The sequence below is a fragment of the Paraburkholderia sp. GAS206C genome (assembly GCF_050435645.1).
Lineage (GTDB): Bacteria > Pseudomonadota > Gammaproteobacteria > Burkholderiales > Burkholderiaceae > Paraburkholderia > Paraburkholderia phenazinium_B.
Window position 1 is genome coordinate 746,038 of sequence record NZ_JBNDKR010000001.1, and the last position, 55,703, is coordinate 801,740.

At 61.1% G+C, this 55,703-nt stretch carries 58 protein-coding genes (2 of these 58 only partly in view); 24 read left to right on the top strand and 34 right to left on the bottom strand.

Going from position 1 to position 55,703, the window contains the following annotated elements; genetic code table 11:
- Positions 1–1,179 carry the 3' portion of a peptidoglycan D,D-transpeptidase FtsI family protein gene (locus P3T20_RS03430; protein ID WP_429286054.1) on the top strand. The gene continues 618 nt to the left of window position 1, outside the view, so only the last 1,179 of its 1,797 coding nucleotides appear in the window; the start codon falls outside the window, past its left edge; its stop codon occupies positions 1,177–1,179.
- A 36-nt stretch (positions 1,180–1,215) separates the two neighbouring features.
- Here P3T20_RS03430 and P3T20_RS03435 read toward each other — a convergent pair whose 3' ends face one another.
- On the bottom strand, positions 1,216–2,052 hold the full coding sequence (locus P3T20_RS03435) for an AraC family transcriptional regulator (protein WP_429286055.1): 837 nt from the start codon (positions 2,050–2,052) through the stop codon (positions 1,216–1,218).
- A gap of 242 nt (positions 2,053–2,294) precedes the next feature.
- On the opposite strand from P3T20_RS03435, the gene P3T20_RS03440 reads away from it, so the two are divergent.
- The 5 genes from P3T20_RS03440 (at position 2,295) to P3T20_RS03460 (ending at position 8,919) form a co-directional block, all read left to right on the top strand.
- Positions 2,295–3,539, top strand: a complete 1,245-nt coding sequence (locus P3T20_RS03440) for an ABC transporter substrate-binding protein (protein WP_429286056.1) — start codon at positions 2,295–2,297, stop codon at positions 3,537–3,539.
- 12 nt (positions 3,540–3,551) lie between these two features.
- The gene (locus P3T20_RS03445) at positions 3,552–4,493 is read left to right on the top strand and encodes a carbohydrate ABC transporter permease (protein WP_429286057.1); all 942 of its coding nucleotides are present in this window, start codon (positions 3,552–3,554) and stop codon (positions 4,491–4,493) included.
- Positions 4,486–5,433: a carbohydrate ABC transporter permease gene (locus tag P3T20_RS03450; RefSeq protein WP_429286058.1), complete on the top strand. Its 948-nt coding sequence runs from the start codon at positions 4,486–4,488 to the stop codon at positions 5,431–5,433. The genes P3T20_RS03445 and P3T20_RS03450 overlap by 8 nt, the downstream gene beginning before the upstream one ends.
- A 15-nt stretch (positions 5,434–5,448) precedes the next feature.
- The gene (locus tag P3T20_RS03455; RefSeq protein WP_429286059.1) at positions 5,449–7,431 is read left to right on the top strand and encodes a glycoside hydrolase family 127 protein; all 1,983 of its coding nucleotides are present in this window, start codon (positions 5,449–5,451) and stop codon (positions 7,429–7,431) included.
- 225 nt (positions 7,432–7,656) lie between these two features.
- Positions 7,657–8,919: a multidrug effflux MFS transporter gene (locus tag P3T20_RS03460; protein ID WP_429286060.1), complete on the top strand. Its 1,263-nt coding sequence runs from the start codon at positions 7,657–7,659 to the stop codon at positions 8,917–8,919.
- Between the two features lie 22 nt (positions 8,920–8,941).
- On the opposite strand, the gene P3T20_RS03465 is transcribed toward P3T20_RS03460, so the two are convergent.
- Both P3T20_RS03465 and P3T20_RS03470 read right to left on the bottom strand, forming a co-directional pair.
- Positions 8,942–10,096: an extracellular catalytic domain type 1 short-chain-length polyhydroxyalkanoate depolymerase gene (locus P3T20_RS03465; RefSeq protein ID WP_429286194.1), complete on the bottom strand. Its 1,155-nt coding sequence runs from the start codon at positions 10,094–10,096 to the stop codon at positions 8,942–8,944.
- Between the two features lie 38 nt (positions 10,097–10,134).
- Complete coding sequence (locus tag P3T20_RS03470) at positions 10,135–10,572, bottom strand: CopG family transcriptional regulator (protein ID WP_429286061.1); 438 nt, start codon at positions 10,570–10,572, stop codon at positions 10,135–10,137.
- Between the two features lie 425 nt (positions 10,573–10,997).
- Between P3T20_RS03470 and P3T20_RS03475 the strand changes: the two genes are divergently transcribed.
- On the top strand, positions 10,998–11,870 hold the full coding sequence (locus tag P3T20_RS03475) for a manganese catalase family protein (protein WP_074266256.1): 873 nt from the start codon (positions 10,998–11,000) through the stop codon (positions 11,868–11,870).
- A gap of 103 nt (positions 11,871–11,973) precedes the next feature.
- Here P3T20_RS03475 and P3T20_RS03480 read toward each other — a convergent pair whose 3' ends face one another.
- Positions 11,974–13,311, bottom strand: coding sequence for a hypothetical protein (locus tag P3T20_RS03480; protein WP_254368923.1), 1,338 nt, complete (start codon positions 13,309–13,311; stop codon positions 11,974–11,976).
- Between the two features lie 70 nt (positions 13,312–13,381).
- On the opposite strand from P3T20_RS03480, the gene P3T20_RS03485 reads away from it, so the two are divergent.
- The 4 genes from P3T20_RS03485 (at position 13,382) to P3T20_RS03500 (ending at position 16,280) form a co-directional block, all read left to right on the top strand.
- A complete protein-coding gene (locus P3T20_RS03485; protein ID WP_167379408.1) occupies positions 13,382–13,636 on the top strand; it encodes a hypothetical protein in 255 nt (84 codons plus the stop codon).
- 205 nt (positions 13,637–13,841) lie between these two features.
- Entirely contained in the window at positions 13,842–14,195 is a 354-nt protein-coding gene (locus tag P3T20_RS03490; protein WP_217272861.1) for a hypothetical protein, read from the top strand.
- Positions 14,196–14,299: 104 nt separating this feature from the next.
- Positions 14,300–14,839 carry a Spy/CpxP family protein refolding chaperone gene (locus tag P3T20_RS03495; RefSeq protein WP_074266258.1) on the top strand — a complete coding sequence of 180 codons (540 nt, stop codon included), beginning with the start codon at positions 14,300–14,302 and terminating at the stop codon, positions 14,837–14,839.
- A 223-nt stretch (positions 14,840–15,062) separates the two neighbouring features.
- Positions 15,063–16,280, top strand: a complete 1,218-nt coding sequence (locus P3T20_RS03500; RefSeq protein ID WP_074266259.1) for a GGDEF domain-containing protein — start codon at positions 15,063–15,065, stop codon at positions 16,278–16,280.
- A 234-nt stretch (positions 16,281–16,514) separates the two neighbouring features.
- Here P3T20_RS03500 and P3T20_RS03505 read toward each other — a convergent pair whose 3' ends face one another.
- Complete coding sequence (locus tag P3T20_RS03505; protein ID WP_074266260.1) at positions 16,515–17,816, bottom strand: aspartate aminotransferase family protein; 1,302 nt, start codon at positions 17,814–17,816, stop codon at positions 16,515–16,517.
- A gap of 78 nt (positions 17,817–17,894) precedes the next feature.
- On the opposite strand from P3T20_RS03505, the gene P3T20_RS03510 reads away from it, so the two are divergent.
- Positions 17,895–18,779 carry a LysR family transcriptional regulator gene (locus tag P3T20_RS03510; protein WP_429286062.1) on the top strand — a complete coding sequence of 295 codons (885 nt, stop codon included), beginning with the start codon at positions 17,895–17,897 and terminating at the stop codon, positions 18,777–18,779.
- A gap of 16 nt (positions 18,780–18,795) precedes the next feature.
- On the opposite strand, the gene P3T20_RS03515 is transcribed toward P3T20_RS03510, so the two are convergent.
- Entirely contained in the window at positions 18,796–19,518 is a 723-nt protein-coding gene (locus P3T20_RS03515) for an alpha/beta hydrolase (RefSeq protein WP_429286195.1), read from the bottom strand.
- 241 nt (positions 19,519–19,759) lie between these two features.
- Complete coding sequence (locus tag P3T20_RS03520; protein ID WP_429286063.1) at positions 19,760–20,104, bottom strand: DUF4148 domain-containing protein; 345 nt, start codon at positions 20,102–20,104, stop codon at positions 19,760–19,762.
- 589 nt (positions 20,105–20,693) lie between these two features.
- Here P3T20_RS03520 and P3T20_RS03525 point away from each other — a divergent pair.
- Positions 20,694–20,951 carry a DUF2866 domain-containing protein gene (locus tag P3T20_RS03525; RefSeq protein ID WP_074269206.1) on the top strand — a complete coding sequence of 86 codons (258 nt, stop codon included), beginning with the start codon at positions 20,694–20,696 and terminating at the stop codon, positions 20,949–20,951.
- Here P3T20_RS03525 and P3T20_RS03530 read toward each other — a convergent pair.
- Positions 20,948–21,322 (bottom strand): GFA family protein, encoded by a 375-nt coding sequence (locus tag P3T20_RS03530; RefSeq protein ID WP_429286064.1) that lies wholly within the window; start codon positions 21,320–21,322, stop codon positions 20,948–20,950. The two genes, P3T20_RS03525 and P3T20_RS03530, sit on opposite strands and share 4 nt — an antisense overlap.
- A 119-nt stretch (positions 21,323–21,441) precedes the next feature.
- A complete protein-coding gene (locus P3T20_RS03535; protein ID WP_429286065.1) occupies positions 21,442–22,065 on the bottom strand; it encodes a 2-hydroxychromene-2-carboxylate isomerase in 624 nt (207 codons plus the stop codon).
- Positions 22,066–22,617: 552 nt separating this feature from the next.
- Here P3T20_RS03535 and P3T20_RS03540 point away from each other — a divergent pair.
- A complete protein-coding gene (locus tag P3T20_RS03540; protein WP_429286066.1) occupies positions 22,618–23,472 on the top strand; it encodes an oxidoreductase in 855 nt (284 codons plus the stop codon).
- A 48-nt stretch (positions 23,473–23,520) separates the two neighbouring features.
- Here P3T20_RS03540 and P3T20_RS03545 read toward each other — a convergent pair whose 3' ends face one another.
- The 8 genes from P3T20_RS03545 to P3T20_RS03580 all read right to left on the bottom strand — a co-directional run bounded on the left by P3T20_RS03545 (position 23,521) and on the right by P3T20_RS03580 (position 29,187).
- Positions 23,521–25,002, bottom strand: coding sequence for an HD domain-containing phosphohydrolase (locus tag P3T20_RS03545; RefSeq protein WP_429286067.1), 1,482 nt, complete (start codon positions 25,000–25,002; stop codon positions 23,521–23,523).
- A gap of 330 nt (positions 25,003–25,332) precedes the next feature.
- On the bottom strand, positions 25,333–25,923 hold the full coding sequence (locus tag P3T20_RS03550) for a BPSL1445 family SYLF domain-containing lipoprotein (RefSeq protein ID WP_122158080.1): 591 nt from the start codon (positions 25,921–25,923) through the stop codon (positions 25,333–25,335).
- A 108-nt stretch (positions 25,924–26,031) separates the two neighbouring features.
- Positions 26,032–26,211 carry a CsbD family protein gene (locus P3T20_RS03555; RefSeq protein WP_074266268.1) on the bottom strand — a complete coding sequence of 60 codons (180 nt, stop codon included), beginning with the start codon at positions 26,209–26,211 and terminating at the stop codon, positions 26,032–26,034.
- A gap of 268 nt (positions 26,212–26,479) precedes the next feature.
- Complete coding sequence (locus P3T20_RS03560; RefSeq protein ID WP_429286068.1) at positions 26,480–26,668, bottom strand: hypothetical protein; 189 nt, start codon at positions 26,666–26,668, stop codon at positions 26,480–26,482.
- 142 nt (positions 26,669–26,810) lie between these two features.
- Entirely contained in the window at positions 26,811–27,194 is a 384-nt protein-coding gene (locus P3T20_RS03565) for a DUF4148 domain-containing protein (protein WP_429286196.1), read from the bottom strand.
- Positions 27,195–27,252: 58 nt separating this feature from the next.
- Positions 27,253–27,594, bottom strand: a complete 342-nt coding sequence (locus P3T20_RS03570) for a DUF4148 domain-containing protein (protein ID WP_429286069.1) — start codon at positions 27,592–27,594, stop codon at positions 27,253–27,255.
- Between the two features lie 145 nt (positions 27,595–27,739).
- The gene (locus P3T20_RS03575; RefSeq protein WP_429286070.1) at positions 27,740–28,006 is read right to left on the bottom strand and encodes a DUF4148 domain-containing protein; all 267 of its coding nucleotides are present in this window, start codon (positions 28,004–28,006) and stop codon (positions 27,740–27,742) included.
- Positions 28,007–28,257: 251 nt separating this feature from the next.
- Complete coding sequence (locus P3T20_RS03580) at positions 28,258–29,187, bottom strand: hypothetical protein (RefSeq protein ID WP_429286071.1); 930 nt, start codon at positions 29,185–29,187, stop codon at positions 28,258–28,260.
- Between the two features lie 351 nt (positions 29,188–29,538).
- Between P3T20_RS03580 and P3T20_RS03585 the strand changes: the two genes are divergently transcribed.
- Entirely contained in the window at positions 29,539–30,228 is a 690-nt protein-coding gene (locus P3T20_RS03585; protein ID WP_429286072.1) for an O-methyltransferase, read from the top strand.
- Here P3T20_RS03585 and P3T20_RS03590 read toward each other — a convergent pair.
- Entirely contained in the window at positions 30,225–30,461 is a 237-nt protein-coding gene (locus tag P3T20_RS03590; RefSeq protein WP_429286073.1) for a hypothetical protein, read from the bottom strand. The two genes, P3T20_RS03585 and P3T20_RS03590, sit on opposite strands and share 4 nt — an antisense overlap.
- Positions 30,462–30,978: 517 nt before the next feature.
- Here P3T20_RS03590 and P3T20_RS03595 point away from each other — a divergent pair.
- Positions 30,979–32,073 carry a porin gene (locus P3T20_RS03595; RefSeq protein ID WP_429286074.1) on the top strand — a complete coding sequence of 365 codons (1,095 nt, stop codon included), beginning with the start codon at positions 30,979–30,981 and terminating at the stop codon, positions 32,071–32,073.
- Positions 32,074–32,471: 398 nt separating this feature from the next.
- Positions 32,472–33,065 (top strand): LysE family translocator, encoded by a 594-nt coding sequence (locus P3T20_RS03600; RefSeq protein ID WP_429286075.1) that lies wholly within the window; start codon positions 32,472–32,474, stop codon positions 33,063–33,065.
- 25 nt (positions 33,066–33,090) lie between these two features.
- Here the strand turns inward: P3T20_RS03600 and P3T20_RS03605 are convergent, their stop codons facing one another.
- Both P3T20_RS03605 and P3T20_RS03610 read right to left on the bottom strand, forming a co-directional pair.
- A complete protein-coding gene (locus P3T20_RS03605; RefSeq protein WP_429286197.1) occupies positions 33,091–33,930 on the bottom strand; it encodes an AraC family transcriptional regulator in 840 nt (279 codons plus the stop codon).
- A 78-nt stretch (positions 33,931–34,008) separates the two neighbouring features.
- Entirely contained in the window at positions 34,009–34,815 is an 807-nt protein-coding gene (locus tag P3T20_RS03610) for an alpha/beta fold hydrolase (RefSeq protein WP_429286076.1), read from the bottom strand.
- 485 nt (positions 34,816–35,300) lie between these two features.
- Between P3T20_RS03610 and P3T20_RS03615 the strand changes: the two genes are divergently transcribed.
- Both P3T20_RS03615 and P3T20_RS03620 read left to right on the top strand, forming a co-directional pair.
- Positions 35,301–35,540: a hypothetical protein gene (locus P3T20_RS03615; RefSeq protein WP_074266279.1), complete on the top strand. Its 240-nt coding sequence runs from the start codon at positions 35,301–35,303 to the stop codon at positions 35,538–35,540.
- Positions 35,541–35,581: 41 nt separating this feature from the next.
- Positions 35,582–35,836, top strand: coding sequence for an H-NS family nucleoid-associated regulatory protein (locus P3T20_RS03620; RefSeq protein WP_122158068.1), 255 nt, complete (start codon positions 35,582–35,584; stop codon positions 35,834–35,836).
- Between the two features lie 24 nt (positions 35,837–35,860).
- On the opposite strand, the gene P3T20_RS03625 is transcribed toward P3T20_RS03620, so the two are convergent.
- The 4 genes from P3T20_RS03625 to P3T20_RS03640 form a co-directional block, all read right to left on the bottom strand.
- Positions 35,861–36,409, bottom strand: a complete 549-nt coding sequence (locus tag P3T20_RS03625; RefSeq protein ID WP_074266281.1) for a glutathione peroxidase — start codon at positions 36,407–36,409, stop codon at positions 35,861–35,863.
- A gap of 85 nt (positions 36,410–36,494) precedes the next feature.
- A complete protein-coding gene (locus P3T20_RS03630; RefSeq protein WP_429286077.1) occupies positions 36,495–37,952 on the bottom strand; it encodes an efflux transporter outer membrane subunit in 1,458 nt (485 codons plus the stop codon).
- 7 nt (positions 37,953–37,959) lie between these two features.
- The gene (locus tag P3T20_RS03635; protein WP_429286198.1) at positions 37,960–39,549 is read right to left on the bottom strand and encodes an MDR family MFS transporter; all 1,590 of its coding nucleotides are present in this window, start codon (positions 39,547–39,549) and stop codon (positions 37,960–37,962) included.
- A gap of 19 nt (positions 39,550–39,568) precedes the next feature.
- Positions 39,569–40,690: an HlyD family secretion protein gene (locus tag P3T20_RS03640; RefSeq protein WP_429286078.1), complete on the bottom strand. Its 1,122-nt coding sequence runs from the start codon at positions 40,688–40,690 to the stop codon at positions 39,569–39,571.
- 105 nt (positions 40,691–40,795) lie between these two features.
- On the opposite strand from P3T20_RS03640, the gene P3T20_RS03645 reads away from it, so the two are divergent.
- The gene (locus tag P3T20_RS03645) at positions 40,796–41,566 is read left to right on the top strand and encodes a CerR family C-terminal domain-containing protein (RefSeq protein ID WP_074266285.1); all 771 of its coding nucleotides are present in this window, start codon (positions 40,796–40,798) and stop codon (positions 41,564–41,566) included.
- Here the strand turns inward: P3T20_RS03645 and P3T20_RS03650 are convergent.
- From P3T20_RS03650 to P3T20_RS03685, 8 genes are all read right to left on the bottom strand, one after another.
- Positions 41,507–42,649: an NAD(P)/FAD-dependent oxidoreductase gene (locus P3T20_RS03650; RefSeq protein WP_429286079.1), complete on the bottom strand. Its 1,143-nt coding sequence runs from the start codon at positions 42,647–42,649 to the stop codon at positions 41,507–41,509. The two genes, P3T20_RS03645 and P3T20_RS03650, sit on opposite strands and share 60 nt — an antisense overlap.
- Positions 42,642–44,036, bottom strand: coding sequence for an NAD(P)/FAD-dependent oxidoreductase (locus P3T20_RS03655; RefSeq protein WP_429286080.1), 1,395 nt, complete (start codon positions 44,034–44,036; stop codon positions 42,642–42,644). The genes P3T20_RS03650 and P3T20_RS03655 overlap by 8 nt, the downstream gene beginning before the upstream one ends.
- Complete coding sequence (locus P3T20_RS03660) at positions 44,026–44,400, bottom strand: (2Fe-2S)-binding protein (protein ID WP_429286081.1); 375 nt, start codon at positions 44,398–44,400, stop codon at positions 44,026–44,028. The genes P3T20_RS03655 and P3T20_RS03660 overlap by 11 nt, the downstream gene beginning before the upstream one ends.
- A gap of 14 nt (positions 44,401–44,414) precedes the next feature.
- Positions 44,415–45,554: an NAD(P)/FAD-dependent oxidoreductase gene (locus tag P3T20_RS03665; RefSeq protein ID WP_429286082.1), complete on the bottom strand. Its 1,140-nt coding sequence runs from the start codon at positions 45,552–45,554 to the stop codon at positions 44,415–44,417.
- Positions 45,551–46,348, bottom strand: a complete 798-nt coding sequence (locus P3T20_RS03670; protein WP_429286083.1) for an ABC transporter permease — start codon at positions 46,346–46,348, stop codon at positions 45,551–45,553. The genes P3T20_RS03665 and P3T20_RS03670 overlap by 4 nt, the downstream gene beginning before the upstream one ends.
- 13 nt (positions 46,349–46,361) lie before the next feature.
- Positions 46,362–47,234, bottom strand: coding sequence for an ABC transporter permease (locus tag P3T20_RS03675; RefSeq protein ID WP_074266291.1), 873 nt, complete (start codon positions 47,232–47,234; stop codon positions 46,362–46,364).
- The gene (locus P3T20_RS03680) at positions 47,221–48,291 is read right to left on the bottom strand and encodes an ABC transporter ATP-binding protein (protein WP_429286084.1); all 1,071 of its coding nucleotides are present in this window, start codon (positions 48,289–48,291) and stop codon (positions 47,221–47,223) included. Before P3T20_RS03680 ends, P3T20_RS03675 begins: the two co-directional genes overlap by 14 nt.
- Positions 48,292–48,368: 77 nt before the next feature.
- Positions 48,369–49,436: an ABC transporter substrate-binding protein gene (locus P3T20_RS03685; protein ID WP_429286085.1), complete on the bottom strand. Its 1,068-nt coding sequence runs from the start codon at positions 49,434–49,436 to the stop codon at positions 48,369–48,371.
- Between the two features lie 137 nt (positions 49,437–49,573).
- Between P3T20_RS03685 and P3T20_RS03690 the strand changes: the two genes are divergently transcribed.
- From P3T20_RS03690 to P3T20_RS03705, 4 genes are all read left to right on the top strand, one after another.
- A complete protein-coding gene (locus tag P3T20_RS03690; RefSeq protein ID WP_429286086.1) occupies positions 49,574–50,497 on the top strand; it encodes a LysR substrate-binding domain-containing protein in 924 nt (307 codons plus the stop codon).
- Between the two features lie 93 nt (positions 50,498–50,590).
- The gene (locus P3T20_RS03695) at positions 50,591–51,316 is read left to right on the top strand and encodes a GntR family transcriptional regulator (RefSeq protein WP_429286087.1); all 726 of its coding nucleotides are present in this window, start codon (positions 50,591–50,593) and stop codon (positions 51,314–51,316) included.
- A gap of 75 nt (positions 51,317–51,391) precedes the next feature.
- The gene (locus tag P3T20_RS03700; protein ID WP_429286088.1) at positions 51,392–52,645 is read left to right on the top strand and encodes an MFS transporter; all 1,254 of its coding nucleotides are present in this window, start codon (positions 51,392–51,394) and stop codon (positions 52,643–52,645) included.
- 22 nt (positions 52,646–52,667) lie between these two features.
- Positions 52,668–53,534, top strand: a complete 867-nt coding sequence (locus tag P3T20_RS03705) for an amidohydrolase family protein (RefSeq protein ID WP_429286089.1) — start codon at positions 52,668–52,670, stop codon at positions 53,532–53,534.
- Here P3T20_RS03705 and P3T20_RS03710 read toward each other — a convergent pair.
- Positions 53,531–54,481, bottom strand: a complete 951-nt coding sequence (locus P3T20_RS03710; protein ID WP_429286090.1) for a dihydrodipicolinate synthase family protein — start codon at positions 54,479–54,481, stop codon at positions 53,531–53,533. The genes P3T20_RS03705 and P3T20_RS03710 overlap by 4 nt on opposite strands.
- A gap of 58 nt (positions 54,482–54,539) precedes the next feature.
- Positions 54,540–55,703, bottom strand: the 3' portion of a protein-coding gene (locus P3T20_RS03715) for an MFS transporter (RefSeq protein ID WP_429286091.1). The gene runs 159 nt beyond the window's last position; the window shows 1,164 of its 1,323 coding nt (coding positions 160–1,323); its start codon lies beyond the right edge, outside the window — the gene reads right to left on this strand; the stop codon is at positions 54,540–54,542.

Sequence of the window (55,703 nt, forward strand, 5' to 3'; positions counted from 1 at the left end):
GTGATCCGCGACCGGCTCGGCCGGGTGGTGTCGGACACGCGTCCACTCGTACCGGCGCACAACGGCGCGACGATCCGCCTGACCATCGACCGCCGCATCCAGCAACTCGCCTATGCGCAACTGAAGGCGGCGATTGCGAAGCACAGTGCGGAAGCTGGCAGCGTCGTGGTGCTCGACGCGCGCAACGGCGAGATCCTCGCACTCGCGAACTATCCGAGCTTCGATCCGAACGACCGCACGCGGCTGAGCGGCCGCCAACTGCGCAATCGGGCCGTCGTCGATACGTTCGAGCCGGGGTCGACGATCAAGCCGCTGGTCGTCGCGCTATCCATGGACAAGGGTATGGTCGGGCCGCAAAGCCTGATCGATACAACGCCGGGGTGGTACCGGATTGGACCAGCCGTGATTCACGACACCTCGAATCACGGCGTGATGACCGTGGCCGAAGCGGTGCAGAAGTCGAGCAACATCGCACTCGCCAAACTCGCGCTCAATCTGCCGGCCGAGACGATCTGGAACAAGTACCAGGACTATGGCCTCGGGCGCCGGCCGGAACTAACCTTCCCCGGCGCTGCCGCGGGCAAGGTGCGCCCGCACAGACGCTGGCGGCCCATCGAGCAGGCCACGATGGCTTATGGCTACGGGCTGTCGGCGTCGCTGCTGCAACTCGCGCAGATGTACACCGCCTATGCGGGCGACGGCACGCTGCATCCGGTGCGTTTGCTGCTGGAGGATACGGTCGAACGGCAACCCGGTGGGCAAATGAATGAACAACAGGATGGTGACGGCCTCGCTCCTGCTGCAGACAGCGGCGACTCGCCGCTCACCGCCGGCTTTAGCCACGCAGTGACGACGCCCGCCACTGCACATGCCATCCGCGAGATGCTCGAAATGGCGATCGGACCGGGTGGCACCGGACGCGCCGCGGCAGTCGACGGCTACCGGGTCGGTGGCAAGACCGGGACGGCGCGCAAGCAGATCGGCGCGTCGTATGCGAAGAATCGCTATCGCGCATTGTTCGTCGGCATGGCGCCGATGAGCGACCCGCGCCTGATCGTCGCCGTCATGATCGACGATCCGGCTGGCAAGGCATTCTACGGCGGCACGGTTGCCGGTCCTGTGTTCGGCGCGGTGACCGGTGGGGCGTTGCAGTTGCTAGGTGTGCCGCCGGATGCGTGAGGCGGAGGCGGTAACAGCGCCGCCGCATGCGCGTCCTCAGGCCGTATTCACATGCACCCGCACATGCAGGCGCCGGAACGCGTTCGGCGTCATCCCTCTGCTTCTCTTGAACAGCCGCCTGAAATATCCGCTGTCCTCGAACCCACACGCATAAGCGACCTGCGCGATCGTCAAGCGGTCTTCCGCAAGCAGGATGGCCGCGTGCAGCATGCGCTGTTCGTGCACCGCGTCCGTCAACGTGCGCCCATAGGTGGCGCGATACACACGCCCCAGGTAGTCCGCATTGCAGTCAAGATGCGCGGCAATCGCCGAGGCGTTGATCGCTTCATGAAAATGCGTGCGAATCCATTGATCGGCGCTTGCCGCGAGTTGCTGGGGCGCGCCGTCGGCCGCCGTCGCCGCGACCCGCGAGCGCTTGAGTTCCCATAGCATCAGCAGGATCGTCAGACTGTCCGGCAACGGTTGCACGCCGTAGATCTGCTGATCGTTCAACAGGCGCTGGAACATGCCAGATAAATGATCGGGCCGCTCGACCCTGGCGTGTTGAGGAATCTCCAGCAACACTTCCAACGCCGACCCGCTGCGCGGCGCATCTGGCAACGTGAAATGCACCCAATAGAACCTGAGATCCGGTGCAAACGGAGACGTCCCCCCATGCAGCCGCCCAGGCCAAAGCAGCAGTGTCTCCCCTGCGTTCACCTCGAATAGCTGTCCGCCTTCGTGAAGATTCAGGCAGCCCTGCCGCACGTAGATCAGCTCGTACGACTGGATCGTCCGCGATGGATGCACGCCCACTCCGCGCGACACAAACAGCCCGCCATTGCTTGCTTCGAGACCCAGTGGAAATGCCAGATGGAGCGCGGGATCGGTCATTACGCAAAAAGTCGGAATTAGCGCGTTTTACTGCGGTTTCTTCATCTTGCGAGGGCAGGTCGGGCGTGTCAAGCTTTCCAGACTTGGCGTTCGTGGGAAGTCGGAAAGATTCGGTACGACCCGCCAAGGTCGAAAAAATCACATTTCTCAGAAGCAACCGATGCGTGTACCCGGCTGGCGCAGCGAGCCCGACGGTCCGGAAAGCGTCGCGGGACGTGCATCGGCAATAGGAGGAGACACCTATGATTCGTTGCAACCGATGGCTTCGTCTATGGGCATGCGCGACAGTGCTCGCCGCCACTCATGCACAGGCCGACGATGGCCTTTCTTTCTGGGTGCGCGCGTCGGACTCGGGTTTTGTGACCCCGGTCGTTACCGCATGGAACGCGAGCCATCCCACCAAGGTCAACCTGACCATCATTCCGAATGACGACTTCGTGACAAAGTTCGGCACGGCGTCGGCTGGCGGCGCTGCGCCCGACGTGATTGCAATCGATCTGATCTACACGCCCGAGTTCGCGCACGACGGGCAGTTGACCGACATCACGGATGAAGCCAAAAAGCTGCCCTTCTATCAGAGCCTGAGTCCATCGCATATGCGGCTCGGAACTTATCAGGGCAAGCAATACGCGCTGCCCTTTAGCGCTGAAAGTTCGATGCTGCTGTACAACAAGACATTGTTCAAACGCGCCGGATTGAATCCCGACCAGCCGCCCAAAACCTGGGCCGAACTCGAAGCCGATGCGAAAAAGATCACCGCGCTCGGCGGCGGGGTTAAAGGTTTCTATTTCTCGGGCGCCTGCGGCAGCTGCAACATCTTTACGTTGACACCTTATGTGTGGGCCTCGGGCGGTGACGTGCTGTCGGCCGACGGCAAGACCGCGACGCTGAAGAATCCAGCGCTCGAAGGCACGCTCGCCATGTACCGTCGTATGTGGGAAGCGGGTGAGATGCCCGCAAGCGCCAAGACCGACAGCGGCGTCAACTTCATCAACGCGTTCGAGACCGGAAAAATCGGCATGGTCGGGTCCGGCGCGTTTTCAATCGGCGTCCTGAAGAAAAGTCATCCAGAGATAGATTTCGGACTCGCGTATCTGCCGGGTCAGAACAGTGGCTGGGCGAGCTTCGCCGGCGGCGATGTGATCGCGATCCCAGCCGGTTCACAGCACAAGAAAGACGCGATGGAGTTCATCAAGTGGTGTCTTGGCGAACAGGTCCAGGTCGATCAGTTTGCGAAAAACGGCAGCATCCCCGTGCGGGTCGACCTCGCGAGCAACGCGTATAGCAAGCTCGACGGCCGTTATTTGACCGCCGCGACGGCTATGAGTCAAGGCAAAACGCCCTATAGCATCAAGTTCAACCAGTTGATCAACGATCCAAACGGACCCTGGGCCGCCATGATCCAGGAAGCTGTCTTCGGCAAAGGCGTGGATGTTGCCGTTTCAAATGCGCAAGACCGCTTCACCCAGATCCTGAACACACCATAGGATTTAACGACCATGGATGTCCTTGGCGATCCGGCAACAGGCGGTGCGGGCCTCGCACCGCAGATGGGTCGAAAGAAGCCGCGTAAAGGGTTAGGCCGGCAGGGCGCAGGATACTGGTTTGTGCTGCCCTGCCTCGCTTTCACGGCGGTATTTTTTCTGCTGCCGCTGGCAATGACGATCGGCATGTCGTTCTATCAGTGGCCGCTGATGGGCGTGCCGTCGTTCAACGGGTTGAGAAATTACCTCGACCTGATGCACGACGAATCGTTCTGGGGCGCGCTCTGGTTTACGACCAAATACACCTTGTTCGTCACGCCGGCCATCTTTGTCGTCGCTTTCGCGCTTGCGTTGCTCGTGAAGCGCGCGATCCGGTTCGTGGGCATCTTCAGGACTGCCTTCTTCCTGCCGGTCGTGATCGGGCTGACCACAGCGAGTCTGCTCTGGGTCTGGCTGTTCAACGACCAGGTGGGCATCTTCAGCGCGATCCTGATGCAACTGGGTATCGTCAGCGAGCCGGTTCAGTGGCTAGGCGATACCAACTCCGCGCTGGCGTCGTTGATCGTGATGGTGGTGTGGAAGGCGTGTGGATTCACGATGGTGATCATGCTCGTCGGCATGCAGGCGATTCCATACGATCTGTATGAAGCAGCCCGCATCGACGGCGCGGGATGGTGGGCGCAGCAGCGCTTTATCACCGTGCCCATGATGCGGCGCACCTTCGCGCTCGCACTGATCATGGCGGTGATCGGCTCCTACCTGGCATTCGAGCAGTTCTATGTGATGACCAAGGGTGGGCCGATGAACACCACCATCACGGTGGTCCACTGGATCTATCGTGCGTCGTTCACCTACTTCAAGCTCGGCTACGGCGCGGCGATGTCCGTGGTGCTGCTGATCGTGCTGCTCATGCTAAGCGTGATCCAGATGATTCTTCTGCGAGACGACGATGAGTAACCGATTGCGTTCCGCCGACACCGGTTTCGCCCACGCGACGCCAAAGCCGAGTCCCGCCGCGTCCAATGTGGATGCGCTCCATTATTCAAGTCGCGTGACAAAGCTGAAGGCGAGGCTGTCGATCGCGCTTTACTACCTCATCTGCAGCGTGCTCACGCTGGCGTTTCTGTTTCCGATCGGCTGGTCTGCATTCACCTCGTTCTATTCGCCGGCCGACGCCAGCGCTTCGCCACCTAGGTGGATTCCATCCCATCTATCGTTCGAGAACTATCAGAACCTCGCGAGCTATGGCGCAGGCATCTGGCGTTATCTCGGCAACAGTACGTCGGTTGCGATGCTGACGGTCGTGATGACGCTCGTGTTGTCCACCCTCGGCGGCTACGGATTCTCGCGATTCCGTTTCCCGGGGCGCAACCTGATCTTTGTCGTGATCCTCGCGACGCTGATGATTCCGTTCCAGTCGATCCTCAATCCGCTATTCGTCCTGCTGCGCTGGATGCATCTGCAGGGCACGCTGTTCGGCCTCGCGCTCGTCTACACGACGTTCCAGTTGCCGTTTGCAGTGTTCATGATGCGCAACTCGTTCGACGCCGTGCCCCGCGAGATCGAGGATGCCTCGCTGATCGACGGCTGCAGTTCGTTGCAGTCGCTGCGCATGATCATGGTGCCGCTGGTGTTGCCAGGGATCGTCACAGCGGGTCTGTTCGCGTTCTTCGGTTCGTGGAATGAACTGCTAGCCGCGCTGATCCTGATCGGCGACGCAAAAAACTACACGTTGCCGGTCATGCTCCTGAATGCGCAAAGCGGTCAGCTTGGCGCCGTCGACTGGGGGCTGATGCAAGCCGGCATCACGATTTCCATCCTGCCTTGCGCGATCCTCTTCCTGCTCCTGCAGCGCTTTTATATCAACGGTCTGATCGCTGGTGCGGTCAAGGCATAACGCTCCATGCACACCATGAACGATACGAGAACCTTGCGCCCACCTGTCGTTGTCGATGCAGCATCTACCCGCTATGCGCACATCAAACCCGTGGCGGTCGACGCAGTCGACCTGAAAGGCGATTTCTGGGGGCCACGGTTTGCGACCAATCTCGAGCGGACCCTGCCAAGCCAGTGGGATCTCCTCGAAAGCACTGGGCGGCTCAACAACTTCCGGCGGGTGTTCGGTGAGTACGACGGCCCGCACGTGGGGCTGTTCTTCAACGACAGCGACCTGTACAAATGGCTCGAAGCAGCGTCGTGGGTCGTCGCGCGTGGGCCCGATGCGCTGCTCGAGAAACGTATCGATGAGGGCATCACCCTGATCGAGCGTGCGCAGGGCGAAGACGGTTATATCGACAGCTATTTCTGTCTGGAACGTAAAGGCGAACGCTGGACCAACCTGCGTGATCTTCATGAGATGTACTGTGCGGGCCATCTGATCCAGGCTGCGGTGGCCCACCATCGTGCGACTGGTCAGCGCCGCCTGCTCAATGTTGCCGTCCGTGTCGCCGACCTGTTGTGCGAGCGCTTCGGTCCGAAATCGGAAGGCAAGATCGAGGACATCGACGGACACGAAGAGATCGAAATGGCACTCATCGAACTGGCGCGGGAGACGGGACACGAGCGGTATCTCAAGCTTGCTCGCTTCTTTATCGAGGCACGCGGTCATGGCCTTCTCGCAGGTGGTCGTTTCGGTGACGCGTACTTCCAGGACGACGTGCCGTTCGAGAAAATGGAAGCGCTTGCCGGGCATGCTGTCCGCGCCTTGTACATGGCATGCGGTGTGACGGATCTCTATCTGGAGACCGGCGAAGCAGCCCTGCTGCCGCGGCTTGAAACGCTCTGGAGCCGGCTGACAGCACAGCGCATGTACATCACCGGTGGCGTCGGCTCACGGCATGATGGAGAGGCGATTGGCGCGAACTACGAGCTGCCGAATGCACAGGCCTATACGGAGACTTGCGCGGCGATAGGCAGCATGATGTGGTGCCATCGTCTGCTGGCCGCAACGGGCAATGCACGTTACGCAGACCTGTTCGAATGGACGCTATACAACGGCATGCTGCCGGGCTGGTCGCTCGACGGCCAGGCGTACTACTACGTGAACCCTCTGGAGGACGACGGCGGCCATCGCCGGCAACCCTGGTACTACTGTGCATGTTGCCCGCCGAACGTCGCACGCACCGTCGCTTCGCTTCCCGGATATGTCTACGGCACCGATGCCGATTCGATTTACGTGCAGCTGTATATGGAGAGCGATGCGCGTATCGACTTCAGTGGACACACGGTGAAACTGCGCCAGCAGACGCGTTATCCGTGGGACGGTGTGGTTGAGATCGGCATCGACGCGCAAGCGGAGTTCGCGCTGAAGCTGCGGGTTCCGGGGTGGGTAGACGGCGCGGGTGGATTGATCGCGGCGCGAGGGCAATCGGCAGCAACCGCTCACCCGAATCTGCCGGTCTCGGTAGCGGTCAATGGCAACGCGGTCGACGCCACGCCGGACGCGAACGGCTACATTGCGATTCGACGCCTGTGGGAACAAGGCGATTCGGTTCGGCTTGAGCTGCCCATGACGGCCCGTATATGGCAAAGCCATCCTAAGGTGGCCGAGAATCGTGGCCGGATCGCGCTGAGCCGCGGGCCGGTGCTGTACTGCGTTGAGCATGCCGACATGCCCGGTCTCGATCTCGACGAGCTATATGTCGATCCTCAACGCATCGAAACGGAATGGCGTGAGCAACAGCTTGGCGGCGTTGTCGTGCTCAAGGGCACTGCGCGACGGCAGGAAATAGAGTCAGACTGGTCGAGCTCGCTCTACAGGCCGTTGAATCCGGCAACGCGCGCAACCGAAGGAGCGCGGCCTGGAGAAACAACGTTCGTGGCCATCCCCTACTTCACCTGGCACAACCGCGAGAGCGGACCCATGAAGGTGTGGCTGAATTATCGGGGCGAATAAGGGCTTCAGATACCCGATGTACCCGTGGTGATGACTGACGGCATGCGACGGGGTTCGACCATCTGCGAACATTGATTTTCGCGGCCAACCCTCTCGCTCGCAAGGGGAATCGCGTCGGTTTGCGCGATAACGGGCACAATACGTGGCGATGGCGCCATCCATACGCTGCGCTCGACACTCGCATCGACTCATATCGCGCCCCGAATCCGTCTCTTCGATGCTGTCATGAACCACACTTTCTCAGGCCGCGCCGGCATGCCCGCGCGCGAACCTAACTCGCCGCGCTTTCTGTTGCTCCTGATCTGCCTGTTCGCCTCAGCCGGACAGCTCGCGATCGACATTTACGTGCCCGCGTTACCCGCAATGGCACGTTTCTTCGCGACTTCGCCTCAAGCGATCCAGTCGAGCGTGTCCGGCTACATGGCCGCTTATGCGATCGGTCAGCTCGTCTTCGGGCCCGTAGCCGATGCATACGGACGCAAGCCCGTACTTGCATTCGGCCTCGTAATTTTTACAATCGGCTGCCTGTTGTCGCTCGCTGCGCCGAATCTGGAGACCTTCCTCCTCGCCCGCTGTCTGCAGGGCTTTGGTATCGCCGCGACCAACCTGCTCGCGAAAGCGATCATCACCGATTCGTTCTCCGGGCAGACACTGGTACATGCATTCACCTACATGGCGATCGCGTGGGGGCTCGCGCCGATCGTGGCGCCCGTGATCGGCGCGCATCTGCAAACGTGGTTTGGCTGGCGCGCCTGTCTTGTCTTCCTGCTCGTCTATTCGCTGGTGATGTGGGCATTGGTGTGGCGCTATCGCGAGACGTTGCGGCGGCCGGTACATCTGGAACCGCGAACGCTATTGACGAACGCGGGCAAGGTGCTCTCGAGTCCGGTGTTCCAGAGCTGCTTTCTCGCGCAGGGGCTGTGCTACAGCATCCTGCTCGTGTTCAACATCGTCGGGCCGTTCATGGTGCAGAACACCTTGCACAAACCGCCGACCTTTTTCGCTTACCTCGCGCTCGGCATCGGCTTGATGTACTTCCTGGGCGGTCTGTCGAACCGCCTGCACAGCCCGCGTCTGCCGACCGCCGAGCAGCGGTTGCAGATCGGCGCGCGCATGATGGCCGCTGCCGCGATCGCCATGCTGCTGCTTGCGCTGACGGTCGGCCTGCGCATCTGGACACTCGCTACGCCCGTGCTCGTAATGGGATTCTGCGCCGGCGCGATGTATCCCACGTTTATGGCCAAGGGCAATTCGCTGTTCCCGCATATTGCCGGCCTGACGAGCGCGATCCTTGGGTGTGCGCTGCTGCTGGTGTCGTCGGCGATGATGGGGCTCGCCGGCTTCGTGTCGGTGCAGGTCCTGACGCCGCTCGCAGCGTTCTTCGTGATCCTCTCGCTCACCGTCGTCTGGATGGTGATGAAGCTGCTGCGACATCTGGCGCAACTACCGCCGGAGCCTGTGGTGTGCCCGGGCGGCGAGGCGGTGTGAGGGCGTTCAGTCTCGCCCGGCGTTACGGCCGTTGCTGTGGATGCGCGAGAAAGAATCGCATCATCTCGGCGCTGGCATCCGGGCCGCTGGCGTCCGTGTACGTTCCGCGAGCGCTGCCACCGGCCCATGCGTGCGGTGCGCCATGAATGGTCCAATACTCCGCGTCCGCGCCGTTGGCCGCTGTCAGCCGCCGCCGTGTGCATGCACGCATGCCTGCGCGGCGTTCCGGCACCTCATCGACGGGTGAAATACCGGCGCTGAATTCCCGCACGAGCTCGCTACCATTGGACGGGTGAACCGTTGCGTCCGCGTCGCCATGAAAGACGATCAACGGCCGCTTCGGCATGCCCGGCCCATCGCGACGGTCTGCAAGCGGCCCGCGTCGTATCGGTTTGCCCCCCTTCATCGCGGCAAGTGCCGAAGGCAAGTCGTGCGCGCAGCGATAGGGCAGCCCCGAGTGAATTCCCGCTGCGGCATACAGTTCCGGATAGCTGTGAATCATCACGGCGGCCATCGCTCCACCTGCCGACAAGCCGGCGACGTACACGCGGGCCGGATCGACGCTGTAGCTGGCCATCACGTCACGGGTGATTCCCGCAATCAACGAGGGCTCGCCGCGCTCGCGCTGCTGGTCGCCCGGCTTGAACCAGTTCCAGCATTTCGACGCATTCGCCCTCTGCGGCTGGATGGGGTACGCCACGAGACAGTCATGGCGCTCGGCGAGCGCGTTCATGCGGGTGCCCAGTGCGAAATCGTCCGCGTCCTGGGTACAGCCATGCAACATCACGATCAGCGGCAATGGTGTATCCCTGTAGCCGCTGGGCACGTAGAGCTTGTATTTCCGCTGTCCCGCTTCATTGGTGTAAGCGCGCTCAATGAAATATCCGCAGTCTTCGACATCTGTCTGCCTGGCAACATGCGGGTGTGAGGACGCATCCGTTGCATGCGTTCGGGAAAATCGACTCCCGGCGGCCGTGCTGTCGCGAGGAGGTGGCGCATCGCGCGTAGCAGCAGGCGGCTGAGCCGTCGTGGAGCCTTGCCTGCCGGCTCCGTCGCCATCGCTATCGCTATCGCGCAGCGCTCGTTGAATCGCTGCGGTTGCTTCGAGTGGACCAGCCGTACGCAGCAGACGCATCGCTTCCTGCATCGAGGACAGGAAATCTTCGTTCATCTTCATCATCGTGTTCCTTATGTCGGCTGAAGCAGCCGGCCGGGCTAGCTGATTCTTCCGGCTAACGCTGCCTTGACCGCGGGTGATGCGTGGAATGCGCCGAGCACCACGACCGACTCGATCGTGGCAAGCGCGAGTTCAGGGGTGACGTCGGATGCAATGCTGGCAAGTCCCAGCACATGAATATTCAGACGCTTTCTGGCTGCTCGTGCCGATTCCAGGTCTTGCCTGGAGAAGTGCTGCAGACCCAGCACCAACGCCCGGCGTGTGACCGTCTCACTGACAGTCTGGGCGTGGGTCGCCAACTGGTTTCTGATCGCCGTGCGAATCAGATCGGTGCGGTTCGAGTAAAAGCCTTCTTCGACCAGCAGATCGATCTGGCCGAGGTCGACCGGGCCGAGATTAATGGTGATCTTCTCGGTCTCCCCGCCCTTTGGACGAGATGCGACGACAAGCGAATCCTGCGGTTTGCGTTTGTTCATTTTCCATCCCTTGACCATCCATATAGATGGTCATGAGATGGTTATAGAGTGAACAGCGTGCCGCGTCAACCCCCACATATGGGGCCACCACACATCCGGCGCTTGCTGGTGAACAACCCCTAAAAGGCAAACGACCGACTCGTCGCGATTCATTGCCGTTGCCCAAACGGAATTGCAGGGTGGGCACAGCGCATGCTGCACTACTAGCGGCAACACGTTGCCATGCACGGCATCTTCGCCGTACATCCGCCAGAGCGTCCGTTGCTCTGAGAGCCGGGCGCCCATCGTTGGGTGCGGACAACCATTCCGGTTGTACCGCCGTCCGGGTTGATTCAAGGTCGCACGCGATTCTGCACAGGTACGACGTAACTACTTCACGTCCGCACCCTCATGGAGTTGCTTTGGCCAATCACCGGAGAAGTCTCATGTTCATTCACAACAAACGTCTTCAGTACACCGTACGTGTCGCCGCGCCGAACCCTGGTCTTGCGAATCTGCTGCTAGAGCAGTTCGGCGGACCTCAGGGAGAGCTCGGTGCTGCGTGCCGGTATTTCACCCAGGCGGTCGGCGAAGATGATCCGGGCCGCAAGGATCTGCTGTTCGATATCGCAACCGAAGAGTTGAGTCACCTGGAAATTGTTGGCTCGATTGTCGCGATGCTGAACAAGAGCGCAAAAGGCCAACTGGCCGAAGCTGTGGAGGCCGAAGCGGAGCTGTATCGATCCATGACAGGTGGAGGAAACGACTCCCATACGACAGCATTACTGTACGGTGGCGGTCCGGCCCTGACCAACTCGGCTGGCGTGCCGTGGTGCGCTTCGTACGTCGACACGATCGGCGAGCCGACGGCCGATCTGCGCTCGAACATTGCTGCTGAGGCTCGCGCGAAGATCGTCTATGAACGTCTCATCAACGTCACGGACGATCCGGGTATCAAGGAGACACTTGGATTTCTGATGACACGCGAAATCGCCCATCAGAAATCCTTTGAGAAAGCGCTGCACTCGATCCAGCCGAACTTTCCTCAGGGCAAGCTGCCTGGCGTGCCGCAATACACCAGCGTGTACTACAACATGTCGCGAGGCGACGATGCGCCGCGCGGTCCATGGAACGACGGTCCGGATTGGGAGTTCGTCGAATCTCCCGAACCGGCGGTAGATGGCGGCGACGGAATGGCCACGGTCAATGTATCGCGCGGCGATGTCAAGGTGCTGCAGGCGATGGCTGCGAGAACGGCATCGGATGCGACCTCGGACCCGACCACGGGTGCTGATCTCGGCGCAGGTCAGACCGTCTGAAGCGGTTAACGGAAGCGCGGTTGTCCTAACGGCCGCGCTTCCAGTGCCTCACGTCTGTCGCGAGATTCGCGACGAAATCGTCACGCCCGCTGCCGCGGGCTTTTCAGTCTGGATTGGCGTTCAGCAAAACCATCCCGTGTAGGGTCGAAAGTTCCTGTTGCCAGGAGGCGCTGTCCTGTTCGGCATCGCCGTCGCCAAGGAAGGGCTTCAGCAACGCCAGCAGATCTTTCGAGTTGGACGAGTTCGTCGGCGTAGTGACGTCCGATACCAGCAGCCCTCTCACATATTCGGACTTCTCTGTGGATTGACTGGACGACTGATTCAGCGTCGCCTGCACTATCTGGCCGCGTTGCGTCGCGATGTTGACCGCGCTGTTGGCGTCGTCGTCGACCTGTATATAGTTGTAGCTCTGGGTCGATGGCGACATGCCCAGTTGAACCGGGCCACCCGATAGCGACTCGTGATAACTCGCTTGCAAACTCGAGTGCTGGGTTTGCGAAATCGCGCCGCTCTGCTGATTGCCGGTGGTTTGAGTACTTTGGGAGACCTGATAGGAAAACGTATCCGTTTGATCCGGCAGCCACGGATTGGACGACACCGCGTTATCGGTCATCGAGCCTGTGAAATCGGCCAGCCCGGTCAACATGGCGTGATCCGACTGCGCGACCCACGATACGCCGTCCGTACCCGGAAGCTGTTGCGACGACGTGCCATAGTCGCCGTTCATCTGGCTGAACGCGTCCTTGAACATCGACATCAGTGTGGCGTCGCCGTGGCCTTCCGTGTTGGCGTTGTCGAACTGTGTCAGATAGCTTGCAATGGCCTGGTCACGTTGCGCGCCCGATCCCCAGATCGCGGAATCACTCGTATCGACACTGAGGTTGATCGAACCGGTCGAGTCCGTGACTTTCACGCTGCGCGTTGAACTGTTCAGCGCAATATTGGCCGATATGTTGTTTGACCCTTCGCCTGTCACATTGAATTGCAGATTCACCGACGACAGTACCGACGGGTCGTACTGCATCAAACCGCTCAGATTGAGTTGCGGCGGAACACCGCTCAGGCCATCGATTGCCTGCTGAAATCCGTCGGCCAGTCCTGTCAGCGCGGTGCGCTCGCTGCCGCTCAAGGTCCCGCTGCTGTTCATGCTGACCGCAAGCGTGCCGTCGTCGCTGTCCATTTCGATATCGACCGTGACGCCGCTCGCGGTCTTGACGGTCAGCTTCACATCGCCTTGCGGACCCTGTTCCGCTAGCGCGGTTGCACCCACTCCATCCGCCCCGGCAATCGTGACCGACTGCGAGAAATTGCTACCGTTAGTCTTGAAGCGATCGAGCAGCGCGCTTCCCAGATTGTAGAACTGACCGGACATCGTATTCGACATGGCATCGCCCGCCATCGTCAGAGAAACGGCATCGGTGTTGCTCTGAGCCCAGGTCACGCTTGGCTCCCCGCCTATCAGCGACCCTTGTGACGTGTAGAGGAGCGGCGATTCGAGGCTCGCGGATGGGATGGTGACAATAGTCGATTCGCTCCCGCCGACAGCGGTATCCGACGCGATGCTAGCGGTCGAAGCGATGCTGTTCGTCTTGCTCGATGATGGCGTCACCGTTGGGAGAACGCCTGCGTTTAATGGCAGTAGTGTGGTCATATGCGGTGCTTTGTTATTTTCGATGGATGATCGCGGTCATCTGCGGGCCTGCGCTTTCAGTCGATATATCGACAAAGAACTGCAAATCTTTAAACGTAATATTTGGTTTTATTAAAACCCGTGGAAATCCATTGAGAAAGGAGACATAAGCTGCTATTTCACTGCGTTTTCGAGCCCATTCTTCTCCGCTTAGAATCAATTGCATTATCTGGACACAATGTGCGGAACTGACGGGCGTACAAAGGGTCACACTAGTTCGATCGCTGGCAGATGAAATGGTGGTCCTACGCATGTGAAACTGAATGGAAGGAGCACGACTCATGATTCAGATGTCTCACACTCCGTCACGCCGACGCGTCGCAATGGCCGTCGTGGCGGTTCTGATGGCGATGTCCGCGCTGCCTGCACAGGCGCAACACTACTCACGTGGAGGCGGTGGTCACCATGGAGGCGGCGGCTATCACGGCGGCGGAGGCTATCGCGGTGGTTACCATGGTGGCGGTGGCGGCGGCGGTGGTGGCGGGCTGATCGTCGGAGCGTTGCTGGGCGCGGTCGCGGGCGCAGCGATCACCAGTGCTTTGCAACCGCCGCCCGCAGTGGTGTATTCGTCTCCCCCACCGCCGCCCCCGCCGGGCGTCGCTTACTATCCGAACAACTATCCTCCTGGTTATTGATCGTCCCATAACCTGATCCGATCCGGCGGTCCGTTAGCTCATCGCACCATATTGCACAGGTTGCGGCCGTCGCCAGACCCATCATTCAAAACGAGCATCCATACATGAAAACCTCCGTCCGTAAAGTATTTATGCCTGCGTTGTTGACGTTTGTCTTCGCGAGCGCTTCGGCATGGGCGCAGACGCCCGCGAGCAGTGCGGCCCCTACGACGCCAGGCGGGCGGGCTGCCGCTCATGCGCAGAAGCACCAGGATATCGTGGCGCAGCGGATCGACGAACTGCATGCTGAACTGAAGATCACCGACCAGCAGTCGCAGCAATGGGACGCCTTCGCGCAAACCATGCGTGACAACGCTGCGAGCGCCGATCAGGCTTTTCATGAGCGGGCAAAAAAGCTTCCGTCCATGAACGCGGATGACGCCATGAAATCGTATGCATCATTAGCCCAGGTACATGCCGAGAATATGCAGAAGTTGTCCACTGCGTTCAGCGCGCTGTACGCGACGCTGTCGGACGATCAGAAAGCAACTGCGGATGTGCTGTTCAGGAATGAGCATGCGCACGGAAAGCATCACCCCGCCCAGCACAAGCACGCGCCTGCTGCAATGGGTGCTGCTTCAGCACCGGCGCCTGCTTCCAACTAACACCATTCGCAAACGACGCGAAGCAACACGGTTGACCCATCTGCAAGACTGCATGACGTGATCGGCGGTCGTGCGTGATGGGTCGGTCCTCGCCGTTTCAGACCGGCACAGAGCTCCCGATTGCCTTGCTATGTGAGCGCTTGACGTTACGATGCCATCAAATTTTTCGGCGTAAAATGCGACTCCAGCCGCCGCGTACCGGCGGAACGCTCTAACGTCAGCGATGCACGTCGATCTTCTCACCCTTTACCTTCTTGCGATCGGAACGCTACTCGCCAGCTCTGGGATGACGCTCTGGGAGCATCGAACGCATCCCCGGCGCAGCAAGGAATTGAGGCTATTGGCAGCGGGATACGCCACGCTTGCCGTCGGATGTGCAGCGGTGATCATCCGTCAAGCGCTGCCCGGTATCTCCGGCTCTGCCTTAAGCAATCTCGTCATTCTCAGCGGCTATCTTTTGATCCTGCACGGTGTCGCATCCCTGAGCGGCCGACATTACCGTGCGGTTTCTATCGCTATCCTCGTTCTGCAGGCGCTGGCGTGGGCAATCGCCGGTGCGCGATGGCCGAACGCCGTGTGGAGCTATGTCTGTGCGTTTCCAATCGCGATAGTTTCCGTTATGACGTCTCGCGAGTTGCTGCGAAACGATGAGATGAAATCGTTGCAATCGCGGCACATCGCCGCGATGGTGACCACTATCCATGCTGTCCTTTATGCCGCCAGAGCATTCGTGTTGCCGTGGCTAGCGGCCGTATATGGACAGAACATAGTGGCTATTGCCGGTGAAATCACAATCTACGAAGGCGTTTTATATTCGGTAGTTCTACCGATGACCTTGCTCAGGTTAATTCGCGAGGAAACTCATGGCCGGCTTTTGCAGGAATCCCAAACCGATTATCTGACCCGCCTTGGCAATCGCAGATGGTTCTTTGAAGAAGGCGGCCGGGTCATCCGCGAAGGGGACACGTGGCGGCCAGTTTCGCTGCTTGCCTTCGACCTTGATCGCTTCAAGGCGATCAACGATCAATACGGTCATAAAACGGGAGACGAGGTCCTGAAGTCGTTTGCGGACATTGCCCGCAGCGTAATGGGACCCGAGGCAATTCTCGCCCGCATCGGAGGAGAAGAATTTGCTGCCCTGCTGTTTCGTCATGACACCCTCCGCGCCAAAGAGGTGGGCGAAACCGTTGCCAGACTTTTTGCCGAAACGGCCCCGCTCAGAGTGAGCGGCCTCGGGATCCGGGCTACGGTCAGCATTGGACTCGCGCAGTTTGAGGACGAGGCATCCACGCTCGTCGACCTGCTGGCAGCCGCCGATCAGGCGTTGTACAGAGCGAAGTCGCTGGGTGGGAATCGGCTTGAACTCGCGCAGAGCGGCGCGCACCCGATGGTCGAGCCGGCCGGTGGACGGCAAAAAACTGGCGCTCGGGAACGCTCGTAACTCCCGATGCGGCACACCGTGATCAAAAAAAAGCCGACCTGTTAGGGTCGGCTAAAAAGATTCTGGCTATTCCGAGGGCCATTGCCAGAACCTGAGAGAGCCACATTATGCCGCATTTTGCCGCAAGGCGTCGTCGCACCTGCTGCGAGCAGCCAGCAGCAGCGGCATTCGTGGCCCTCATTGCGGATCATCGGATGATCGCTCATCGCCTCATCAACGATGACGTTGGGGTGCTTACAGCGAGTGTTCAATCGCCTTCCCGAGCAGTTCAAGACCCAGGTCGATCTCATCCTCGCTGACAGTCAACGGCGGGGCAATCCGGAACACACCGCCCATACCCGGCAGTTGCACGATGTTCATGCTGAGGCCCAGGTTCATGCACTCGCGGGTGATCTTTGCGCCGAGTCCATCCGCCGGCTCCTTCGTGCGGCGATCCTTGACGATCTCCATACCCAGAAGCAGCCCGCGTCCACGGATGTCGCCGATGCAGTCGAAGCGCTCCATCAGATCCACAAGGCCGCGTTTGAGACGCTCGCCCATCACGTTCGCCCGCGCAACCAGCCCCTCGCGTTCGACCACATCCAGCACCCGCAGACCGACGGCGGCGGGCAGAGGGTCGGACACGTGCGTCGTATAAAACAGATAACCCAATTCATGGGCCCGCTCTTCGATCTGCGCGGAGGTCACGATGGCCGCAAGCGGCAAACCGGCGCCCAGCGTCTTCGACAGGGTGAGAATGTCGGGCGTGACACCATCGCGCTGGCAGGCGAACATCGTGCCGGTGCGCCCGACGCCGGTCTGCGCTTCGTCGAGAATCAGCAGCATGCCGCGCTCCTCGCACTTGCGCTTCAGCGCGGCCATGTAGCCTTGCGGCAGTTCGATGATCCCGCCGGAGCTGAGAATCGGTTCTGCAATAAAGGCAGCGAGATTGCCGCTGGACTGGCGGTCGATGAGATCGAACGCGTAGTCCAGTTCTGCGAGGTAATCGTATTCACCGTTGCGCTCGAAACGCGGCCGGTAGAGGAACGGTGCGGGAATCGCGAACGAGCCGACCGCCGCCGGGCCGACGCCCTTGCGACCGGCACTGTACGTCGCGGATGCCGCGGCCCCTGTCATACCGTGCCACGACTGCGCAAAACCGACGATTTCGTATTTACCGGTGACGAGCTTCGCCATGCGAATCGCAGCCTCGTTCGATTCCGCGCCGGTGCTGAGCAGCAGCGCGCGGTCGAGTCCGTCAGGCGTGATGTCGGCGAGGCGGGTCGCCAGACCGACCACCGGTCGCGAAAGCATCCCGCTGAAGAGATGGTCGAGCTTGCCGGCGTATTCGTTGATGACCGAGACGATCTCCGGATGGCTGTGTCCGAGCACCGCGCTCATCTGTCCCGAGGTGAAATCGAGGATCGCGCGGCCATCTGCGTCATAGACGAAACTGCCCTGGGCGCGCTCGATGATCATCGGCTCGAAGGTGCCGCCATAGCGGATGAGGTGCTGCCTGGCGTTGCGCCAAAAAACTTCGTCGTTGTTCCGGGACACCGCGGTTCTCCTGGGCTATTGGCGAGAATAGCTTGCAGTCTAGATGGCTCTCTGCTTTCATAGAATCGAATAGTTCTAATGGAAGCTAGAAGCGAGCCTAATACCTTGAGCCTTTCACTCGAAATCGACCTGCTGCGCTCGTTCGCCGTCATCGCCGAAGTGCGGGCGTTCAGCCGCGCGGCTATCCGGATAGGCCGGACCCAGTCTGCGCTGAGCCAGCAGATGAAGCGCCTCGAAGACATCGTCGATCAGCCGCTATTCCAGCGCACGGGGCGCGGGGTCGTGCTGACGAACCCCGGTGAACGCCTGTTGGTGCATGCCCAACGCATTCTGCGACTCCACGACGAAGCGATGGCCGATCTCTCCGGCAAAGGGCTTTCGGGCACGATCCGCTTCGGTTGCCCGGACGACTACGCTGCCGTGTTCCTGCCGCCCCTGCTCCGGCAGTTTTCAGCCCACCACCCGCATGCCCAGGTGGACGTCATGTGCGCGCCCACCCCACGCTTGATCGAACAACTGGAGATGCATGCGTTGGACCTCGCCCTGATTTCGTTGCCGGAGGATGCGCCGGATGACGGCATCATTCGCCGCGAACCGCTGGTCTGGGTGGGCTATCCGGGACTGGATCCCGCTCACTTCGACCCCTTGCCGCTGGCGCTTTCCGATCCGGACACGCTCGATCACGTAGCGGCCTGCGAAGCGCTGCAACGCGCGGGCAGGGCTTACCGCGTTGCCTGTGCGAGCAGCAGCCTTGCGGGCCTCACAGCGCTGGTGCGCTCGGGGCAAGCCTTTGCTGTAATTACGCAGACAGCCGTCGCGCCGGACCTCGCCATAATCAACGGCGATCCAGCGCTTCCGCCGTTGCCCACCATCGCCATTACGCTCAGGTTCGAGCGTAAGCGCCCCGCGCCGCTGACCGCGGTATTCACGGAGCACATCAGGCTTACGCTGCCGTTGCTTTGATTGCGCTTCGGGCGCATTACTGCTGGGCGTGCTTCGCTGCGTCTTCAATTACAGCCGCCACTTCCTTCGGACGCGATTCGTAGACCGAATGACTTGCGCCGGCCAGCACCGTGGTGTGGCTATGGGCACGCTGGTAGTAGAAGCGTTCGAGATCCGGATTGATGATCTTGTCGTCAGCGGCCACGATGCCCCAGCTTGGCTTGGTGGTCCATGCAGCGACCGTCATCGGCGCCGAGAAGACCTTCGCTGCCGTCAGGATCTGCGATTGCGCTTCGAACTGCGCCTGCTTCAGCGGCAGGTCCGCAGCGAAATCCTTGGGGAAATCCGCCGGATTCAGGTACGTATAGCCGTCGTCGGTCTTCTTGATGGCGCCCGGCTGCTTCGAGGTATAGCTCGGGTACTGCTTGCCCAGATCCGACTCGTCTTCGCCGACAGCCGGCGCATGCGCGGCCACATACACGAGTCCAGCCACTTTCGGATCGACGCCAGCCTCGGTGATGATCGAGCCGCCGTAGCTATGTGCGACGAGAATCGTAGGACCATCCTGCAGGTCGATCACGCGCTTCGTGGCCGCGACATCGTCGTCCAGCGAAGTCAGCGGTTCCTGCACCATGGTGACGTGGTAGCCATCTTTGGTGAGGATGTCGTACACCGGCTTCCAGCCCGAGCCATCCACCCACGCGCCGTGTACCAGAACAATGTTCTTGATCGGGGTGGCGGGTTGTATCTGTTGCGCCATGGCACCGGTCGATGCAAACAGGCATGCGGACAAGGAAAGGATCGATGCGGCGAGAGGTAAGACTTTCACGATCAAACTCCATTAATAAGGAAAACGAAATTTTTAAAAAATAGCTGGCTTGACTGGCAAGTCATGCTCGACTGTGCGACGCACTCGTCTATCAAGCCACCTACTTCTACGACTGGAACAACTGGCGATCCTGCACAAGACAACCCATCGCGCAGGATCCTGGATGCACCATTTAGCTACCGAAGTACACGTTACAGAAGCTGACCGGGCCGACACAAGAGCGCATGGCCGTACGGGATGCCGAACCCGATGCCGAGCTACCGTTCTGAGTGGCACCGCCGACGGCCTGGTTGGTCAGTTGCTGATCGTTCTGCGAAGCGATCTTCGCTTCGGCAGCCTGAATGTCAGCCGGGTAGTTGATGTCGTTTTGACCTGGGGTATATCCGGCCTGCTCGACACGCACGAGATCGGCACGAACTTCCGCACGGGTCACGGGTGCATTCGACTGAGCAAAGCTGAGAACAGGGGCGCCGAGCGTGGCAGCGGCGAGAGCAAAACCTGCGAGCATCTTGTACATGATTAAGATTCCTAAGTAACGTTAAATTTAGTTGGCAGTTAAAACCGCCTTCGGGGTTGAGATAAACAGTCCGGTTCTGGCCTACGGCCTATGACCCATGGCCTTGTGCTACGCGCCTCGTACTGCGTCTACATAAGGGCGAACACAGGGTGCCAGGGTTTATTCCAGGATTTTTCGAAGCAACCTCTCGGCGGCTCGTGTTCATCCCTCGCAAGCCCTTGCTGGCTGGAGCCGGAGACCAATTTCCTGCGACAGACAAATATTCGCGCAGGCGCATCGCGGCCTCCAGCCATTTGCGACCAGTCGGCAATACGCAGCGTGAAATGCTTCTGAGGGTCGCGAAACACGCGTTACCGATGCGCCGTTGCGTTTCTGCAAACGCTTAACGCCGGTTACCACGTCAATCGTTAAGTTCTGTCCCGATCAGGGCTTTCTGACGTGGTCTTAAGTCTGGCTTAATTTTCCCCTGCAACTATGACGCTCAACATCCCCTGTTGAGCCGCCTGAACATCGGCGGCGTTTTTTTATCTGAGGGATGCTGTCGGCGCATCGCAAGATGTTGCGCACTCCTGCGAGGGAAGAACAGACCATGGTTGAAGATACGGTATTCGAACATCTGCGGGCCATGCCCGACCACGACTGGGTGCGCCAGATTCAATCCTGCACGGTCTCGGACCCATTGCAGCATCCATGGGGACGCTCCTACCGTCTGGTCGAATGGACGCTGAAGCACACTCCCGATTCCTGCCGTCGCGTGGTTCCCGCGGAAAGCACACCGCTTGAAATCGCTCAAGCTGTCGTGTCGCACGTTCCGGGCCGACGCTTCTGCCAGCACGGCGATAATTAACGGTAGCACGCGCTCACAGCACGCTTCGGCGTCAGGGCCGGATTGGAGTTGTCGAGGCAGGCGGCGGCAATCGACACGTACTCGCTGCCCGTCGCATCCACCGCGCCCCGTCCGAAGGTGGCCGCTCCACAGGTCCGGCAGAACAGATGGTGTCCGCCGCCCGTGCCGAACTGATAGTCACCGAGTTCTGCTTCGCCCGCTAACAGGCGAAAATCCTCTGGCTTGACCAGCGTCTCCGAGACGCGCTGCCTCGCACAGATCCAGCAATTGCAGCGGCGACGCCCGTTCTTCAGTTGACCGGTGTTCAGTTCAATATCCGCCTCGAATCGCACTGCGCCGCAATGGCAACTGCCGTGGTAGGTCTTTTTCATGGCTCAATCTCCGCAACCGCTGATGGGAAAGGCTTCTACGCGATGTTGAAGCTCATTCTAGGCAGGGGCTCCTGCCAGCGTGCTGTCAGGAGGGAAGCGGATCGTGCCGTTTTTACGTCTTAAGGCGCGCCTGCGGCAAACGCCAGTGCATCGTCCAGCCGGTCGTTGCCCCAGAACATCTCCGTGCCAACGAAGAACGTCGGCGCGCCGAAAATGCGCTGTGCTCGAGCCCGTTCAGTCTGCTCGCGCAATTTCAGCTTGTTGGCATCGGTAAGCGCGTCGGCGATGATCTGTTGCGCCGGCAAACCCAGATGCTCCAGCACCTCGCCCACCGCCGCCGGTGAGTCGATCTCGCGGTCTTGCGCGAAATTGAGCTGCATGACTTCGCGGCAAAACGCACCGATCCACGACTCATTGGCCCCGAGCGTCGCCACACGCAATGGCAGCAACGCACGGCGTGGAAAGTCCGACGGTTTGCGCCACGGGACGGCGTATTTTCTGCCCTGCCGCTCCATGTCCTTCCAAACGTATTCGCCTTTCTCCTTCTGCGCGACGAACGGCGACGTGTCATAGCCCAAGGACTGCAACACAGGACCCAGCAGAAACGGCTGCCAGCGAACCCGGACATGATGCATGGCCGCCTGCGATTCAATGCGCATCACGCTCAGGTAGCTGTAGTTGCTGGCGAAGTCGAACCAGAAATCGATCTCCGGCGTGCTTTGGACGGGCACAGCTGTATTCATCCAGAAAACTCCCCTCGTTATAGGCAACAAGTCAGCGCAGGCAACCTGAACGCGATATTTCGAAAGCCTACAAATGCCACACAACGCCTCGAATTTGCAATCGTTGACAGTCGTCTCATGCGCTTCGTCCTATGATCTCGCCATCAACTCATCACGTATATGGATATCGCAATGGCTTACCCATATGACCTTTTGACCGCAGCCTGCCTCTTCATCATCGTCATATCTTCGTCGATCCTGCTGGCGCTGTCCTGACCGCCCCTTGCTGGCACCGTTCTCACGCGGAATCGCCAGATCAGCGACAATGGGCGGGCTAACCTGCCGTCCATATCTACATTCGAGCCGCGCACGCCCCCTTCTCGCTCCTGCAGCGACTCGACGCGCCTTGTGTCCTCAGGCGCCGCTTCCGGCCCCTCGCCGTACCCGGCGAAGATGAGCCGAACCGGTCAGGCACGCTAATAGCAACCATCACCCTTATGCTGCCCGCGGCGCACCACGCCGCCAGGCAGCTTCACTCTTTTTGCCTTTGCAAAACGAACAGGAGTTTCCCAAATGATGAATCGAGACAACCCCGTCTGGCTGATCACTGGCTGTTCCACAGGCTTTGGCCGCGAACTGGCGAAACTCGTGCTGGAGCGCGGCTGGCGTGCGGTGGTCACGGCGCGTGACGCCTCGAAAGTCGCGGACATTGTCGAAGGTCACGGCGATCGCGCCCTCGTGCTGCCGCTGGATGTCACCAAACGTGCCCAGATCGACCACGCCGTCGCCCAGGCCAAAGAGCATTTCGGCCGCATCGACGTGCTCGTCAATAACGCCGGTTACGGCTACCTTGCCGCCATCGAGGAAGGCGAGGACGCCGCCGTGCGCGAGATGTTCGAGGCGAACGTGTTCGGCCTCGTCGACACGACCAAGGCCGTGTTGCCGGTGATGCGCAAGCAGCGCAGCGGCCTGATCGTCAACGTGTCGTCGATTGGCGGCCTCACCAGCTTCGCCGCGACCGGCTATTACCACGGCACCAAATACGCGGTGGAAGGCATCTCCGAGTCGCTGGCGACCGAGGTCAAGCCGCTCGGTATCGACGTGCTGATAGTCGAGCCCGGCCCGTTCCGCACCAACTGGGCCGGGCCGTCGATCAAACAATCGGCGACGCAAATCGAGGATTACGCGGCCACCGCCGGCGAGCGCCGCAAGCAGACCGCCGCCCGCAGCGGCAATCAGGCGGGTGACCCGGTACGGGCCGCGCAGGCCATCATCGATGCTGCGCTCTCCGACACGCCGCCGTTGCGTCTGCTGCTCGGCAAGGCCGCGCTGGAACTGGCCCGCAAGAAGCTCGATTTCCTGCGCAGCGATTTCGACGCGTGGGAAGCGACCACCGTCGGCGCGGACTTCCCGGAAGGGACGAAGTAAGGGGCTTTATCCGTGCACGGTGAACACGTGGTGCGCACCGCCCGGTGCTCAGATCAACCCGAGCGTCGACGCCTTCAACGTAGCGGCGGCCCGGGTTGAGCATTCGAGCTTGCGAAACACGCTTTCCACATGCGTGCGCACCGTGCTTGGACTCATCTGCAGGGCGCGGGCAACTTCCTTGTTGCTTGCGCCCAGACTGATCTGCCGCAAAACCTCGGATTCGCGCGGAGAAAGCAGCGACACCCGCGCCGGCCGGGCCCGTCCTCCGGCGGCGCCCGGCTCCTGAGCGTTCTGCTCGCAGGACAACAACGCGTTGACCGCATCAGCATCGAAACGCCCCTGACCCACCTCTTCGTTGATCAAGGCAGCCGCATCGCCGACGGACAAAGCGGCGCGCCACGGACGCGGCGAGCGCAACGCCACCCAGCATGCCGCAGCCGCCAGCACGCGGGCCTCCAGCCCGATCGTCGCGCCAGCCGCGCTGCGGAAATAACCCGAGCCGTCGAGCCGCTCGTATGCGTGCGAGGCAAGCTCCGTTTCCCGCGCGAGCGCGCCGATCTGCCTGCCGGCGCGTGCGGTCCAGTAGGGCACGAGGCGTACCTTCTCCCAGGCGGCGGGCGAGAGCCGCCCGGGCGTGTTCCAGATCGCGTTCGACACCGCCATGCGCCCCATGCCGTGAATCAGACCGGCCAGATAGATGCGTTGACCGACCTCGCCGTCGAAGCCGAGTTGCGCACAGCATCCCGCCGCGGCCCCGGCAACGCGCCGCGAGTAACCGGCCATCCACGGCAGTTTCAGGTCGATTACGTCAGCGACGATCTCCGGCGCAGTGGACTGCTGCATCGGCAGCGCATCCAGCGGTTCGTCGCGGCCCACCGCGGTTTGCCGGTCGAGTTCGGCGAGCCATCCAGCTCCGTGCGCACAGACGACGCGCGCCAGTTCCTCCGGGTACTGGTGCCCCGCCTTCTGCGCGATCAGCTTTTGCGCGCCGTCCAGTCCGTACACACGGCTGAGAATCTCCAGATCGCTCGCGAGCGCGACCAGAAACACCGCCTCCGGCACCTGCTTACGGTCGAGCCGTTCGGGCAACCCTGCACCGTCCCATGCTTCGAAGATGTGCCGCAAGGAGGCTTGCGTCATATCGTCGAGACCTAGCATGCGGGCGATTTCCCCCGACACCTCGCAATGGATCTGCGCGAGCGGCTGGATGGTCGACTCGAAGCTCCCGTGTGCTTCAGCCTCGCCGGCCCATCCTGGCCGCATGGCAAGCATCGCCTCGCGGCCGCCGATATCGTCGCCGAGCCACTCGGAGAAACCCGCCGCATTGGCCGTGCAACCCGACCAGCGCAACAGCGATACCTCCTGCACCACGCAGCATTGGACCTGGTCATAGCCGGCTTGCGCCGCGAGGCGCGCGGCCAACCAACTGGTGCGCAGCGAATGATCCGTCGGCTGCCCCATGCTGAGATCGCCGATGAACGCCAGTGCCTTGACGGCGTCGAGCGAACGGATTGTTGAAACATCTGCCATAGGTGTATCGACCTGTTCAAAAACGCAAAGGCGCCTTCAGCGCCGCGGCCAGCCTCAGCCGTCCCCCGGTAAGGATCGCATGATCCCGCCGCAACTGCAGGAAGCGATGACGCAGCGGATCGGCGCGACGGTGGTCAAGGTGGACGCGAGCCACGCGGCGATGCTGTCGAAGCCGGCTTAAGCAGCAGTGGCGATTATCGAAGCGGCGCGTTCGGTCAAGCAACTGGCGAGGCAGGCGGCCAGGCAGCCGCAGTATGAAAAAACGGCGGGACGATCGTGATCGCCCCGCCGTTTTTGCTGACACCTCCCCTCGAAGCCGAGGTCAGATGGTCAGATCACCAGCCGTGAAATCTTCGAGCCTTCCAGCGAGACACCTGCCATCAGCCCTTCGTTCGTCAGCACAAAAGCCTGCACCGGGCTCGTCGCAGTCGAGGTATCGACATCGCCATTGGCGCCCACCTTCAGCACGGCCACCGTTGCATCGGCGCCTGCGGCCCAGCCCTGGCTTTCGCGGAATTTGTTCAGCGCGTCCTGCGTCATGAACATCATTACGATCGCCTTGGATTGCGCACCAATCTGCAGACCGAACGAACCGGCAGCGATGCTGTAATAGCCTGAGGGTCGTCCGGCGACGCGCAGCGCACCCTGGCCATATTGGCCGCCGACCCAGAAGCCAGCCGCGATAACCGATGGGAATACCAGTACGCCCTGTGATTTGGCGACGAGCTCATGCGAGCCGTGCACCGTGTCATAGAGACGGGCCAGCGTGGAATCGACACCCGCATTGATGGTTTGACGCTTGCCCGCGTCGGAGGATGCCCCGGTGTCGGATGACGGCGGAGTCGTCGTGCAGCCAGCTAACGCGAGACCCGTTGAGGCGAGCGCTACACTGGACGAGAGGATGAATTGTCGGCGACGCATGGTTGATTCCTTTGTTATGTGATGTGGTTGTGAAGCCGCGGTCGGTCGCACCGCGAACGGCAGCAACAGCAGTTGCCGATAAGCGGCGCCCGAGCTTCAGGCAATGAGTCAGCGGACCGTCTTTCTGATGCGCGCCTTCGCATTACCGAAGGACTGACGGATCCCGCCGGCCACCTGCTGCAAATCGCCCTTGATCTCCTGCGATCTGTTGCCGGTCGCTTTTCCAACTGCTTCATTCAGCTTGCCCTTGACCTTTTGGGCCGTGCCTTTGACCTGGTCCTTGTTCATGCAACCTCCTTGAATGATGAGCTAATTCTCGCGGCTGCCTCTTTACTGCAAAATGCGGGCCAAGTCGCAAAGCGTACCGTTTCAAAGCCGCTGCAAGGCACAACGCCCGCATAAGCGGGCATGAAATCAAGGGGATAAAGACGGGAGGGAGAGATACGCGGCGAAATGCCGATTCATCGGGCAGACAGGGAAAAACGACATCCGCCCGGTACGTCTTACGTGTGTGCTTGCAGGCACACGCGAACCAGCCGGTCAAACGGCCCATCATCTAACGGGGTGGGCGCGTACCTGGCCGACGGTTCTTCCAGTTTTGCACTAGCAACGCGACCACGCCGCCTAGCGCGAGCGTCGCCACATAACCGGCCATCCGCACCACGCCCTCGCCATAGGAACCGGCAAATACGATGACAAGCGTCGCTGCCACAAAGAGTATGAGCAATCCGACCATCGGCTTCATCTAAAGGCGCCTCCGCAGTGGGCTTCAGAACCGGCATCACAACTGAAATGAGAATCGCGATGGGTGAAACGCGCAAGTGCGGCAAACCCGGCAAAGTCGAACTGCGCTGCTAGCGCGATTGGGTCGCGATAGCTTACTCAACTTAGCCACCGGAATACAGCGAACAAAAACTGACCGGACCGACGCACGCAGCATTGCTCCCCGTACCATTCAACGGCGCGCGAGTGCCGCTTTCACTGGATCCCGACGACGGGACGCCCATGCTGGTCGTTTCGGCCGCATCACCCGCAGTACTGTTTGCGACAGCTGCGCCGTTTTGCGCCGCGATTTTCGCTTCGGCGGCCTGAATGTCGGCCGGATAGTTTGGGTCGCCGGCGGCCGGACTATAGCCAGCCTGTTCGACGCGTACGAGGTCGGCGTATACCTGTGCCCGGGTGACCGGAGCGTTGGCGGATTGCGCAAAGCTAAGCGCGGGGCTCGCGAATGCGCAGGCAGCGAGAGTGAGGTTGATGAACGTTTTCATGATGTAAATCTCCTTGCTTCAATGGGAGAGACCAGACAGGGACGGCAACCGGACGACGACCTTAGCTGCCGAAAAACGGTGTGCAGAAATCGACCGGACCCACACACGCTTCACCGGTCTTATTGCTGTTCATTCCCTTGTGTTGACCACCGGCGCTAGTACCCGACGTATCCGAACCGACGCCGCTGGTGTCCTGCTGCTTCAGGTGCGCGACCTGCTGCGCAAAGACCGGACTCACGTCGGGATATGACGCATCGGTCACGAAACGCGAGCCGTTGTTCTCCGCCTGAATCAGTTCCTGACGAACCTCGGCACGGGTCTTTTCCTGCGCAAAGGCATTCGAGAAAACGCCGCTCGATGCGAGGACGGCAACTGACATGGTGATCACGGCAAGCTTTTTCATTTCTAACTCCTAACTAATATGGGTTTAAACTGGTTGAGAAATATGGCGATGCATTCATCAACCACTCATCAACGTTAACATCGAGACTGCGTCGGTTATTCCTGGATTTCAAAAACTATCTGTTGCACCAACTGGTTCCAGCCGTTTAGTTCGCAGTGCTACCATATGTAGAACCGTCAACGATCTTGCTGGTGTTTGCAGACGAAGCCATCGCCTGTTGCTTCAACCGGGAGACCTCCTGCGCGTACACCGGGCTCACATCGGGATATGAGGAGTCGGTCACGTAGTTGAGGCCGTTCTGTTGCGCCTCGATCAGTTCCTGATACACCTGCGCACGTGTCTTCCCTTCAGCGAAAGCGCTAGACGAGGCAAGCACAGCAACGGACAACACCGCAAAAGCGATCTTCTTCATGATGAACTCCGGTGAATTTGGGTTGGCCTACGTGAAGGAGAACCCGAGATGCGCGGCGTTTATTCCCGGCGAACGGAGAAATGCACCAACGAGTGCGCCCGAACGCTACTCGCGGGCAAAAAAATCGGGAGAGGGGGAATAGAGCGGGTTGCGGACGTGTTAACGGATACGAACGGGCGTGCGCCCACCTTCATATGCCGCAATGCGGGCGCCGTTCAGCACAGGCTGCGCTGGCGACGCGCGCCGTCGTACTACCAGTTGAGCACCACCGGATGGCTGATCATGCTCGGCGCACCGCCGGGCCCGGCAGGGTCGGGGTTGCCGAAACGCGGCAAAGCGCCGTCTGTGCGGGCGCGTTCAATTTCCATCTCAACCTCGGCACGCGTCTTTGGGGCCTGACTGGCCACCGCCGGTAGCGAGGCCGGCTTTGCGTCGGATTGCGTCGTCTGCGTGACAGGTGGAGAGAGCACAACAGATTGCGTGACGGGCGGTGCATCGACCACAGGCTGCGCGGGCCTGGGCGGCGAGGCAGTCACTGGCTGATTGACGGAAACGGAGCTTGAGACGTCGCTAGAGGCATCGTTCCTTGCACTTACGCTCGGGTTCGGCGCGATTTCAACGCCAGTTGCATGCCTGCCCTGTTCATATTGCGGCCCGCTATCTGCATCTGCCTGAATCGGTTGCGAGACGGTGCGGCCATGCCCGGGTCGCGACGCGGATCGCCATGCAGGGCGCCCCGAATGCGGCGCCGCCGGCGACCTGAGCGGATTTTCGACCACAGCAGGCGCATGATTCGTGGCACCTTCGCGCGCCTGCAATTCCGTTTGAAGCGCTGCGATTCGCGGATCGTCCTTGTAAAGCGACTGCTCGGCGCCCAGCAATACCCTGGCGGAACCAAGATCGTTGCGTTGCAAGCTCGCGCGAATCGCATCGAGAACCTGGGTCAGACTGGCATCTGCAGTAGTACCCGGCGCAAGCGACACCTTTCCGCTGGCCAGCGTGGCCGGCCGTGAACCCACTGGCGAGTCGGCGGCGGGCACGTCGCGACGTTCAAAAACGGCAGAATCCCCGAACAGGTCCCCTTTCCGTTGACCCAGCGTAAAAGCTGCCACCGCAAGAGCGCCCAACAACAGGCTGGTGAGAATCGTTACTTTTGGGTTGCCAATCGGGTTCGTGATCATGACGTCAGTTCCGTAAAGCCCTCGATAGGTTATGCCTCTACCTGGGTTACGTACGGTGTCACGCATCAATTGGATGCGACAAGTTTTAGTCGGTATCCGCCACGATGAAGGTTGCGGGCGCATCTATTCGATGCGATGGGGAACGTCGAGCGCCGCTATTCTTCAGTCTATTCGGATGCGTCAAAGTTCGACTGCGGTGGGCCAAAAGTAGAGCATGCAGCGTCTGCCAAACTCTATCCCAGTTGCAAACCAGCATCCGCGAATGCCTCCCAACCTCGCCTGTCATACCCCGATAAACTACCCTGCACACAGCAAAACGTTAAGTTCAGGATCTCACGAACGGAGAATTCGATGATTACCGACACATGGAACGCTGTAGACGACTACTTTTCTCGAGGACTCGTCAAGTCCGACACGGCGCTCGACGCCGCGCTGGAAGCCAGCACCAAAGCAGGCCTGCGAGCCATCAACGTAGCGCCCAATCAGGGCAAGTTTCTCAACCTGCTCGCAAAGATACACGGCGCGCGACGGATTCTCGAACTCGGCACGCTAGGTGGGTATAGCGCCATCTGGCTTGCAAGAGCGCTGCCCGAAGATGGCAGCATGATTTCGCTGGAAGCCAACCCGGACAATGCCGATGTCGCGAGAAAGAATATCGCGGCTGCCGGACTGGCAAACAAGGTCTCCGTGATTACCGGTCTTGCGGCCGAAAGTCTCGAGCAGATGATCCAGAGCAAGACGCCGCCGTTCGACTTTATCTTTCTCGACGCTGACAAAAGCAGCTACCCCGAATACCTGCGGCTCACGCTGCGGCTATCGCGACCGGGAACGGTCATCGTCGCGGACAACGTCGTGCGCGACGGCAAGCTCGTCGACCCGCAGAACAACGAACCGGATGTGCTCGGCGTGCGGGAGTTTTTCGACATGCTCGCCGCAATGCCGGGCACCGAAAGCACGGCGGTTCAAACGGTGGGCTCGAAAGGTTACGACGGTTTTTCCATAACGATCGTCTCCACGCCACCAACGGACGTCGGCAGCTAACGAGCATTGCGCGCCAGGGGAGTGGTCGCTCCCAGATGAGTCCAGCAACTATCGAACGGGCGACCGCTTGCGTCAGGCTTTATGTTGCGAACCGGCACGCCAAAACCATTGTGGATCCCTAAGGTAATTGTGGAAAAATCCTTACCAAAAATTGCATTCATCCCGTCGGGCAGACAAGATTGCGATCTCTTTTCTTTAGTATCTTTTCTGCTTATTGCCATGTCATCACTCATCCTCAGCGTCCCTGTTCCATCCAGGCCCCTGACGCCGTGTTAAGCCCTTATCCCAACGGCGCTTTGCCCTCTCTTTGTTTCATCAATCCATAGCACAAAAGCTATCGTGAACCTCTATTCGCCTTTCGAATGTGGTTAACCCGCACTTCCCGATCGCGGTCAGTTTTCGATATCTTCGCTTCCTAACAAAATCATGATTCGTATTCGATGGAATCGGATACGGAAAAGTATTTCGGGGATGCGTATGTTAGCTGCAGGACTTATCGACATCACAGCGCTCATTGACGCTCGCAGGATGTCGGCACATCAATGGCGAGTCATCGAGACCGTCGTCGCCTACCTGCCTGGTAGCCTTTTGTCTTCACGCTAAGAGCTCTTCGCCGGGCTCGCCTCTTGAGGCGAGCCGCGATCCGCTTCGTCACCCAGAAAGTGACCTTTCACCGGCTTCCCCCAAGAAAGATAAAGAAATAATTTATTCGATCTGTAGTACTAAGAGCACGCAAGGAGATCTTCAAGCATGAAAAAGAAACAGATTACGTTAGCCATCCTCGCCGCTGCCTGCGCGACGACGGCAGCACACGCGCAGAGCAGCGTCACGCTCTTCGGCATGGTCGATACCGGTGTCACCTACGTCAGCAACGAGTCCGGCAAACGAAACGTCAAGATGGACGACGGCGTCAATGGACCGAATCTTTGGGGTTTCCGCGGCGTTGAGGACCTCGGCGGCGGCACCAAGGCTATCTTCGAACTGGTCGATCAGTTCGAGCTCGACAACGGTGCATTCATGCCGAATTCGAGCCTGTTTAGCCGGACTTCGTTTGTCGGACTGGTGAACGACAAATTCGGTAAAGTCACCGCCGGCAACCAGTACGACTTCATGACCGACTCGCTGTATTTTGCGGGCGATGATCCGGCGGAGCTCTCGGGGCATTTTTACGACTTCCGCGCAGGCCCGTTCACGAAGCTCGACTTACCGAGCAATGCCACCGGAGCTTTCGACTGGGACCGCATGGCCGGCGAACGCGTAACGAATTCGGTCAAGTACGTCTCACCGGTTTTTGCCGGCTTGAGCGCCGGTGCGATGTATGGTTTTGGTGGTGTGGCAGGGTCGATCGGCGCGGGCAACTCCACGAGCTTCGCGCTTAACTATGCTGCCGGATCGTTCGGTGCCAACGCGGCTTATACCAACATCAAGTACTACACGGCGGGATCGCCGCAGGTCAGCGTGCGTAACTGGGGATTGGGCACGCACTACCGTTTCGGTGGCTGGGTCACGAACGCATTGTTCACAACGGTCCACAATTCCGCCAACGGTGGCGCGGTGTATGAAGGCTCATTCGGCGCGCACTATAACTTCACGCCGGCTTTGAGCGCAGGGGCGTCGTACATGTACATGAAAGGCAATGAAACCGTCGACAATAACCACGCTCACCAGATCGCGGGCATCGTCGACTATGCGCTCTCCAAGCGCACCGACGTGTACCTGCTTGGCGTCTATCAACGGGCTAATTCGGGAGCGGATGCGCAAATCAACGGCATGAACGATTCGGGCGATGAATCGGACAGCCCGAGTCAGGCTGTTGTCCGCATCGGCCTGCACACGCACTTCTAAGCTCTGGACTTAGCGGGAATGACGGCCGCGACCGCGCTGATGCGATCGCGGCCTTTATCACTAGAGGTTGGTCGTCCGCTGCCTTTGACGAGACCTCCTCGTACAAGTCTTTATTGGGTATCAGACTGTGCGATGCGATACTGACATCAACCGATCAACTCGATTCATGTCGCATACAAAGACACATGTCACTTACCATTTTCGGCACCAGTCGCTCGCGCGCACTCCGCGTTCTCTGGATGGCAAGCGAGCTTGGTCTCGCGTTTGAACACCATCCGCTCACCTGACTCATCCCGCCCATCCCCCCAACAAAATCACCAAAGGGTAGTTTTCTTCAATACGCATCCCCCCTCCCCCGATACCTTCGAGCCTTCAGATCGAACGTATCAAGGGGACCCATGAGCATCTTTCTTTCCATGGCAGCGTTTGCACTCGCTGCATCAATTTCACCCGGGCCCGTCAATATCGTCGCGCTCAGCACCAGCGCCCACTATGGACTGGCGGCAAGCATGCGGCATGTGACCGGCGCGACGGTCGGCTTTACGCTGCTGCTCCTGCTGATAGGCCTGGGACTGCGTGACGTGCTTGACCAGTGGCCGTGGTTGACACGATTCATCCAATGGGCGGGCGTAGCGTTTCTATTCTTCATGGCTTATAAGCTGGCCATCGACGATGGAAAGATGGGTGCAGACCAGCCCAAGGCAGCCCGAGGCCCGTCTGCGGTGTCTGGAGCCGCAATGCAGTGGCTCAATCCGAAAGCATGGCTAGCCTCCATTGCAAGCATGGGTGCCTATGCAGCCAACGGAGACCGGACTTTGATCTGGCAGTTCACCGCGCTTTACTTCGTGATCTGCTATGCGTCCATCGCTTGCTGGGCCTACGCAGGGTCGTTTCTGCGGCAGCATCTGCGCAATCCCGCCCGGGTGCGGGTATTCAATCGCATCATGGCGCTACTGCTGGTTGCAAGCGCTATCTATCTGCTCGTAGCCTGAAAAGCGTTGGCGACGCGCGTCGCACTCACCCCTTGTACTGCCCCGGGGTGGCTGCGACGAATTTCCTAAACGCCCGCTGTAAATGAGCCTGATCGGCAAAGCCAGCTTCAACGGCTACCTCGGCGATCGCTCGCCCGCGTTTGAGTTGCGAGCGGCTATATTCGATGCGGCAATTAACCAGGTATGCGTGCGGGGTCATGCCGTAACGTTCCTTGAACGCACGAATCAGATAGGAGGCAGAGAGATCCGCCGCAGCGCAAATCTCATCCAGGCGCAGCGATTGAACGCAATTCTCCCTGATGTATTGGGCCGCGCGCGCGAGCTTGAGGTTAACGCTGCCGGTCGGCACCGGCGCATGGGTCAGCGCGCGATACAGATCCGAAAAGAAATCGACGGCAACGCTTTGCTTTTGCAAAGTGTCCGAATCTTCATCGGTTAGCGCTGCATACAAACCGTTCAATCCGCCATAGAGACCCGCCTGCGTGGTCAGCGTAGATGAGAATGGGCGAAAATCGGCGCTCTGACTAACACCGAGGTCGCGCTGAAGCTTGCCCAGCCATGCGGCATCCACATAAAGCATCCGGTACGACCACGGTTGATCGCCGTCCGGATTGCATGCATGCACAACGTCCGGATTGATGACCACCACTGACCCCGGCCCCGCACGTTCCACCACCTTGCCGTTCAGATAGGTGCTACGGCCGCCTGTCACCGCCCCAATCGAAAACGTTTCGTGAGAATGCTTGCCATAGCACACCTTACGACCGTCTTCGACCGAACGCGCTTCGATAAATGGCAGCGCTTCATCGCGCCAGAAGGTCTGGACCGTAGGCTCCTTCATCGGTGAGTTCGGACTGCTTTTCATGATCAGCGTTTTTTTAAACCCGGTATGCGGCACGGCAAAGCTCGATACGTCCAGCATGCCACAGAGCGCCACTTTGCGTCAGGCCGGAACCTTGCGAAGAAAATCGAGCATCACATCGTTGAACTGTTCGGGCCTTTGCAGCGGCGCAAAATGGCTTACACCCGGCATCAGGATCAACTCGGCCCGCGGAATACTGCGGGCCAGGTACTCCGCATGTTCCGCCTTGATGAATTCATCATGCTCGCTTTGCACGATCACGACTGGCACCTGAATCTTCGCCAGGTCGCTAGCGGAGTAATTCGGCTGGGTCTTCATCATTTCGCCGACGGCGCCGACAAAGGCCTCGAACTGATCCGGCGTGGCCGACAATTGAGCATAGTCCGCAGCATGGCGTCCGAGGCACCGCTCGATGACCGGCGTCATAACGAATTCCTTCGTGCCGGTAGCGTCCATGTTGCAGCCAAAGAAGAAGACGCCGGCAACACGTTCAGGGGCTTTGGCGCCGAGGATCAACGCGGTGCACGCGCCGTCGCTCCAGCCCACTATGGCAGCTTTTTTCAGTTGCAGGACGTCCATGACGGCAAGCACGTCGGACGCCATCAACTCGTAAGAATAGGGACGCGCATCACGCGTACTGCGGCCATGACCACGACTGTCGATCAACACGGCACGATATCCCGAGCCGACCAGCGCAGGCACCTGCCAGCCCCAATTTCCGCTGTGGCCCAGGCCTCCATGCAGCAGAATCACCGGCGTGCCGGTTCCGTAGATCGAGTACGCGATTCGCGCACCGTCGTGCTCCACAATTCCTTGATCGCTTGCCGCAGGCAACGGAGGTGCGCCATGCACAGCAAAATTTTCGAGCTCGTCGTCGTACGGTTCCATGGCGGTTTTACCTGTATAGGCGTATACGGATGGAAGAATAACCGACTAAAAGCAACATGGCACCCGGCCAGTCGCGCGAAAATAAGACTCGCTGAATCCTGCGGATGGAACTGAACAAGTTAACACCGATCCAAAGAAGTTAACACCCCGGCGTGATATTTAACAACATTCCCCTGGCGCGCGGACGCGGTTCCTGGCAAGCTATGCAAACCGGTCGCTGTTCTCAGGCTTTTCTCCTGGCGTATCGCCAATTAAAGTGGTGTAATTAACATCATCTGCAGGTTGCCTGGGACTGCCATACTATTTGCTTCCAGTTGCAATGCAAGGCCAGCGCGCTAACCATCGCATCATCACGCATCGCCTGATTTCGAAACGCAGAGAACCTGACCAGAATACGTCACCCCTGAGTAACGTCCCTGCGCCTTGCCCCTGCGGACAATCATCCTGTTTGATTTGAAGTTCGATTTAAAGAGTGGAGGTTTATTATGTCGACCCATGCGCACTCACGTGAAGCAAATGCTGCCGAACGATTCGTTCGTGCAACCAGGCAAGTAGATATTGCCTTTCGCGTAGTCAGAGGCGAGGACGTGCCGCAGAACCGGCACATCGAGCACTCCCTTGCGCTTCGCCAGCTCGAGCAGGCGTTGGACGAACTCGCAGAGGCTCAGGATTTCTTCGACTCGGCGGTGGTCAAGATCGCCACGCAACCGAAGCGGACCAATTGATACCGTCCCGCTCGCTTTCGTTTCCTGGCCTATCAGAAACCATGTCCACGACGATTGAACGACTTGATGGCGAAGCGCGCGAACGTCTGATCCGCTGGATTCGCCACCGCATGGAAGAATTCGGCATTACGCTGCCGGCGCTCGCGGAGTCTCTCGAGTCCGACCAGAAAAGCGAACAGGCGGTGGCGTACCGGGACGCCTGGGGAAATACCTGGAACGGTAGCGGCGATCTGCCGGAGTGGCTGCAGCGGGCCGTGGCGGCCGGACAAAGCATCGAACACTTCCGCTGCAGCTAACCGCTCTGGATCACACCGCCGGGATTAGTGCTTTGCCAGTTCAGCGTCGATGGCCGCCAGCAGACGCGGGTCGTCAGCCGTGACGTCAGGGGCAAAGCGCCCCACTACGTCGCCGTTGCGGTTGATCAGAAACTTTTCGAAATTCCACAGCACGTCCGCCTGGTTCTCAGGGTTCACGCCGTAGCCCTTCAGCTTTTCGCGGAACGGGCCATCACCGGTTGCAACCGGCTGCTTTTCGGTCAGCGCCGCGTACAGCGGATGCTGGTCTTCGCCAAGCACGGAGATCTTCGAGAAGAGCGGGAAGTGCACGTCATACTGCGTGGAGCAGAACGAGGCGATCTCGTCATTGCTGCCGGGCTCCTGGCCTTTGAAGTTGTTAGCCGGGAAGCCCAGCACTTCGAGACCGTCGGCGTGCTTTGCCTGGTAGAGACTTTCCAGGCCGCTGTATTGCGGCGTGAGACCGCATTTGGAAGCAACATTGACCACCAGCAAGACTTTGCCACGGTAGTCGGCAAGGCTGCTGTCCTGACCGTCGATCGTTTTCAGGGGAATGTCGTGTAACGCTAATGCCATAAATCCTCCGTTGTCGCCTGGTGAGAAAAAATAACGTGGGCGAGACAGAAGACTAACGGAGTTCTGCGTTTGCTGCCGGCGGTGCCTAGCCGGGGGTTTGCCACCCCAGGCCTAGACTCTTTTGCAAGGCCACGTAATCCTTGATTAACTGCGCTTCGCTCTGAATGCGGTTCTGCTCCGCCGAATAGCGGGTTCGCTCGGTATCGAGCCAATCGAGCGCCGTGGTCGTACCCGCGCGGTAGCGTTGTTCGGTCAGCACCGCGGCGTGCGTAGCGGAGTCTTCCACCTCGCGAAGGCTCACGGCGTTGTCGCGTTCGTGGCCGTAGCGCGAGAGCGCCACATCCGCGTCCTTCAGCGCGCCCAGCACCGTGCTCTCGTATTTCGCCTCGGCCTCGTCGCGGCCGGCCTTTGCCTGATCGACGCTCGCCTTCACGCGGCCAAAATCGAATGCATTCCATTGCAGATAAGGCGCGGCAACCCACGTGTAACTGCTTTTGCGAAACAGATGACCGGGTTCGGACGCGCTAAAGCTCAGGTCGCCAAATAGCGTGACCTTCGGAAACCAATCCGCTTCGTGCTCGCCGATCTGCGCATTCTGCGAGGCAAGTCGCCGCTCGGCCGCGCGGATGTCGGGACGTTGACGCAACAGACGCCCTGGATCGCCCACCGCCACCGTCGCCGGCAACATGGGAAGCGGCTTCTGTGCCGACAGTTCGGCATCCAGCGCACCGGGCTCGCGGCCCGTGAGCACGGCGAGTTCGTCGAGCGATTCGGCCACCTGCGCGTCGAGCGGAATGATGCTCGCCTGGGTATTTTCGACCTGCGAGCGGATCCGTTCCACATCGAGATCCGAGGCCACGCCGCGCGCACGGCGCTGTTCGGTCAGCGTCAGAATGCGCGTTTCAAGCTCGGCGGATTCGTGGGCGATACTCACGCGCTGCTGCTCATCGCGCAAGCCGACATACGCCTGCGCCACCTCGGCGGCGAGCTGCACATGCGCATCGGCGAGATCGGCCTGCGAGGCATCCGCCTCTGCCGACGCCGCTTCGATCGCCCGCCGCGTGCCGCCGAAAAGATCGATCTCCCAACTGGCATCGAAGCCCGCGAGATAAAAACTGATCGGCCCGCTACCGCTCGAGGACGAACTCTGTCCGCCTTCGAGCGACGACAGATCCGGGGTAGGCGTGCGCAAATAAGCGGCGCTACCCTGAACCTTGGGCAATTCGTTGCGCTGCTTCGCTGTGAGACCGGCGCGCGCCTCGCGGACGCGGGCCTCGGCGGCATGCAGATCGGGACTGTTCTTGAGCGCCGTATCGATCAATGCGTTCAGTTGCTCGTCATCGAGCGCGAGCCACCATTGAGCAGCCACAGGCGCCGTCGATACCGTGCCCTGCGGAGCCCGATTGAATGAGGTCGCCTGCGCGGCGATCGGTGCGGCCTGCGGCGCGCCGTGGTAGTCGGGCCCCACCGTGCAGCCAGCCAGCGCCAGCGCGGCCGCCACGGGAAGCAGGCCGAAACAGAGAGCAGAGTTGAGTGACTTCATATTGTTTTCAGTGTCCTGCCGACGGTGTGCCGGCAGCCGGCTTCTTCAGAAAGAATGCGAGCGGAATGCACAGCAGCAGAGCCACGCCAAGCACATAGAAGGTTTCGGAATAGGTAATGACCACCGCCTGCATCTGCATCTGCGCGGTAAGCTGGCCGATTGCCTGAAGCTTCGCGTAGGCCATGTCGCCGGTCTGCGCAAAAAAACTGGCAGCGCTAGCCGTGAGGTGATCCTGCCCGATCAGCGAATTGGCGCTTAAGGAATCGCGGATCACATCTTCGTGGAACGTGTTGCGGCGGTCGATGAACGTGCCCAGCAATGCGAGTCCGACCGAACCGCCCAGGTTACGCGCCATGTTGTAGAGACCCGCAGCGTCACCAGCTTCCTCGCGCGGTACGGCCGCCATCGACGCCTGGTTGAGCGGCATCATCGCCAGCACCTGGCCCACGCCGCGCAGCAGTTGCGACCACGTGAAGTCATGGCCGACGCTTTGTGCGGTGAGCGAGATGTCGAGCATGCAGCTCGCGGCAAAGCAGCACAGCCCGGCGATCACCATCAGGCGCGTATCCACGCGGCCCATGAGACGAGGCAGCACCGGCATCAGCAGAAACGCGGGCACGCCGGAGATGAGCATCACGCCGCCCGACTGCTCCGCGTTGTAGCCCGATACGTTGCTCAGGAACTGTGGCAGCAGATACGACACGCAGTAAAGACCCGCGCCCACCGTGAACACAATGAAGATGACGCTCGCGTAGCGCGTATTCTTCAGCAACGTCAGACGCACGATGGGCTTCTTCGCCACGACCTGCGCAATCACCAGCAACAGGATGCCCACCACCGACACGACACTCAGCCACACGATCATCGACGATTCGAACCAGCGCTCGCGCTGCCCTTCCTCGAGCACGACGGTCAGCGAACTAAGCCCCGCCGCGAGCCCGACAATGCCGAGCCAATCGGCCTTGATGAATTGCGACCAGTCGGTGCGAGCGGTCTTAAGTCCCAGAAACAGCAGCACCACCAGTGCGCCGCCCACCGGAACGTTGACGAAGAAGCACCAGCTCCAGTCGATATTCTCCGCGAGCCAGCCGCCCACCACCGGACCGAGCAGCGGCCCGAGCAGCACGATCAGGCCGAACATGGTCATGCCGATCGGCATCTGGTGACGCGGCAGGCGCGTCGCCACAATCGTCTGCGCGGTCGGAATCATCGCGCCGCCCACAAAGCCCTGGCCGATTCGCCCCGCGATCATCTGCGGCAGGCTGTGCGAAACGCCGCACATGACCGAGAACAGCGTGAAGAGCGTCGCGTTGCCAAGCAGAAAATTTCGCAGTCCGAACACGCGCGTGAGCCACGCAGCAAGCGGGATCATCACGATTTCCGACATCAGGTAGCCGGTTGAAATCCACGTGCCTTCCGTGCCGGTCGCGCCGATTTGCCCTTGAATCTGCGGCAGCGCCGAATTCGTGATCGAGATGTCGAGCGTCGCCATCAAGGCGCCGAGCGCGCCGGCGGCCACGGCGATCCAGTCAGAGGCGGTGGCATTGGGCGGATGCGCCGGCTGCGCAGCGGATGCGTCTACTCCGCTGCCCGGCATGCTTGCCGGCGTGCTGGAGTTAGCCACGTCCGTTTTCCCGTTCCATGCGCTCGGCGGTATCGCGGGCGCCGCGTGTGTCCACCTCCACGTTCACCGAGAGACCCGGCAGCAATACCTTACGCGTTTCAGGACCGGCCGCGATGTGGATCTTCACCGGCACCCGCTGCACGATCTTCGTGAAGTTGCCGGTCGCGTTCTGCGCGGGTAACAACGCGAACTGCGAACCCGTGCCGGGCGAGAAGCTGTCCACGGTGCCGTGCAGATCTTCGCCGGGTAACGCGTCGACCCGGATCGTCGCCGGCTGACCAACCCGCATCAGGCCAATCTGCGTTTCCTTGAAATTGGCCGTCAAATACACGTCCTGCACCGGCACGATGGTCATCAGACGCGTGCCCGGCTGCACATACTGGCCGATGCGCACTGTGCGGTCGCCGACGCGACCCGCGATCGTGCTGCGTATCACGGTGTCCTGCTCGTCAAGCTGCGACTGTTGCGTGGAGGCGACGGCTGCGTCGAGTTGCGCATGAGCCTGCTGGATCTGCGCCTGCAGATTCGCGACCTGACGCTCGGCGACCTGCAGCGCTGCGGCGTCGGCGGCGCGCGTGGCGGTAGCCTGGCGAGCCGAGTTGCGCAGGTCGGCCACACGTTCTTCGGTCTCTGCTCCCGTTGCGGCAAGCGGTTCGTAGCGCTTGACCTGGGCGAGCGCATGCGCCTCGTTCGACACCGCGCCGTCGAGTTGCGCCCGCGCCTCGCCGATGCTCGCCTGCTGCTGCGCCAGTTCGGCCTCGCCGCGCAGAATATCGGCCCGGCGCGCGGCCACGGTGGCGTTGGACTGTTCCAACGCCGCTTCGTACTGGCGGCTGTCGAGCCGCACCAGCGGCTGTCCGACCGCAACCGTCTGGTTGTCGCCAACCAACACTTCAGCCACGTACCCTGACACCTTGGGTGCAACAGTCATACTATCGGCTTGCAGGTAGGCGTCGTCAGTGCCCTGGATAAAGCGTCCCACCGTCCACCAGCGCACGCCCCACGCGGCCGCGGCGATCAGGGCGATCAGCCCGGCCGCCATGAGTAGCCGGCGTGTGGGGGAGCGGCGCGCGGGCGCAGCTCCAGCTTCGTTGACGGGAAGGGTGGCCGACATGACGACTCCAGATTTTTTCCAATTGATATAATTATTCCAGTTGGCACATTTCTGTCAATTGATATATTTTTGCTTCACTTACAAAAGCTTCTGAGGATCCAACGGATGTCCCCTGCCCCGAGACATCGCCACGCAATCGATGGCGGCTACCAGCGCGGTGAAGAAACCCGCGCACGCATCGTCGACGCGGCGCTCGCGCTGTTCGGCGAATATGGCTTCGACGGCGCCTCGACGCGCGACATCGCCGAGCGCGCGGGCGTCAACGCACCGGCCATCGGCTATTACTTCGACAATAAGGAAGGGGTCTACCTGGCGTGCATCGAGCACATCGTCTCGCGGGTCTGGGCACAGATCCTCGAACCCGTCGAGGCAGCCGAGAAAGCGCTGGCGAACAATGTCGACGACGACGGGCTGATCGAAGCGTTCTGCGCGATCCAGGCAAGCATTGCCCAGTTCATGTTCACCTCGACCGAATCGGACGACTGGCGCCTGTTCATGGCGCGTGAGCAAGCCGGCCACGGTCCGTCATCGGGATTCGAGCTGATCGACAAGAAGATCAGTTGCCGCCTGACCAATATCAGCGCGACGATTGTCGGACGCCTGCTTGGACGTCCTGCAGATGATGAAGAGACGCTGATTCGCACGCTAACGCTCAACGGACCGGTCGTCGCGTTTCACATCCACGGGCGTAAATCGCTGAGAGTGCTGGGATGGGACGCTGTCGACGCAACCAGGCTCGCGACGCTGATGCGCATCATCAAGGAGCAAACGGTCACGCTCATGCGAAGCATGACGGCGTTGAGAGACAGGCAACCTTCAGGTGCACCCAAGGCGGCCGGCGTCAAAGCGATCAATAGCAAACGCGTCCAGCGGTAACGACGGAACGCCGTCCAGCACCAGTTCCGACACCAGCTTGCCGCAACCGGGGCCAAGCTGAAAACCGCTGCCGCAGTATCCGAACGAGTAAGTCAGATTCGACGCCTTGCGGCTCGGTGAAATCACCGGCAGCGAATCCTCGGTAAATGCTTCCACCCCGGCCCACGCGCGATTGACGCCGAGGTGGCGCAGATGCGGAAACAGGTCGACCACGGTATGCGCGCTTCTCACGAGGCGCGCGAAGTCCACTTCGCCATGACGTCCCGGCAAATCCGCGATGCCGATCAGCTTGCCGCCGATCACGACCGTGCCATTATCGAACTGCTTGAACGACAAGGGCCTTCCCGTCGCGCCAAGCGTCGCCCGGCAGAATGGCGCAACGCGGTGCGTCACCATCAGCATCAGCCCTTCCGGATGCACCGGCACGGGCTCGCCAACTTGCCTCGCAAGCTCACCTGACCAGGCCCCTGCCGTGATCACCAGATGCTCCGCTGAAAAGAGGCCAGCGGGTGTCTGTGCGTACCAGCGCGTGCCACGCTGTTCGATCCGCTTGACGGGCGTGCCTTCATGAAAGACCGCAGTGCGTGCCTGCGCTGCGTGACGAAACGCCATGGTGGCGCGGTACGGTAACGCATAGCCATCGCGTTCGACCCAGATCGCACCGGTCACATACGGCGCGAGCGCCGGCTCCAGTTCGCGGACAGTCGCGCGGTCGATGATCTTTTCGTGAGTAAAGCCCTGCGCCTCGAGCGACGCAACGCGAGCGCGACACTCGTCGAGCTCGGCCTCGCTTTCGGCGATTTTCATCTGCCCCGAGGGCACGAAACCGGCGTCATCGCCGATGGTCGCGACGATGTTGTGCCAGATCTCGCGTGACATCAGCGCCAGCGGGATTTCCGGCAACGGCCGGCCGAGCGTGCGCACACCGCCCGCATTGACACCCGACGCATGACGGCCAACGTAATCCGCTTCGAGCACCGTGACGCGCACGCCACGGCTCGCCAGATAGAACGCGCTGCTCGATCCGTGCAGTCCACCACCAATCACCAGCACGTCGGCTTCGTTGACCGCGGCGCTATTCACCGGCGAGTTCTCCGAGCGTGAGCGGTTTGATCGGTGGGCGGATACGGTAATAGCCGACCGTGGCAGGCGACACCTTGCGTGCCTCGGCGATCACTTCGGTCACGGTCAGCCCGCAAAGGCGTCCCTGGCACGGGCCCATCCCACAGCGGCCAAACGACTTGGCCTGATTCGGGCCCTGACAGCCGAGTTCCACGAAGCGACGCACGTCGCCAGCCGTCACCTCTTCGCAGCGGCACACCTGCACGTCGTCCTGCGGCACGCGGTTCTCATCGCGCGGGCGGTACAAGGTATCGAGGAACGGACGGATACGCTTCACTTCCGCGAGGCGCCGCAACAACGGCGCCGCGTTATGGTTACGCGTCGTCTGATCGAGCGCGCCCAATTGCGCGGCGATCGCCAGCGCGCTCAGTTCGCCTTGCGCCTCGGCCGCTTGCGCGCCGGCGATCCCGCCACCGTCGCCTGCGACGAAGATACCGGCGACATCGAGCTCGCCCCATGCATCGGTCTGCGGAGTGAAGCACAATTGCGCGTCGTCCCAATGATGCGTTGCGCGCAGCGACCAGCTGAACTGCGTGTTCGGCACGACGCCCTGATGCAACAGGAAAACGCTGGCCTCGATCCGTTGCGGCACGCCGCGCACCGAGAAGCTCAACGCGTGGGCCCGGTCGGTGCCATCATCACCCGGCGCGCCTTCGATGCGAAGATCGTCGGCACCCTCGTGAATCGGCACACCCGCTTCGCGCAGCGCGCGGAGCAATTGCAAGCCCTTGGCCAGATACGGCCACGCCCGCAACGCCGAGATCATGTGACGCTTGGCACGCCAGCGGTCCTCATGACGCGTGGTGTCGACCAGCGCGCGAATCGGCACGCCCGCTCGCACGTATTGCCAGCCGAGCAGATAGAGCAACGGTCCGCAGCCAACCAGCACCGGTGGCTCCGCTGGCACCTCGCCGGCGCTCTTCAGCAGGATCTGCGCGGCGCCGGCGGTCAGCACACCCGGCAGCGTCCAGCCCGGTATCGGGAAGGGCCGCTCCAGCGCGCCAGTTGCAAGCACGACACGCTTCGCCTCGAAGCTCCCGGTTTTTCCATCCTTCAGATAATGCACGGAGCGCTCGCGCGTGACTTGCCAGACCGAGGCGTTCGGCTCATAACGCGCCCCACTGCGCGCGAATGCCTCCGCCAGCGCCGCGCCTGCGACGTAGTCCGGCCCAAGGATCTCGCGACGCTGCGCATCGCTGCGCTCGATCGCCCGATAGATCTGTCCTCCGACCGTCTCCTGCTCGTCGAGCAGCACCACCGACAGGCCCGCTCCCGCAGCCCGCGTCGCCGCAGCGAGCCCCGCAGGCCCGGCGCCGATCACCGCGACATCGACCGGTTCAACGAGCATCGGAATTCTCCTTGATGGATTGCGATGACGCCGGATCGGCGCTGAACGGCAGGTCCCGCGCGCCCTCCTGCGAGTGGATCCGCATGCCGTCCTGTACCGTCACCAGGCAGCTTTGCCGGCTCGGCACGCCATCGATTTCGACGAGACATTCGAAGCACACGCCCATCATGCAATACGGCGCTCGCGGCGCACCGGTAACCGGCGTAGCGCGAAAGCGCTGCACGCCGGCAGCGAGCAGCGCGGCCGCCACTGAGCGACCGCCTGGCACCTCAAGCGGTTCATCGTTGAACCAGATATGGACGGTGACATCTGCGACGGCAGGCGCAAGCGGTGCAAGCACCCTGAAAAGCGGTTTGGAAGTCATATCAGAGTCGTGTATCAAGCATGACTAAGGATTTTTGCAGGCGAAAGGAACCGGCCGCCGGGAAATGCGCTGAGCTCATCAGGTATCGCGCCGCCCACGACCCAAGGGGCAATGCGTAGCGCGTGGGCGGCAGCCAGTGTCACGCCGCTGTGACAGGTGACAACAAACGCTCCCGGATACTGCGACGACTGCTCGTAGATCGGGAAGCTATCGGGGCTATATACGCGCAACGCCGCCCACATGCGCACCAAGCGGACATCTTTCAGAAACGGGAAAGCTCTCACGCCGCGACGCGCGATTTTCGACAGCACATCGGTCGTCGTGAAGTCGTTGAAGCCGACCTCTTCCATCGAATCGCCCAGCTGCACAGAGCCCTCGTCGGTCTGCCGTACGTTGATCGTCGGATGATGCAGAAAAGGCGCGACGCGCTCGCTGACCAGTATCTGCCCGCGATTCGGTTTCACCGGCGCATGCAGCCCGACCTGCGGCGCCAACGAGCTGTTGCCGAGGCCTGCAGCCAGCACGATCCGCGGCGCGCGCCACACACCGTTGCGTCCATGCGCGGCGAAGCCGCCCTCCTCCGGCGCAATGCGGCCGATCTGGCTGTTCCCGACCAGCGTCACGCCGCGCCGTTGCATCGCATCGTGCAACGCGCGCAACAGCTTGAGCGGATTCACGTGGCCGTCCATCGGCGTATAGCTTGCGCCGATCACCTCGGGTCCGATTGCAGGCAAACGCTCACGCAGTTCTTTGGCATCGAGCAGTTGATAGGGGTAATCGCCGCCTAACTCCGCCTTCAATATGCCGAGGCGCTTGTTGCGTTCGGCCAGTTCCTCGTCCGAGAAGCAGAGGTGAAAGCCGCCCGGCTGCCGCAACGCCACGTCGATGCCGGTGTCCTCCAGCAACGCTGCCGCAAGCGCCGGCCAGCGGTCAGCCGAGCTGCGTGTCCAGCGCGCGTAAGGCGACAGGCCATAGCCTTTGCCTTGCACCCACACCAGACCGAAGTTGCCGCGCGAAGCGCGAAAGCCACCATCGCCTTCATCGAGCACGGTCACCTTCGCGCCTTCTCTGGCAAGTCCATACGCCACCGCCGTACCGACCAGCCCGCCGCCTACCACCAGCACGTCGGGACTTTCGGCTCCATCAACTGTCATCGTGTTTCTCCGATCAGGACGCGGTCCAGACCGACCATCCGGTCCAGCACCAGCATCAGGACAACCGTGCCGGCGATCAACACCGTCGACACGGACGCCACCAAAGGATCGATCGTTTGCGCGATCTGGTTATACATCGCGACGGGCAACGTGGTCGTGCCCGGCGTCGCGACAAAAATGGTCATGGTCAATTCGTCGAAGCTTTGAATGAAGGACAACACCCAGCCGCCGACCACGCCCGTACGGATCATCGGCAGCACGACGCGGCGAAACGCGGTGAAGCGGCTCGCGCCGCATGAAAGCGCGGCACGCTCAGCGTCGCGATCGAGACCGACGGCCGACGACAACGCGAGCCGCAGTGCGTACGGCACTACGATGATCACGTGAGTCGCACACAGCGCCCAGAACGATCCGCCGAGTCCGAGCAGGCTCAGAAAGCGCAGGAACGCGATACCGAGCACGACGGCGGGAATCATCATCGGCGAAAGGAAAAAGCCGGTGAGTGCGCCGCGCCCCGGAAAGCGATAACGTGCGATCGCGAGAGCCGCGGGCACCGCGAGCGCGACGCCGAGCGTCGCCGCCACCAGCGCAAGCCGTACGGACAGCCAGAATGCGTCGACGATGTCCTCGTTCTCGAGGATCGCTCTGAACCAGCGCAGCGATGCGCCATCGAACGGCATCGAGATATAACCCTTGTCGGTGAACGACACTGCTACTACCACCACGAGCGGCGCAAGGATAAACGCGAGAAACAGCGCGTTGAACAGGAGACCCCAGAATCCGTTTTGTTTCATGGCGTCCTCCCCATCAATCGAAGATGTGCTTGAAACGACGTTCGGCGAGCCGGCTGCAGCCCATCACGATCGCCACGTTGGCGATCAGCAGTAACACCGCAATCGTCGCGCCGAGCGGCCAGTTGAGCGTGCCGAGGAATTCGTCGTAGGCCGCCGTTGCAACCACCTTTAGTCGCCGGCCGCCAATGAGCGCAGGCGTGGCGAACGCCGAGGCAGATAACGCAAATACGATGATCGAACCCGATAGCACGCCTGGCAGGATCTGCGGCAGTACGACTCGCCGAAATACGCGCAGCGGCGACCCGCCAAGCGACAGGCCTGCCCATTCGACCTGCGGATCGAGCTTTTGCAGCGTTGCCCACACCGACATCACCATAAAGGGCACCAGTACGTGGGTGAGTGCAATCACTACGCCGGTCATGGTGAAGACAAGACGGATCGGCTCGGAGGTGAAATGCAGCGCCTGCAGTGCGTTGTTAAGCACTCCGTTGTTGCCGAGCAGGATCTGCCAGCCCAGCGTGCGTACCACCACCGAGATCAGCAACGGGCCGAGCACGATCAGCAGGCACACCGACTGCCACGGCCGCTTCATGCGCGCGAGCACGATCGTCTCGGGCACGCCGAGCACAATGCACAGCGCAGTCACCGCGAAGGCGAGTCCGGCTGTGCGGGCGAAGATTGCGCCGTAGTAGGGATCGGTGACTACCTTTAAGTAATTCGACAACGTATAAGCCGCAAGCGTGCCTTGGCTGTCACTAAAGGCATGGAACGATAGCACCAGGGTCAGCACGAGCGGTACCAGCAGCAGGCCGCCGAACAGCAGCAGCGCCGGCCCGGACAAAAGCCACGGCGCCGCGCCCGCGCGATCGTGGTCAAGAGTGGCCATCGGGCTTCTCCTTCTCGAGCATGCGCAGGTCATCGTCGGACCACGCAAGACCGACGTGCTGGCCTTCTTCTGGCGGTGGCGCACCGAAGTTAGGCTGCGCCACGCTCAGGCGTCCGATGCCGGTGTCGACCTGCAGCAGCCACTGGTTGCCGACGAACACCCGCGTCGTGATGCGGCCGCTCGCGCGCGCATCCACCTCTGCCAGACGAACCTTTTCTGGGCGGATATACACGTTGACATCGCCTTGTGCAGGCCGCCCTTCATGCGGCACCCTGAGCGTAGTACCCGCCACATCCACCTCGGCGCAGCGTCCATTGCGGCGTACAACGGCTCCCGACAACAGGTTGGTCTTGCCGAGGAAGGTCGATGCAAAAGCCGTCTTCGGCCGTTCGTACGCTTCGAATGGCGTGCTCAGTTGCGCGATCGTGCCACGATGCATGACCGCGATGCGATCGCTCATCGTCATCGCCTCGACCTGGTCATGCGTCACGAGGATCGTCGTGATGCCGAGGCGCTTCTGGATGGCGCGCAGTTCGATATGCATCTCCTCGCGCAGCTTGGCGTCGAGGTTCGACATCGGTTCGTCCAGCAACAGCAGTTCGGGACGCATCGCCAGCGCGCGCGCAATGGCCACACGTTGCCGTTGACCGCCCGACAGCTCCTTCGGATAGCGACTGCCCAGGCCGTTCAGACGCACGAGTTCGAGCACTTCGGCCACGCGTTCGGCACGCGCCGCGCGCTTCATATTGCGCATTTCCAGGCCGAAGCCGACATTGCCCTCAACCGTCATGTGTGGAAACAGCGCGTAGCTTTGAAATACGACACCCATGCCGCGCTTTTCGGGCCGCTCGTGTGTGATGTCACGTCCATCGAGCGTGATCGTGCCGGTGCTCGGCGTGATGAACCCGGCTACCATCTGCAGGGTTGTGGTCTTGCCGCAACCGGACGGTCCAAGCAGCGACAGGAACTCACCTCGCTCCACTTCCAGGTCGATCTGCTCGATCGCAGTGAAGTCGCCGTAGCGCTTCGATATGCCTTTGAGTGTCAGGAAACTCATGTGCGTCCCTGTGAGGGTAGCAATGGGCCGGACATGCGGCGCGGCAGCCGCAGGCCCACTCGGCAGCGCTTAAGCACTCAACGCTCGACGCTGCGATTCCAGCGCTCAGTCCATTCCGCGCGATGCTGATTGATGGTCGTCCAGTCGACGGCGATCAGCTTCGCCACCTGATCTGGACCATAAGGTACGCGTGCCGCGACTTCCGGTGCCAGCTTGACGGTCTTGTTGACTGGACCGAGCCCTATCGCCTTGGCCTGGATAGCCTGCACTTCCGGACTCAACAGATACTGGATGAATTGCTGCGACAATTCGGGCTGCGCGTTTTCGGCCACCACGCAAGCCGCGACCTGCAGCGCGATACCGCCTTCCTTCGGATAGAAGAACTTTAGCGGAAAGCCCGTGTTCTGCAACGCAACCGCGCGGCCGCTACCGTAGGGTGCGAGAATCACGTCGCCGTTCTGCATCAGGCCGTCCATCTCGCCTGGCGTCGGTGCCCACGACAGCACATCCGGCGCGACCTGGTTTGTCATCGCGGCGAAGCCTGGATCGATGTTCTTTTCGCCGCCGCCATTTAGCCGCGCGAGCATCACGAGCGCGTGCAAGCCGTACGTGTTGGTGATCGGCGGCATGCCAAGCTTGCCCTTCAGACGCTTGTCGGTCAGCACGGTCCAGGAATCCGGCGCGGGCAGGCCCATCTTCTTGAAGGCTTCCTCGTTATAGCCGATCCCCGTCGCCACCATGCCGACGCCCACCGCAGTCGGGCCGAGGTGCGCGAGCGGATACAGGTCGTTCATGACCGGGGCGTCTGCGATTTTCGAACACAGGCCCATCTGCATGGCCTGGTACATCGGACCGTCGTCCATGACAGCGACGTTGATCTGCTCATGGCCCTTCTGCGCCTGCAGCTTCGCCAGCGTGTCGCTCGAATTGCCCGCCACGTAGACGATCTTGACGTTGTGCGCCTTCTCGAACGCCGGGATGATCGTCTGCCGGTACATCTGCTCGTTCGAACCGCCGACGTTGGCCACGTAAAGCGTGGTGTCGGCCTGCGCCACCAGCGGCCCGCACAACACACCGGCAATGCCGAGTGCGGCCAGCAGCAAACGGACAGATAGCGGACGAGGGTTTCGCTGCGGGTATCGCATGGGCTGGTCTCCAGTCAATGTGCTGCCGGGCACTTGCGGGAATACATGTGAGTTGAAAAGATTCTGTCGGGCAAAATGCATAACGTCCAATACGAATAAAATAACAATCCATACCAATCTGATATGGGTTGCGCACGATGAATCTGAAGCACATTGAAGCGTTTCGGGCGGTCATGCTGGCGGGATCCATGACCGCAGCGGCGAAGGAGTTGTTCACTTCACAACCGAACATCAGCCGGCTCATCACGCAGCTAGAACGCGAAACCGGGCTGCTGTTGTTCCAGCGCAGCGGCGTCAGACTGATCCCCACCAGCGAAGGCAACGCTTTCTTTCGCGAGGTGGAGCGCGCTTATGTCGGGCTTCAGGGACTGACCAACGCGGCCGCGCAGATCAAGAACCTGGGCAGCGGGCGCCTGCGCATCGCAGCCATGCCTTCCGCGGGTCTGACGCTGGTGCCGCATGTCATCAAACGCTTTCAGGAATTGCGGCCGGAAGTCACCGTGTCGCTTCACGTGAATACCTCGGGGACGGTCAATCACTGGACCTCCTCGCAGTTCTGCGATCTGGGCGTAGCGGTCTACAAGAGCGAAGCGTCCACCTGTGAAGTGGAACTGTTGTCGGAAGCCGCAGCGGTCTGCGTGCTGCCGGCCGGCCATCGCCTGACGAAGAAGTCGGTGCTAAAGGCCGAGGACTTTCAGGGCGAAGCGTTCATCTCCCTCTGTCATGGCGACGGCACCCGGACGCAAATGGACGAGGCCTTCGAACGCGCCGGAGTCCAACGGGTACTCGCCATCGAAGCGCAGTATTCGGCTATCTGCTGCGAGATGGTGCGTTGCGGGATGGGCGTAACGCTGGCGCACCCCATCGTCGCGCGCGACTTCGCGGGGCCCGGCATCGAGATCCGGCCATTCAAGCCCGCGGTGCTGTTTCCCACCTATCTGCTGTATCCGCCGCATCAGCCGCGCGATCGCCTGACGCTCGAGTTCGTCCAGTTATTGCGCAAGGAGCACCAGGACCTGCTGGACAGTTTTGAAAAGCCGCGCCGTCCGAGCCGGCGTTAAAGCTTGATGTAGCGGTCGTTCAGGGAAAACCCCGATCCTCATCCGAGGCGATTCATATAAACATATATATGAATTTTCACCAGCCATCGGACCTTGACGATCTTGGACGACCGCATTCCCCGCTATCACCGCCTGCGCGACCAGTTGGCCGCCCGCATTGCCGCGCTTGAATGGCAGCCTCAAGACCCGTTGCCGACCGAACAGGAACTGGCGCTCGCCTATGGCCTCGCAGTCGGCACGGTACGCAAGGCGGTCGACCTGCTTGAGCGTGAAGGACTGGTCGAACGCTTCCAGGGACGCGGCACCTTCGTACGCCGCGCCGCCTTCGACCGTTCGTTGTTCCGCTTCTTCCGCTTTCACTCGCCCTCGGGTGAGCGACGCGTCCCTGAGAGCCGCATTCTCGAGCGCGCCGTGATGCGCGCGCCCAAGGCGGTCGTGGCGAGATTCAGCCTCAAAACGGGCGCCAAAGCGATCCGGCTCGCGCGCTTGCGGCTGATCGACGACCAGCCGATCGTGGCCGAGCAGATCTGGTTGCCGTATGAACCGTTCGTTGCGCTGGCCGACTGCCCCATCGAAGAGTTCGGTCCGCTGCTCTATCCGTTCTATGAACAGCGCTGCGCCCGCGTGGTGGCGCGCGCCGACGAACGATTGACGGTAGAGACCGCCAATGAAGAGGATGTCGCCACGCTGCGAGTTGCCGCACACAGTCCGATCGTCGTGATCGAACGGGTTGCCTTCGGTTACGACGGCGCACCGCTTGAATGGCGTCTTTCGCGAGGCGCCGCGCAACACTTTGCGTACGACATAGAGATTCGCTGAGCGGCGCGTCGTCACGCACTTTTGGGGTTTAACAAGCAGCATCGTTGACGCCGGCATACGGCGCGTGGAGTCCAGATGTTTTCCTGGTATGGCGAAGTATCGAAGAACGAGCGGCGCACGTTCTGGGCCTGTTTCGGCGGCTGGGCGCTCGATGCGCTCGACGTGCAGATGTTCAGCCTCGTGATTCCTGCGATCATCGCCGAATGGGGCATCAGCAAGACCCAGGCGGGGCTTGTCAGCGGCGTGACGCTGGTTGCGTCGGCGCTGGGCGGCTGGATTTGCGGCGCGGCAGCGGATCGCTACGGTCGCGTGCGCACCTTGCAGGTTACGGTGGCCTGGTTTTCGGTTTTCACGCTGCTATCCGCGTTTGCACAAAATTTTCCGCAGTTCATCGTGCTGAAGGCTCTGCAAGGTTTTGGCTTTGGCGGCGAGTGGGCAGCCGGCGCAGTGCTGATGGCCGAGACCATCAGCAACCGGCATCGCGGCAAGGCAATGGGCGCGGTGCAAAGCGCATGGGCCGTGGGCTGGGCCGCAGCGGTGCTGCTCTATGCAGGGGTGTTCTCGTTCCTGTCACCCGCGCTCGGCTGGCGTGTGATGTTCGGTATCGGTATCCTGCCGGCGCTGTTGATCATCTACGTGCGGCGCAACCTCAAGGAGCCCGTTGTCGCCGCGAAGAAGGGCGCGCAAGAGGCTAAGCCTGGCTCCGCCGAACGCGTCCCGCTGCTCTCGATTTTCGCGCCGGATGTGCTGCGCATGACGCTAATCGGCGGCCTGCTCGGCGTCGGCGCACATGGCGGCTATTCCGCATTGACCACCTGGTTGCCCACCTTTCTGAAGACCGAGCGGCATCTCTCCGTGCTCGGCACCGGCGGCTATCTCGCGGTCATCATCCTCGCGTTCTTTTTCGGCTGTCTGGCAGCGTCGGTGTTGCTCGATGCCATCGGCCGCCGCCAGACCATCCTTCTATTTTCGGTCTGCTGCGTGGCGACGGTGATCCTGTACGTCTTCCTGCCGATGTCGAATCAGGCCATGCTCGCCTTAGGCTTTCCGCTCGGTTTCTTCGCTGCCGGAATTCCCGCGAGCATGGGCGCGCTTTTCAACGAACTCTATCCGCGTGGCACGCGCGGTACAGGTGTCGGCTTCTGCTATAACTTCGGACGAGTGGTCTCGGCTGGCTTCCCGGTCATGGTCGGACATCTTGCCGGTCAGTTTTCTCTGGGCTTCGCGATCGGTATCGATGCTGCGATCGCTTACGCAATCGTTGCGGTTTCGATCCTCATGCTGCCGGAAACGCGTGGCCGTACACTAGACGAAGAACCTGCAGCCTGATCTGAGTGTTACGAATTCACGAATGACTGCTTCTAACGGTACGCCCGCCCTCCACGCTACTACGTTGCCCATCACGGGCATCGACGGTCACGCGCACGTATTCGTGCACGGCTTGCCGCTCGCATCAGGCCGACGCTATGCGCCAACCTACGAGGCCACGCTCGAAGACTATCGCGCGATGCTCGCGAGCCTGGGCTTATCGCACGGTGTTCTGGTTCAACCAAGTTTTCTCGGCACCGACAACAGCTTTCTACTGTCGTGCCTCAACGCGCATCCCGAACAGTTACGCGGCATCGTCGTAGTGGATCCAGCGCGCGATATCGCGCAGATCGAGGCGTGGCACGCGCGCGGCGTGGTCGGCGTGCGTGCCAATCTGATCGGCACCGCGTTGCCCGACTTTGGCGATACGGTATGGGCGCCGTTTCTCGAGCGCATGGCGGACCTGGACTGGCATTTCGAGGTGCAGATCGAAGCAGCACGTCTTTCCGCGATTGCGGCGGCCGTGCTTGCCAGCGGCGTGCATATGGTGGTCGATCATTTTGGCCGCTTCGATCCGGCGCTCGGCACCGGCGACCCCGGCTTCGCCACCCTGCTCTCGCTCGGCCCGACGCGACAGGTGTGGGTGAAAGTGTCGGGTGCGTATCGCGTGAGCCCCGAGCGCGATGATCCGGCTGCGGCATTGGCGGCAGCAGTCGGCGCATGGCCCGCGCTGGTTCGTGAATTCGGCGTCGACCGTCTGGTGTGGGGCACCGACTGGCCGCATACGCAATTCGAAGACGTGCAGAACGCACGGCTGACTCGCGATCAACTCGAATCCTTCGTGGATCAGCCGGATCAGTTACGCACCGTGCTGGTCGATACGCCCGCGTCGCTGTTCCAGTTCCGCTAACGCACCGCAGCGATCCGCGCGCGGAAGTGCTCGGTGCCGGCAACGATCTTGTCGAGCACCGCGTCGAGTGCCCAGAAGCGTTCGCGCACGTCGTAGTCGATCACGCGGCAGCGAATCGAGTTGAATGTGCCGATACGCTGATGGTAGATCTTCGCGAGCGCCGGGTAGCCGAGCGCCTCCGACACTGCCGCAATCACCAGAAACGTCGACAATTCTTCGGCTAACGCCGGATCCCGAGCACTCTCGCTACGCAGCCACTGGTAAAGATCCGGATGAAAGTTGGTGAATACGCCGTTGAAGCCCGCCGATCCGGCCTTCATCGCATCCCACGCGATCGCGGCATTCGCATTCAGTATCTTCAGCGGGGAACCCTCGGCCAACGCGACACGCCGCTTCACGGTGGACAGATCGCAACTGACATCCTTAAGCATGACGAAGCGACCGGTGTCGATACAGGCCTTCAGTTCCTCGTCGGAAAGCAGCCGCCGATACGGCGCAGGGCACTCGTATAACCCAAGCGGCAGATCGGACGGCAAACGCTGCAGCAGGCGCCGCAGATTCGTCAGAAAGGTGGCCGTGCCCTCACGCTTCGGATCCAGTCGATTCGTGACCAGCACCGCCCCTTGCGCCCCCGATGCTGCCGCAGCCAGCAGTTCTTCAGCCTGCGCATCCGGATCGTCGCTGATATGGCCGGACGCGACCACGGGCACCCGCCCCGCCACCTTATCCACCACAAAGCGCGCGAGCGCGGCACGCTCCGCGAGACTCAGAAACTGCATCTCACTCGACTGCGCGACTGCGAACAACGCATCCGAGCCATGCTCGAGATACCACTCGATCAGGCGCTCGAGTCCGCCGTAGTCGATCGCACCGCTCTCGTCGAACGGCGTTAGCATCACGGGAACAATGCCCTCGATAACACCTGCGGGCTTCGATGTATCACCCATCAACCTCTCCTCAAAGATACTGTTTCAATCGCGACTCGCAACGCGTGTCTCGCTCCCATCATGCGGGTACGTGAGCCACGCCCGCCGCGCTTTCCTGTTCGGGAATCGGTTTGCGCACCAGCAGCAGATAGGCCATCGCCCCGGCGCCCGCGATGCCCGCGGCCGTCAATAGCGCCGGCACGAACGACAACGCCTGGGCGATAAAGCCGGTCGCGATCGGCGCCAGCGCGCCGCCGAGAAAGCCGCCGAAGTTCTGGATGGCTGCCAGCGACGCGATCCGGCTGGGCGGCGCTGCCGCTGTCGCCAATGCCCATGACGAAGCCGCCGCCGCGTTGCCTAAAAAGACCACCACCGAAATGCAGGCGACCGCGATCGCATTGCTCTCGACGAGAGCAGCCGGAATCGTGAAGACCATCATGCCGAGCATCGAGACCACCACCGCGTTGCGGCGGCTCGCCACCGGCGAACGGCTGCCCCGGGTAATCAGATCGGAGAACCAGCCCGCCACCAGCGAGCCGACGATGCCGCACAGGAACGGCACAGATGCCGCGAAGCCGGTATGGATCAGGCTCATGTGCCGCTCGATCGTCAGATAGCCCGGCAACCAGGTCAGATAAACCCAGTTGAGATACACCGAGCCGAAGAAGCCGATCAGCATCCCCCAGGTCGTCGCATACGAAAACAGACCTCGCCATTCGGCGAACGTGAGCTTGGAGGGTACTTCGCCTGCTGACTGGCTGCCCTCGTCGAGATAGCGGCGCTCCGCCTCGGTCATCTGCGACTTGTCCGGATCGCGGTACAACGCAAACCAGATGATTGCGACCACAAGACCCAGCATGCCCGTTGCAATAAAGGCCCAACGCCAGTTGAAGGACACCACGACAAACGACAGGCATAGCGGTGCAAGCGCGCTCCCCAACGGCGAGGCCGCGTTGTAGATGCCGGTGGGCGTGCCGCGCGAGCGCAACGGGAACCAGTTGCTCACGACCCGGGCGGCCGAAGGAAACTGCGGCGCTTCGCCAATGCCGAGCACCGCGCGCGCAACGATAAAGAAGCCGAAGCTGGACGCGAGGCCACCCGCCATCTGCGCCAGCGACCACACAACAAGCCCGATGCCCAGCAGCCGGCGCGGGCCAATGCGATCGACCAGTCCACCGATCGGTAACTGACACACTGCGTAGATCCACAGGAACGCCGACAGCAGCAAGCCCATCTGACCGAG

Bases quoted from the DNA above. Each gene is read 5' to 3' on its own strand.
- P3T20_RS03435 (WP_429286055.1), bottom strand. From the start codon at position 2,052: ATGACCGATCCCGCGCTCCATCTGGCATTTCCACTGGGTCTCGAAGCA.
- P3T20_RS03440 (WP_429286056.1), top strand. From the start codon at position 2,295: ATGATTCGTTGCAACCGATGGCTTCGTCTATGGGCATGCGCGACAGTG.
- P3T20_RS03445 (WP_429286057.1), top strand. From the start codon at position 3,552: ATGGATGTCCTTGGCGATCCGGCAACAGGCGGTGCGGGCCTCGCACCG.
- P3T20_RS03450 (WP_429286058.1), top strand. From the start codon at position 4,486: ATGAGTAACCGATTGCGTTCCGCCGACACCGGTTTCGCCCACGCGACG.
- P3T20_RS03455 (WP_429286059.1), top strand. From the start codon at position 5,449: ATGAACGATACGAGAACCTTGCGCCCACCTGTCGTTGTCGATGCAGCA.
- P3T20_RS03460 (WP_429286060.1), top strand. From the start codon at position 7,657: ATGAACCACACTTTCTCAGGCCGCGCCGGCATGCCCGCGCGCGAACCT.
- P3T20_RS03465 (WP_429286194.1), bottom strand. From the start codon at position 10,096: ATGAAGATGAACGAAGATTTCCTGTCCTCGATGCAGGAAGCGATGCGT.
- P3T20_RS03470 (WP_429286061.1), bottom strand. From the start codon at position 10,572: ATGAACAAACGCAAACCGCAGGATTCGCTTGTCGTCGCATCTCGTCCA.
- P3T20_RS03475 (WP_074266256.1), top strand. From the start codon at position 10,998: ATGTTCATTCACAACAAACGTCTTCAGTACACCGTACGTGTCGCCGCG.
- P3T20_RS03485 (WP_167379408.1), top strand. From the start codon at position 13,382: ATGGTGACAATAGTCGATTCGCTCCCGCCGACAGCGGTATCCGACGCG.
- P3T20_RS03490 (WP_217272861.1), top strand. From the start codon at position 13,842: ATGATTCAGATGTCTCACACTCCGTCACGCCGACGCGTCGCAATGGCC.
- P3T20_RS03495 (WP_074266258.1), top strand. From the start codon at position 14,300: ATGAAAACCTCCGTCCGTAAAGTATTTATGCCTGCGTTGTTGACGTTT.
- P3T20_RS03500 (WP_074266259.1), top strand. From the start codon at position 15,063: ATGCACGTCGATCTTCTCACCCTTTACCTTCTTGCGATCGGAACGCTA.
- P3T20_RS03510 (WP_429286062.1), top strand. From the start codon at position 17,895: ATGGAAGCTAGAAGCGAGCCTAATACCTTGAGCCTTTCACTCGAAATC.
- P3T20_RS03515 (WP_429286195.1), bottom strand. From the start codon at position 19,518: ATGGCGCAACAGATACAACCCGCCACCCCGATCAAGAACATTGTTCTG.
- P3T20_RS03520 (WP_429286063.1), bottom strand. From the start codon at position 20,104: ATGTACAAGATGCTCGCAGGTTTTGCTCTCGCCGCTGCCACGCTCGGC.
- P3T20_RS03525 (WP_074269206.1), top strand. From the start codon at position 20,694: ATGGTTGAAGATACGGTATTCGAACATCTGCGGGCCATGCCCGACCAC.
- P3T20_RS03530 (WP_429286064.1), bottom strand. From the start codon at position 21,322: ATGAAAAAGACCTACCACGGCAGTTGCCATTGCGGCGCAGTGCGATTC.
- P3T20_RS03535 (WP_429286065.1), bottom strand. From the start codon at position 22,065: ATGAATACAGCTGTGCCCGTCCAAAGCACGCCGGAGATCGATTTCTGG.
- P3T20_RS03540 (WP_429286066.1), top strand. From the start codon at position 22,618: ATGATGAATCGAGACAACCCCGTCTGGCTGATCACTGGCTGTTCCACA.
- P3T20_RS03545 (WP_429286067.1), bottom strand. From the start codon at position 25,002: ATGGCAGATGTTTCAACAATCCGTTCGCTCGACGCCGTCAAGGCACTG.
- P3T20_RS03550 (WP_122158080.1), bottom strand. From the start codon at position 25,923: ATGCGTCGCCGACAATTCATCCTCTCGTCCAGTGTAGCGCTCGCCTCA.
- P3T20_RS03555 (WP_074266268.1), bottom strand. From the start codon at position 26,211: ATGAACAAGGACCAGGTCAAAGGCACGGCCCAAAAGGTCAAGGGCAAG.
- P3T20_RS03560 (WP_429286068.1), bottom strand. From the start codon at position 26,668: ATGAAGCCGATGGTCGGATTGCTCATACTCTTTGTGGCAGCGACGCTT.
- P3T20_RS03570 (WP_429286069.1), bottom strand. From the start codon at position 27,594: ATGAAAAAGCTTGCCGTGATCACCATGTCAGTTGCCGTCCTCGCATCG.
- P3T20_RS03575 (WP_429286070.1), bottom strand. From the start codon at position 28,006: ATGAAGAAGATCGCTTTTGCGGTGTTGTCCGTTGCTGTGCTTGCCTCG.
- P3T20_RS03580 (WP_429286071.1), bottom strand. From the start codon at position 29,187: ATGATCACGAACCCGATTGGCAACCCAAAAGTAACGATTCTCACCAGC.
- P3T20_RS03585 (WP_429286072.1), top strand. From the start codon at position 29,539: ATGATTACCGACACATGGAACGCTGTAGACGACTACTTTTCTCGAGGA.
- P3T20_RS03590 (WP_429286073.1), bottom strand. From the start codon at position 30,461: ATGAGTGATGACATGGCAATAAGCAGAAAAGATACTAAAGAAAAGAGA.
- P3T20_RS03595 (WP_429286074.1), top strand. From the start codon at position 30,979: ATGAAAAAGAAACAGATTACGTTAGCCATCCTCGCCGCTGCCTGCGCG.
- P3T20_RS03600 (WP_429286075.1), top strand. From the start codon at position 32,472: ATGAGCATCTTTCTTTCCATGGCAGCGTTTGCACTCGCTGCATCAATT.
- P3T20_RS03605 (WP_429286197.1), bottom strand. From the start codon at position 33,930: ATGAAAAGCAGTCCGAACTCACCGATGAAGGAGCCTACGGTCCAGACC.
- P3T20_RS03610 (WP_429286076.1), bottom strand. From the start codon at position 34,815: ATGGAACCGTACGACGACGAGCTCGAAAATTTTGCTGTGCATGGCGCA.
- P3T20_RS03615 (WP_074266279.1), top strand. From the start codon at position 35,301: ATGTCGACCCATGCGCACTCACGTGAAGCAAATGCTGCCGAACGATTC.
- P3T20_RS03620 (WP_122158068.1), top strand. From the start codon at position 35,582: ATGTCCACGACGATTGAACGACTTGATGGCGAAGCGCGCGAACGTCTG.
- P3T20_RS03625 (WP_074266281.1), bottom strand. From the start codon at position 36,409: ATGGCATTAGCGTTACACGACATTCCCCTGAAAACGATCGACGGTCAG.
- P3T20_RS03630 (WP_429286077.1), bottom strand. From the start codon at position 37,952: ATGAAGTCACTCAACTCTGCTCTCTGTTTCGGCCTGCTTCCCGTGGCG.
- P3T20_RS03635 (WP_429286198.1), bottom strand. From the start codon at position 39,549: ATGCCGGGCAGCGGAGTAGACGCATCCGCTGCGCAGCCGGCGCATCCG.
- P3T20_RS03640 (WP_429286078.1), bottom strand. From the start codon at position 40,690: ATGTCGGCCACCCTTCCCGTCAACGAAGCTGGAGCTGCGCCCGCGCGC.
- P3T20_RS03645 (WP_074266285.1), top strand. From the start codon at position 40,796: ATGTCCCCTGCCCCGAGACATCGCCACGCAATCGATGGCGGCTACCAG.
- P3T20_RS03655 (WP_429286080.1), bottom strand. From the start codon at position 44,036: ATGCTCGTTGAACCGGTCGATGTCGCGGTGATCGGCGCCGGGCCTGCG.
- P3T20_RS03660 (WP_429286081.1), bottom strand. From the start codon at position 44,400: ATGACTTCCAAACCGCTTTTCAGGGTGCTTGCACCGCTTGCGCCTGCC.
- P3T20_RS03665 (WP_429286082.1), bottom strand. From the start codon at position 45,554: ATGACAGTTGATGGAGCCGAAAGTCCCGACGTGCTGGTGGTAGGCGGC.
- P3T20_RS03670 (WP_429286083.1), bottom strand. From the start codon at position 46,348: ATGAAACAAAACGGATTCTGGGGTCTCCTGTTCAACGCGCTGTTTCTC.
- P3T20_RS03675 (WP_074266291.1), bottom strand. From the start codon at position 47,234: ATGGCCACTCTTGACCACGATCGCGCGGGCGCGGCGCCGTGGCTTTTG.
- P3T20_RS03680 (WP_429286084.1), bottom strand. From the start codon at position 48,291: ATGAGTTTCCTGACACTCAAAGGCATATCGAAGCGCTACGGCGACTTC.
- P3T20_RS03685 (WP_429286085.1), bottom strand. From the start codon at position 49,436: ATGCGATACCCGCAGCGAAACCCTCGTCCGCTATCTGTCCGTTTGCTG.
- P3T20_RS03690 (WP_429286086.1), top strand. From the start codon at position 49,574: ATGAATCTGAAGCACATTGAAGCGTTTCGGGCGGTCATGCTGGCGGGA.
- P3T20_RS03700 (WP_429286088.1), top strand. From the start codon at position 51,392: ATGTTTTCCTGGTATGGCGAAGTATCGAAGAACGAGCGGCGCACGTTC.
- P3T20_RS03705 (WP_429286089.1), top strand. From the start codon at position 52,668: ATGACTGCTTCTAACGGTACGCCCGCCCTCCACGCTACTACGTTGCCC.
- P3T20_RS03710 (WP_429286090.1), bottom strand. From the start codon at position 54,481: ATGGGTGATACATCGAAGCCCGCAGGTGTTATCGAGGGCATTGTTCCC.